51 protein-coding genes, 2 tRNA genes, 1 pseudogene and 2 riboswitches (1 of these 56 running past the window's edge) are annotated in these 57,671 nt (G+C 43.6%); of the genes and pseudogenes, 34 read left to right on the top strand and 20 right to left on the bottom strand.

The genetic code is table 11. The annotated features are described in order from the left end of the window. On the bottom strand, positions 1–132 hold the start of the coding sequence (locus EDD68_RS12415; protein WP_243646865.1) for an RNA polymerase sigma factor. The gene continues 426 nt to the left of window position 1, outside the view; only the first 132 of its 558 coding nucleotides appear in the window; the start codon lies at positions 130–132; its stop codon lies beyond the left edge, outside the window. 207 nt (positions 133–339) lie between these two features. Then, positions 340–2,274 (bottom strand): ABC transporter ATP-binding protein, encoded by a 1,935-nt coding sequence (locus EDD68_RS12410; RefSeq protein ID WP_132372609.1) that lies wholly within the window; start codon positions 2,272–2,274, stop codon positions 340–342. 116 nt (positions 2,275–2,390) lie between these two features. On the opposite strand from EDD68_RS12410, the gene EDD68_RS12405 reads away from it, so the two are divergent. Further along, positions 2,391–3,047: a redox-sensing transcriptional repressor Rex gene (locus tag EDD68_RS12405; protein WP_132372608.1), complete on the top strand. Its 657-nt coding sequence runs from the start codon at positions 2,391–2,393 to the stop codon at positions 3,045–3,047. A gap of 465 nt (positions 3,048–3,512) precedes the next feature. Beyond that, positions 3,513–4,931 (top strand): MDR family MFS transporter, encoded by a 1,419-nt coding sequence (locus EDD68_RS12400; RefSeq protein ID WP_132372607.1) that lies wholly within the window; start codon positions 3,513–3,515, stop codon positions 4,929–4,931. A 203-nt stretch (positions 4,932–5,134) separates the two neighbouring features. On the opposite strand, the gene EDD68_RS12395 is transcribed toward EDD68_RS12400, so the two are convergent. Together EDD68_RS12395 and EDD68_RS12390 are read right to left on the bottom strand one after the other, a co-directional pair. Next, positions 5,135–5,335, bottom strand: a complete 201-nt coding sequence (locus tag EDD68_RS12395; RefSeq protein ID WP_132372606.1) for a YdiK family protein — start codon at positions 5,333–5,335, stop codon at positions 5,135–5,137. Positions 5,336–5,339: 4 nt separating this feature from the next. Further along, positions 5,340–6,050: a CPBP family intramembrane glutamic endopeptidase gene (locus EDD68_RS12390; RefSeq protein WP_132372619.1), complete on the bottom strand. Its 711-nt coding sequence runs from the start codon at positions 6,048–6,050 to the stop codon at positions 5,340–5,342. A 269-nt stretch (positions 6,051–6,319) separates the two neighbouring features. On the opposite strand from EDD68_RS12390, the gene groES reads away from it, so the two are divergent. The 5 genes from groES (at position 6,320) to EDD68_RS12365 (ending at position 10,753) form a co-directional block, all read left to right on the top strand. After that, the gene (groES, locus tag EDD68_RS12385; RefSeq protein WP_132372605.1) at positions 6,320–6,604 is read left to right on the top strand and encodes a co-chaperone GroES; all 285 of its coding nucleotides are present in this window, start codon (positions 6,320–6,322) and stop codon (positions 6,602–6,604) included. A 77-nt stretch (positions 6,605–6,681) separates the two neighbouring features. Continuing rightward, positions 6,682–8,307, top strand: coding sequence for a chaperonin GroEL (gene groL / locus EDD68_RS12380; protein ID WP_132372604.1), 1,626 nt, complete (start codon positions 6,682–6,684; stop codon positions 8,305–8,307). A 269-nt stretch (positions 8,308–8,576) separates the two neighbouring features. Further along, positions 8,577–8,864 carry a hypothetical protein gene (locus EDD68_RS12375; RefSeq protein ID WP_132372603.1) on the top strand — a complete coding sequence of 96 codons (288 nt, stop codon included), beginning with the start codon at positions 8,577–8,579 and terminating at the stop codon, positions 8,862–8,864. A gap of 886 nt (positions 8,865–9,750) precedes the next feature. Next, a complete protein-coding gene (locus EDD68_RS12370; RefSeq protein ID WP_424399169.1) occupies positions 9,751–10,107 on the top strand; it encodes a PadR family transcriptional regulator in 357 nt (118 codons plus the stop codon). Then, positions 10,091–10,753, top strand: coding sequence for a permease prefix domain 1-containing protein (locus tag EDD68_RS12365; protein WP_132372601.1), 663 nt, complete (start codon positions 10,091–10,093; stop codon positions 10,751–10,753). The genes EDD68_RS12370 and EDD68_RS12365 overlap by 17 nt, the downstream gene beginning before the upstream one ends. 137 nt (positions 10,754–10,890) lie before the next feature. On the opposite strand, the gene EDD68_RS12360 is transcribed toward EDD68_RS12365, so the two are convergent. Together EDD68_RS12360 and EDD68_RS12355 are read right to left on the bottom strand one after the other, a co-directional pair. Further along, positions 10,891–11,400 carry a GNAT family N-acetyltransferase gene (locus tag EDD68_RS12360; RefSeq protein WP_132372600.1) on the bottom strand — a complete coding sequence of 170 codons (510 nt, stop codon included), beginning with the start codon at positions 11,398–11,400 and terminating at the stop codon, positions 10,891–10,893. A gap of 85 nt (positions 11,401–11,485) precedes the next feature. Beyond that, on the bottom strand, positions 11,486–13,345 hold the full coding sequence (locus tag EDD68_RS12355) for an LTA synthase family protein (RefSeq protein WP_165902176.1): 1,860 nt from the start codon (positions 13,343–13,345) through the stop codon (positions 11,486–11,488). Positions 13,346–13,936: 591 nt separating this feature from the next. Here EDD68_RS12355 and EDD68_RS12350 point away from each other — a divergent pair. From EDD68_RS12350 to EDD68_RS12320, 7 genes are all read left to right on the top strand, one after another. Beyond that, a complete protein-coding gene (locus EDD68_RS12350; protein WP_132372598.1) occupies positions 13,937–14,899 on the top strand; it encodes an AAA family ATPase in 963 nt (320 codons plus the stop codon). Continuing rightward, complete coding sequence (locus EDD68_RS12345; protein WP_132372597.1) at positions 14,896–16,161, top strand: DUF58 domain-containing protein; 1,266 nt, start codon at positions 14,896–14,898, stop codon at positions 16,159–16,161. Before EDD68_RS12350 ends, EDD68_RS12345 begins: the two co-directional genes overlap by 4 nt. Beyond that, the gene (locus tag EDD68_RS12340; RefSeq protein ID WP_132372596.1) at positions 16,161–18,389 is read left to right on the top strand and encodes a transglutaminase TgpA family protein; all 2,229 of its coding nucleotides are present in this window, start codon (positions 16,161–16,163) and stop codon (positions 18,387–18,389) included. Before EDD68_RS12345 ends, EDD68_RS12340 begins: the two co-directional genes overlap by 1 nt. A gap of 38 nt (positions 18,390–18,427) precedes the next feature. After that, positions 18,428–18,529: riboswitch (purine riboswitch) on the top strand. 138 nt (positions 18,530–18,667) lie between these two features. Next, positions 18,668–20,206, top strand: a complete 1,539-nt coding sequence (gene guaA, locus EDD68_RS12335; protein ID WP_132372595.1) for a glutamine-hydrolyzing GMP synthase — start codon at positions 18,668–18,670, stop codon at positions 20,204–20,206. A gap of 99 nt (positions 20,207–20,305) precedes the next feature. Further along, positions 20,306–20,407: riboswitch (purine riboswitch) on the top strand. A 146-nt stretch (positions 20,408–20,553) separates the two neighbouring features. Further along, positions 20,554–21,888, top strand: coding sequence for an NCS2 family permease (locus EDD68_RS12330; RefSeq protein ID WP_132372594.1), 1,335 nt, complete (start codon positions 20,554–20,556; stop codon positions 21,886–21,888). 104 nt (positions 21,889–21,992) lie between these two features. Next, positions 21,993–22,066 (top strand) — tRNA-Ile (locus tag EDD68_RS12325). Positions 22,067–22,089: 23 nt separating this feature from the next. Beyond that, positions 22,090–22,162: transfer RNA gene (locus EDD68_RS12320), tRNA-Ala, on the top strand. 102 nt (positions 22,163–22,264) lie between these two features. On the opposite strand, the gene EDD68_RS12315 is transcribed toward EDD68_RS12320, so the two are convergent. Then, positions 22,265–22,654, bottom strand: a complete 390-nt coding sequence (locus tag EDD68_RS12315; RefSeq protein ID WP_243646864.1) for an Hsp20/alpha crystallin family protein — start codon at positions 22,652–22,654, stop codon at positions 22,265–22,267. A gap of 161 nt (positions 22,655–22,815) precedes the next feature. Here EDD68_RS12315 and EDD68_RS12310 point away from each other — a divergent pair, with 161 nt between their 5' ends. Beyond that, on the top strand, positions 22,816–23,370 hold the full coding sequence (locus EDD68_RS12310; RefSeq protein WP_132372592.1) for a DUF2179 domain-containing protein: 555 nt from the start codon (positions 22,816–22,818) through the stop codon (positions 23,368–23,370). 5 nt (positions 23,371–23,375) lie between these two features. Then, entirely contained in the window at positions 23,376–23,582 is a 207-nt protein-coding gene (locus tag EDD68_RS12305; RefSeq protein WP_132372591.1) for an NETI motif-containing protein, read from the top strand. A gap of 104 nt (positions 23,583–23,686) precedes the next feature. Here EDD68_RS12305 and EDD68_RS12300 read toward each other — a convergent pair whose 3' ends face one another. After that, on the bottom strand, positions 23,687–23,968 hold the full coding sequence (locus EDD68_RS12300; RefSeq protein WP_132372590.1) for a YgaP family membrane protein: 282 nt from the start codon (positions 23,966–23,968) through the stop codon (positions 23,687–23,689). A 74-nt stretch (positions 23,969–24,042) separates the two neighbouring features. On the opposite strand from EDD68_RS12300, the gene EDD68_RS12295 reads away from it, so the two are divergent. From EDD68_RS12295 to EDD68_RS12285, 3 genes are all read left to right on the top strand, one after another. Continuing rightward, positions 24,043–25,785, top strand: coding sequence for an adenine deaminase C-terminal domain-containing protein (locus EDD68_RS12295; RefSeq protein WP_132372589.1), 1,743 nt, complete (start codon positions 24,043–24,045; stop codon positions 25,783–25,785). A gap of 37 nt (positions 25,786–25,822) precedes the next feature. Then, positions 25,823–26,890 (top strand): DUF3048 domain-containing protein, encoded by a 1,068-nt coding sequence (locus EDD68_RS12290; protein WP_243646863.1) that lies wholly within the window; start codon positions 25,823–25,825, stop codon positions 26,888–26,890. A 79-nt stretch (positions 26,891–26,969) separates the two neighbouring features. Beyond that, positions 26,970–27,269 carry a YerC/YecD family TrpR-related protein gene (locus EDD68_RS12285; RefSeq protein WP_132372617.1) on the top strand — a complete coding sequence of 100 codons (300 nt, stop codon included), beginning with the start codon at positions 26,970–26,972 and terminating at the stop codon, positions 27,267–27,269. Positions 27,270–27,540: 271 nt separating this feature from the next. Here EDD68_RS12285 and EDD68_RS12280 read toward each other — a convergent pair whose 3' ends face one another. Beyond that, positions 27,541–28,926 (bottom strand): glycine--tRNA ligase, encoded by a 1,386-nt coding sequence (locus EDD68_RS12280; protein WP_132372588.1) that lies wholly within the window; start codon positions 28,924–28,926, stop codon positions 27,541–27,543. Positions 28,927–29,328: 402 nt separating this feature from the next. On the opposite strand from EDD68_RS12280, the gene pcrB reads away from it, so the two are divergent. From pcrB to pruA, 5 genes are all read left to right on the top strand, one after another. Continuing rightward, positions 29,329–30,018 carry a heptaprenylglyceryl phosphate synthase gene (gene pcrB / locus EDD68_RS12275; protein ID WP_132372587.1) on the top strand — a complete coding sequence of 230 codons (690 nt, stop codon included), beginning with the start codon at positions 29,329–29,331 and terminating at the stop codon, positions 30,016–30,018. A 21-nt stretch (positions 30,019–30,039) separates the two neighbouring features. Further along, positions 30,040–32,271 (top strand): DNA helicase PcrA, encoded by a 2,232-nt coding sequence (gene pcrA, locus EDD68_RS12270; protein WP_132372586.1) that lies wholly within the window; start codon positions 30,040–30,042, stop codon positions 32,269–32,271. Between the two features lie 14 nt (positions 32,272–32,285). Continuing rightward, positions 32,286–34,289, top strand: coding sequence for an NAD-dependent DNA ligase LigA (gene ligA, locus EDD68_RS12265; protein ID WP_132372585.1), 2,004 nt, complete (start codon positions 32,286–32,288; stop codon positions 34,287–34,289). A gap of 12 nt (positions 34,290–34,301) precedes the next feature. After that, positions 34,302–35,507 carry a CamS family sex pheromone protein gene (locus EDD68_RS12260; protein ID WP_132372584.1) on the top strand — a complete coding sequence of 402 codons (1,206 nt, stop codon included), beginning with the start codon at positions 34,302–34,304 and terminating at the stop codon, positions 35,505–35,507. 171 nt (positions 35,508–35,678) lie between these two features. After that, positions 35,679–37,229, top strand: coding sequence for an L-glutamate gamma-semialdehyde dehydrogenase (gene pruA / locus EDD68_RS12255; RefSeq protein WP_132372583.1), 1,551 nt, complete (start codon positions 35,679–35,681; stop codon positions 37,227–37,229). 129 nt (positions 37,230–37,358) lie between these two features. Here pruA and EDD68_RS12250 read toward each other — a convergent pair whose 3' ends face one another. Beyond that, positions 37,359–38,126: a hypothetical protein gene (locus EDD68_RS12250; RefSeq protein WP_132372582.1), complete on the bottom strand. Its 768-nt coding sequence runs from the start codon at positions 38,124–38,126 to the stop codon at positions 37,359–37,361. A gap of 265 nt (positions 38,127–38,391) precedes the next feature. Here EDD68_RS12250 and putP point away from each other — a divergent pair, with 265 nt between their 5' ends. The 8 genes from putP (at position 38,392) to EDD68_RS12210 (ending at position 49,172) form a co-directional block, all read left to right on the top strand. Next, positions 38,392–39,876 carry a sodium/proline symporter PutP gene (gene putP / locus EDD68_RS12245; RefSeq protein ID WP_132372581.1) on the top strand — a complete coding sequence of 495 codons (1,485 nt, stop codon included), beginning with the start codon at positions 38,392–38,394 and terminating at the stop codon, positions 39,874–39,876. A 316-nt stretch (positions 39,877–40,192) separates the two neighbouring features. Then, positions 40,193–41,014 carry an arginase family protein gene (locus tag EDD68_RS12240; RefSeq protein ID WP_132372580.1) on the top strand — a complete coding sequence of 274 codons (822 nt, stop codon included), beginning with the start codon at positions 40,193–40,195 and terminating at the stop codon, positions 41,012–41,014. A 668-nt stretch (positions 41,015–41,682) separates the two neighbouring features. Beyond that, complete coding sequence (gene aceB, locus EDD68_RS12235) at positions 41,683–43,272, top strand: malate synthase A (protein WP_132372579.1); 1,590 nt, start codon at positions 41,683–41,685, stop codon at positions 43,270–43,272. A gap of 21 nt (positions 43,273–43,293) precedes the next feature. Beyond that, positions 43,294–44,577 (top strand): isocitrate lyase, encoded by a 1,284-nt coding sequence (aceA, locus tag EDD68_RS12230; RefSeq protein WP_132372578.1) that lies wholly within the window; start codon positions 43,294–43,296, stop codon positions 44,575–44,577. Positions 44,578–44,858: 281 nt separating this feature from the next. After that, the gene (gatC, locus tag EDD68_RS12225) at positions 44,859–45,149 is read left to right on the top strand and encodes an Asp-tRNA(Asn)/Glu-tRNA(Gln) amidotransferase subunit GatC (protein ID WP_132372577.1); all 291 of its coding nucleotides are present in this window, start codon (positions 44,859–44,861) and stop codon (positions 45,147–45,149) included. 12 nt (positions 45,150–45,161) lie between these two features. Then, a complete protein-coding gene (gene gatA, locus EDD68_RS12220; protein WP_132372576.1) occupies positions 45,162–46,637 on the top strand; it encodes an Asp-tRNA(Asn)/Glu-tRNA(Gln) amidotransferase subunit GatA in 1,476 nt (491 codons plus the stop codon). Beyond that, positions 46,634–48,064, top strand: coding sequence for an Asp-tRNA(Asn)/Glu-tRNA(Gln) amidotransferase subunit GatB (gene gatB, locus EDD68_RS12215; RefSeq protein WP_132372575.1), 1,431 nt, complete (start codon positions 46,634–46,636; stop codon positions 48,062–48,064). Before gatA ends, gatB begins: the two co-directional genes overlap by 4 nt. A gap of 220 nt (positions 48,065–48,284) precedes the next feature. Continuing rightward, positions 48,285–49,172, top strand: coding sequence for a diacylglycerol kinase (locus EDD68_RS12210; protein WP_132372616.1), 888 nt, complete (start codon positions 48,285–48,287; stop codon positions 49,170–49,172). Between the two features lie 339 nt (positions 49,173–49,511). Here EDD68_RS12210 and EDD68_RS15325 read toward each other — a convergent pair whose 3' ends face one another. The 5 genes from EDD68_RS15325 to EDD68_RS12195 form a co-directional block, all read right to left on the bottom strand. Then, the gene (locus EDD68_RS15325) at positions 49,512–49,649 is read right to left on the bottom strand and encodes a hypothetical protein (RefSeq protein ID WP_165902175.1); all 138 of its coding nucleotides are present in this window, start codon (positions 49,647–49,649) and stop codon (positions 49,512–49,514) included. A 175-nt stretch (positions 49,650–49,824) separates the two neighbouring features. Beyond that, positions 49,825–49,992 carry a hypothetical protein gene (locus EDD68_RS15320; RefSeq protein ID WP_165902174.1) on the bottom strand — a complete coding sequence of 56 codons (168 nt, stop codon included), beginning with the start codon at positions 49,990–49,992 and terminating at the stop codon, positions 49,825–49,827. Between the two features lie 156 nt (positions 49,993–50,148). Then, positions 50,149–50,685, bottom strand: a complete 537-nt coding sequence (locus EDD68_RS12205; RefSeq protein WP_132372574.1) for an ATP-binding protein — start codon at positions 50,683–50,685, stop codon at positions 50,149–50,151. 102 nt (positions 50,686–50,787) lie between these two features. Next, the gene (locus tag EDD68_RS12200; protein WP_132372573.1) at positions 50,788–51,366 is read right to left on the bottom strand and encodes a Fic/DOC family protein; all 579 of its coding nucleotides are present in this window, start codon (positions 51,364–51,366) and stop codon (positions 50,788–50,790) included. Then, positions 51,359–51,538 (bottom strand): hypothetical protein, encoded by a 180-nt coding sequence (locus EDD68_RS12195; RefSeq protein WP_132372572.1) that lies wholly within the window; start codon positions 51,536–51,538, stop codon positions 51,359–51,361. Before EDD68_RS12195 ends, EDD68_RS12200 begins: the two co-directional genes overlap by 8 nt. A 169-nt stretch (positions 51,539–51,707) precedes the next feature. Here EDD68_RS12195 and rlmD point away from each other — a divergent pair, with 169 nt between their 5' ends. Continuing rightward, positions 51,708–53,096 carry a 23S rRNA (uracil(1939)-C(5))-methyltransferase RlmD gene (gene rlmD / locus EDD68_RS12190; RefSeq protein WP_132372571.1) on the top strand — a complete coding sequence of 463 codons (1,389 nt, stop codon included), beginning with the start codon at positions 51,708–51,710 and terminating at the stop codon, positions 53,094–53,096. 156 nt (positions 53,097–53,252) lie between these two features. Here the strand turns inward: rlmD and EDD68_RS12185 are convergent, their stop codons facing one another. Further along, positions 53,253–54,434, bottom strand: coding sequence for a recombinase family protein (locus EDD68_RS12185; RefSeq protein WP_243646862.1), 1,182 nt, complete (start codon positions 54,432–54,434; stop codon positions 53,253–53,255). Between the two features lie 52 nt (positions 54,435–54,486). Then, complete coding sequence (locus EDD68_RS12180; RefSeq protein WP_132372570.1) at positions 54,487–54,951, bottom strand: hypothetical protein; 465 nt, start codon at positions 54,949–54,951, stop codon at positions 54,487–54,489. On the opposite strand from EDD68_RS12180, the pseudogene EDD68_RS12175 reads away from it, so the two are divergent. Continuing rightward, positions 54,930–56,050 (top strand): annotated as a pseudogene (locus EDD68_RS12175) (helicase-related protein); the annotation flags it as partial. The gene EDD68_RS12180 and the pseudogene EDD68_RS12175 sit on opposite strands and share 22 nt — an antisense overlap. Before the next feature lie 86 nt (positions 56,051–56,136). On the opposite strand, the gene EDD68_RS15315 reads toward EDD68_RS12175, so the two are convergent. From EDD68_RS15315 to EDD68_RS12155, 3 genes are all read right to left on the bottom strand, one after another. Next, the gene (locus tag EDD68_RS15315; RefSeq protein WP_165902173.1) at positions 56,137–56,388 is read right to left on the bottom strand and encodes a hypothetical protein; all 252 of its coding nucleotides are present in this window, start codon (positions 56,386–56,388) and stop codon (positions 56,137–56,139) included. A 91-nt stretch (positions 56,389–56,479) separates the two neighbouring features. Then, positions 56,480–56,962: a Mu transposase domain-containing protein gene (locus EDD68_RS12160; protein WP_132372568.1), complete on the bottom strand. Its 483-nt coding sequence runs from the start codon at positions 56,960–56,962 to the stop codon at positions 56,480–56,482. Between the two features lies 1 nt (position 56,963). Then, positions 56,964–57,479: a TnsD family Tn7-like transposition protein gene (locus EDD68_RS12155; RefSeq protein ID WP_207902588.1), complete on the bottom strand. Its 516-nt coding sequence runs from the start codon at positions 57,477–57,479 to the stop codon at positions 56,964–56,966. Between the last annotated feature and the right edge of the window lie 192 nt (positions 57,480–57,671).

Genomic DNA, 57,671 nt, shown 5'->3' with positions numbered 1-57,671 from the left:
TGCCTGTTCATGGTCGCCGATCATTATGAGAATAAATCGATAAATGCCATCGCTATATTCCTTGTACCATGTCTGTATTTTTTGTTTTTTTAACTCCTCTTCCAAACCATACACCTCACTTTTCATTTGCATAACTAAAAAATCTCCCGAGTAGTTTCAGCCTGACTCACCCTAAAGACGGATCAGCTGCCAAAAAGTATCACTCAACAAAAGACTTTTTTTCAAATTCTATCAAATATAAAAGATCACCTTCCACGGTGATCTTTTAACAAAGGCTATCGTTTTAGTTTTTTCAAAGGAACTGCTATGAAGTATTTCCAGGGAACAGGAGCACGGGTTTTACCAGTCGTCCATTTTTTCGTGAAGCTCAGTCCACTGTTGCATGAAATGATCCAGCTGTTGTTGATAATTTTCTTTCTCTTCATTCATCTTTTTTAATGCTTCGTAATCATGGAACAGTTCTGGATCGGTCATTTTTTCATCGCATTTGGCAATGGCTTTTTCCAGCGACTCGATTTCCCGTTCGACTTCTTCGATTTGCCGCCTGATCTTTCGCAATTTTCGTTTTTCTTGTTTTTGCTGTTCGTAATCTGTTGATGTCTCCATCTGTTCCGGCAAATCATTTTTCTTATTCAGTTCCTGGATTTCCTGTTCTTCTTGTTTCTTTTGTAAGTAATAATCATAATTGCCAAGATATAATTTTGCTCCCTGATCAGACAGCTCCAGAATTTTTTCAGCAATACGGTTGATAAAGTAACGGTCATGGGAAACAAAAAGCAACGTACCCGGAAAATCGATTAATGCCGACTCAAGCACTTCTTTGCTGTCGAGATCGAGATGGTTGGTGGGCTCGTCCATGACAAGAAAGTTTGCTTTCTGAAGCATCAGTTTGGCCAGGATTAACCGGGCTTTTTCTCCGCCGCTCAGAGCCGAAACGGGTTTTAATACATCATCCCCTGAGAATAAAAAGTTTCCCAGGACTGTTCGGATGTCTTTTTCCGGCATGGCAGGATGCTCATCCCAGAGTTCATTTAATACGGTTTTGGCCATGGATAAATGGGTTTGCTCTTGATCGTAGTAACCAATCTGTACATTTGTACCATATTGTAATTTTCCCCGGGACGGTTTCAGCTGGCCGACAATCGTTTTCAACAGTGTTGATTTTCCGATTCCATTGGGTCCGACGATGGCGACACGATCGCCGCGGTTTAAATCCAGATGAACGTTTTGAAAAATATAATCATCATCTGTTTCATATTGGAAACTGAGTTTCCGGATCTTTAATACATCATTTCCGCTCGGTCTTTGAATATCAAAAGAAAACTTAGCAGACCGATTTTCGAGGGACGGTTTGTCCATTTTCTCCATCTTCTCCAGCTGTTTTCGACGGCTCTGTGCTTGTTTGCTTGTGGAGTCCCGGGCAATATTTTTCTGGATAAATTCCTCGAGACGTTTAATTTCTGCCTGCTGCTTTTCATATAATTTGATATCCCGCTCATAATCCTTTGCTTTTTGACGCAAATAGTCGGAATAGTTCCCAGTATATTTTTTTGACTGCTGAAACGCAATTTCGTATACGATAGTCACGGTTTTATCCAGAAAATAACGGTCGTGGGAGACGATGATGACGGCCCCATCATAGGACTGCAGGTACTGTTCCAGCCAGTTTAGGGTTTCAATGTCCAGATGGTTGGTGGGTTCATCGAGGATCAGTATGTCTGGTTTTGACAAAAGCAGTTTGCCTAAAGCAAGTCTTGTTTTTTGACCACCGCTTAAAGTACGGATCGGGGTGTCAAAATCATAGTCCTGAAACTGAAGTCCATTCAGCACCTGTTTGATTTTTGCTTCGTATTGAAACCCCCCTGCCGATTTAAAAAGGGACTGCTTTTCATCATATTCTTTCAAAAGTTGTTCATAGGCTTCCTGATTCTGAAAAAGACCAGGATCTCCCATTTTCACTTCAAGCTTTCTCAGATCCTCTTCCATCTCCTTGAGGCGGGCGAACACGTTCTCCATCTCATCCCAGATGGAAAGATCGGATTTCAGCCCGGTGTTTTGGGCCAGATAGCCGATGGTAACATCTTTTGGCATATAGATTTCACCATCATCGTGAGAAAGCTCACCGGCCATAATTTTCAATAAGGTAGATTTTCCGGCCCCGTTTCGGCCGACGATGGCAATTCGGTCACGATTGTGTACTTCTAATTTAATATTCGATAAAATAAGGTCAGCTCCAAAAAATTTGGTTATCTGGTTCAGTTGCATAACAATCATGTGCATTCACCTCAACGAAATAAGTTTATCTTATCTGTCTGAACAATTGCAAGACAGGATGGTTTAAGCTTAAGCTGTTTTGAGTGATAAAGGAGAAGGTTTGAGGAGGAGTAGGGATGAATCAAGGGGATCAGCATAAAATACCGCAGGCAACTGCAAAGCGTCTTCCGCTATATTACCGGTTCTTAAATAATCTTTCGAACCAGGGGAAAACCAGGGTTTCTTCCCGGGAGTTAAGTGAAGCTGTAAAAGTAGATTCCGCAACCATCCGCCGGGATTTTTCCTATTTTGGAGCCCTTGGCAAAAAAGGATACGGGTATAATGTGAACTATTTACTTTCCTTTTTCCGAAAAACCCTGGATCAGGATGAAATCACCCGGGTCACCCTGATCGGCGTAGGGAACCTTGGAACCGCGTTTCTTCATTATAATTTTATGAAAAACAATAATACAAAAATTGAAATCGCTTTTGATCATAATCCAGATAAAGTTGGAACAGAGGTCGGGGGTGTGCCGGTATATCATATTGATGAACTGGAAGGGCGGCTAAATCACGATATACCTGTTGCCATTTTGACCGTCCCAGCTAGTGCAGCCCAGGGAATCACTGAGCGTCTGGTCAAAGCGGGAATCAAGGGGATCTTAAACTTTACACCGGCAAGAATCGCCGTTCCGGACCATATCCGGGTTCACCATATCGATCTGTCTGTAGAACTTCAGACCCTCGTCTATTTTTTGAAAAACTATCCCCTGACAGAGGATACAAAAGAGTAAACGGCTGAAAAGAGACGTTTATCACAAGTTTGAGCCTGAATGGAAACGTCTGTCATTTTTCGAAAAAAGAGCTGTCTTAGATTCTTGAGGCAGCTCGTTCGTTTTTATTTGAGCAATGCAGTTATCCTTCAGGTGATTGTGCTTAACTTTCCGGGGGAACAGTGGACATGACGATCGCATTTCCCCCTGGTCGAACAGCGAAATCCTCCGGTCGATGGTGTCGGCCACTGGGCGGCAGCGCTACGCTTATGAGCGATGAACATCGACCCCTGGGTGGTAGCGCTACATTCATGAACGCTAAGCGTCTGCCTCTGGGCTGTCGTGTCTACTTCATGGGCGATTAGCGTCTGCCTCTGGGCGGTGTCGTTCTATTCATGGACGACAAAGACCAATCTCTTTTCATTTTTTTATAGAAAAGATAAAATAGTTTCGAGTGACGAAATAAATTCGACGGGGGATAACCTTATGAGCAAATTGCCTGCGAAATGGCTTGTAGTGATTTCTGTTTTATTCGGTACGTTTACCGTCATTTTAAATAATAGTATGTTAAATCCGGTGCTTCCCCATTTTATGAAAATTTTTCAGACAGATGCGGTGGCAGCAAGCTGGGTTTTGACAATATTTATGGTCGCCATGGGGGTGACCATGCCTATTACAGGGTATCTCGGAGATAAAATCGGCAAGAAAAATGTGTACCTTCTTGGATTAACCCTGTTTATGGCCGGCTCTTTATCCGGGGCTCTGTCCCAGACTTTATCCATGGTTATTCTGTCCCGGGCGATCCAGGGGATTGCCGGTGGGTTAATGATGCCGAATTCCATGGCATTGATCTTTCATGCTTTTCCTAAAAATGAACGGGGACTCGCCGTCGGGATATATGGAATTGCTGCCATGGTCGCACCGGCAGTCGGGCCAACGATCGGAGGCTTTATTGCGGAGTATTTGGACTGGTATTTTTTATTTCTGTTTAATATTCCATTTGCGATCGCCGGGTTGTTATTTTCTATGAAATATTTAAAAGAAACCGAAACGAAACCGGATTTGTCCTTTGACTGGAAAGGGTTTGTCCTGGTTTTTACAGGAATCGGTTCAGTCCTTTTGGCCCTGGGACAAATAAAGACTCTCGATGCCCTGTATCAGATGGAACATATTCTGTTGATTGGGGTCGGATGTATTTCCCTGATAGTTTTTGTTCTGTATGAACGAAAACAGGAACAGCCTTTGCTTCATTTATCTGTTTTTAAAGTCCGCACGTATACGATGTCCATTGTAGTTACTTCTGCAGCTTCCATCGGGTTATTTTCCGGAATTTTCCTTCTCCCGTTATTAATACAGGAAGTCTATGGGTTCAGCATGGTTCAGACAGGGATCATCTTTCTTCCGGCTGCGCTGTTAAGCGGCCTATTTATGACGCTGGGAGGAAAAATATTGGATGTAAAAGGACCGAAGTATGTGGTTCCCCTGGGGTTAATGATTCTGGCTCTGTCCAGTGCCGTATTTGGGTTTGTAGACATGAAGACATCGTTCTGGTTTATTCTGTTTATTCATGCGGTCAGAGGAATGGGACTGGGATTTGGCAATATGCCTGCCACGACAGCAGGGATGAATGCCATTTCCGATGATCTCGTGGCCCAGGGTTCTGCCATGAATAATGTCATTCGGCAAATGTCATCTTCCATCGGAATTGTGTTTTTTTCCATTTATTATGAGGTGCGGAGGGGTCAGCTCATGCTAGGTGATCATTTGACCCTCCAGGAAGCAACTCTTCAGGCTATTAATGAATCTTTTCTTATATCGGCCATTGTCATTGCTCTGGCCGTTCCAGCGTCTTTTCTGCTCAAAGGTGTACAGGAAGAAGAGAAAGTGTCTAAAAAAGGTGCTTAGGAAATGGGGACTGCATCTTTTTCGAGTTTATGCGGGCATAGGGAAATGACTCTATAGTAGCGTGTTTTCAGAATACGTTTTCGAAAACGGGCTCTACTTTTTCCATAAAAAGTCAGGGTTCACCACGATGTGAACCCTTGGTGAGCTTCGTATTTCCTCCAAAACCATCACTTGAGCGTCTAAGCGGGAGAACTCGCTTTTTCTTATTCCTTGTTCGAATTCTTGATAAAAAAATGCAGGCCAAGCAAACGGATGGCAATGGCAAAGTCAAAGGTAGCCACGATGGATAGAATGACTGTTGTCCAGTTCCAGATTGTTTCTTCTACACTCTGAATGGCCAGATAAGTAAACAGAATACCAATGAAAAAGTAAAGCGCTGACATCAACAACGGTGAAGCTTTCATCGAATTAAAATCCTCCAAAAAGTATAGTTTGCATTTGTTCCATCTGATCTAAAATCCGCTCAATTTCTTCTTCGGGCAAAAAATATTGGGTCATTACTGCCAGGCTGTTCATCCCGAGGTGTGCCATAATCGGAACAATAATCCGTTTGGTTTTCACATAGAGATAGGCGAATACCAGTCCCATTGAAGCATATATCAGTAAATGCTCCGGTTCCATATGAATAATCCCAAAGATTAGTGAAGATAAAAGAGCAGCCAGGAAAAAGTTCATTTTTTTATAAAAAGTGCCAAACAGGATTTTGCGGAATACGATTTCTTCTAAAATGGGAGCATACAGAATGGGCACGATTAAAAATGCAGGAGTCTGCCTTGCAATGTCCATTAAAAACTGGGTATTTTCTGATCCAGGCCGAATATCAAACAAGTACCATTCAATATTTGCTGCGATTCCCTGAGCAAAGATTGCGATAAATATCCCCAGGATTGACCATAAAACAATTTTCCCCGCGTCTGCACGCTGGCGTTTTCCTCTTCTGAATTCAGGTTTTAAAAGGAACAAAGTGATGATTAAACCGGCAGTAAAGCTGATAATGGTCCATGTGGACACTATATGCTCCTCGGGAATCCGGAATAGCACCAGCAATGGTATGCCAATAATGCTCGATAACTGCATAATGATATAAGTCAACATAACATACCAGTAGTGTTTCGGCAATTTCAACGACTCCTTTTTCGTTCTTATTTTTTGTTATTATGCATATTTTATAAAGACAGAAAGCATGTATAACTATACCACATCCTGGTTATGCTTAATCAAGTATTCCCTTTTATTATAAAACAGATTGGAAAAAGAAAAAATTTATTTCAATACTTGCAAATTTTAACCGGATTGATTATTATATTAATTGGTGTTAGCACTCGATAATGTTGAGTGCTAACAAAGAACTTTCAAACATTATATTAAATCTGAGGAGGGTGTCTGAATTGTTAAAGCCACTAGGTGATCGTGTTGTCGTTGAAGTGATTGAGCAAGAAGAAAAAACGTCAAGCGGTATCGTGCTGCCTGATTCCGCTAAAGAGAAGCCGCAGGAAGGAAGAGTAGTCGCCGTTGGTTCTGGAAAAGTAACAGACAATGGCGAGAAAGTTGCACTTGAAGTTTCTGAAGGTGATCGAGTCATCTACTCTAAATATGCGGGCACAGAAGTGAAATATGACGGGAAAGAATACTTAATCCTTCGTGAAGATGACATCCTTGCTGTGATTGGATAATCTTGTTGCGATAGAAAATGCTGTTTATATCATAATGTTTCACTATAAAATTTAGAAATTTTAAGGAGGGCACACAGATGGCTAAAGAACTGAAATTTAGTGAAGACGCTCGTCGTGCGATGCTTCGCGGTGTGGATGCACTGGCAAATGCGGTGAAAGTAACTCTTGGACCAAAAGGACGCAACGTGGTTCTTGAGAAAAAATACGGTTCTCCACTGATCACCAATGACGGTGTGACCATTGCAAAAGAAATTGAGTTAGAAGATAACTTTGAAAATATGGGAGCTCAGCTTGTTGCTGAAGTAGCTTCTAAGACAAACGATGTTGCCGGAGACGGTACGACTACGGCTACTGTTCTGGCTCAGGCTATGATCCGTGAAGGATTGAAAAACGTTGCATCTGGAGCAAACCCAGTAGGCGTTCGTCGCGGTATTGAAAAAGCAGTAGAAGTAGCTACCGAAGAATTAAAACGCATTTCTAAGCCAATCGAAGGAAAAGAGTCTATTGCTCAGGTTGCTGCCATCTCTTCTGCAGACGAAGAAGTCGGTCAGCTAATTGCAGAAGCCATGGAGCGTGTAGGAAATGACGGTGTCATCACCATCGAAGAATCGAAAGGATTCAAAACTGAACTGGAAGTCGTAGAAGGTATGCAGTTCGACCGTGGTTATGCTTCTCCTTACATGGTAACGGATCAGGACAAAATGGAGGCTGTTCTGGAAGATCCATATATTTTAATCACGGATAAGAAAATCTCTAACATCCAGGATGTACTTCCTGTACTTGAGCAAGTTGTACAGCAAAGCAAGCCAATCCTGATCATCGCTGAAGACGTTGAAGGTGAAGCACTGGCTACATTAGTCGTTAACAAACTTCGCGGTACATTCAACGCGGTAGCGGTGAAAGCTCCTGGATTCGGTGATCGCCGCAAAGCGATGCTTGAAGATATCGCTATCCTGACTGGCGGTCAAGTCATCACAGAAGATCTTGGCCTTGAACTGAAAAACGCTTCAATCGAACATCTGGGACGCGCTACTAAAGTAGTGGTCACAAAAGAAAACACGACCATCGTTGAAGGTGCTGGAAGCAGTGATCAAATCGCAGCCCGCGTAAACCAGATCCGTGCTCAACTAGAAGAAACGACTTCTGAATTCGATAAAGAAAAGCTGCAAGAGCGTCTGGCTAAACTTGCCGGCGGGGTAGCGGTAATCAAAGTAGGTGCTGCTACTGAAACCGAATTGAAAGAGCGCAAACTTCGTATTGAAGATGCTCTGAACTCTACGCGTGCAGCAGTAGAAGAAGGGATTGTTTCCGGTGGTGGAACAGCACTTGTAAACGTATATAATAAAGTTGCAGAAATTGATGTTCAAGGCGATGAGCAAACGGGTGTAAATATCGTTCTTCGTGCCCTGGAAGAACCCGTCCGTCAAATCGCTCACAACGCTGGTCTTGAAGGATCTATCATCGTTGAGCGCCTGAAGAAAGAAGAAGTAGGCATCGGCTTTAACGCTGCGACTGGAGAATGGGTGAACATGGTTGAAGCTGGTATCGTGGACCCAACCAAAGTAACCCGTTCTGCTCTTCAAAACGCAGCATCTGTTGCAGCTATGTTCCTGACTACCGAAGCGGTTGTAGCCGATCTGCCTGAAGAGAACGATAACAACAACATGCCTGACATGGGCGGCGGCATGGGCGGAATGATGTAATAAGGTTTATATCAACGTTCATGACCGTTTGAAATCAATGATGGTGTCCGAAAAAGTGACCGATATTAGTTGTTGAGATTTTTGAGAGGTTTCCATTGAGTTATAAACTTGGTGGAAACCTCTTTATTAGTCTATTAATCAAATTCTCAATGCCTGGTGAACTCACCCTCAAATTTACCTGTACTACGAACAGTTTGTCCATGAGAAATACTTGTTCTTGTAATTCTCCTGATTTTGCTTCATGAGTTAGTAGAAAAGCTATATCATAAGTGAAGACGATAACCTGTCTTTTTTGGACTCACGTTGGGCAGGCACAGGCAGAAGTTGATGAGGAGATGTTGAAGGAACTTGAGAAAGCTGTATCTCTTTCCGAAAGGGAACAGGTCGATTACCTATATGCGGATGCCGACGGGGTGATTGTTCGTTCGACAGAAAAGAACCAAAGTCATGAGGTTCGGCAAGCAGTCATTTACGAAGGATGGGGGAAAAACGGGAAACGGGTATTGAATAAAACTTTTACCGGAAGATATGACGAACTCAAAGGTGGATCAGTATAGTAGCACAAGAAACAGGGCGGCAAAATTAATCCTCTTCGTGGCTCTGATCCTTAAGATTATTCAAAGATCACCAGTGCCCGATGGACACTGGTGGACAAAAGGATTTACTTCACCTGGATCCAGACACTTAAAAACAGAGCAATAATTATTACGGGAACAGTAATAATTAATGGTACATGCCTATCCTTGAATGGTATTTTTTCAAATCATTTTGTTCCGATTACAAGGAATACACCAACTATAATGAATTTGAGCAAAGAATTATGAAACGCATATCATAAAATATAGTTGACCAAAAAGGTTTTAAAATCCTCATCATATCACTCGTCCAAAGCTTTTGTTCCATGATTCATAAATTCAGGTCTTCCGTAAATTTGCAAACTTGCGGAAGTCCTTTTTTTATTAAAAACGATGATCAGTCCATTTTATTCATCCCAAACTCTCCTGTGATGAAATTTATTAACCTTTAGAATTAAACCGACTCCAAAATGAGTAGAATGAGTGAATACACGATCGGACGCATGAACTCACTTCCAATGGATTCCCACGAAAAAAATTCCTGTGAAAATTCTTAAAACCTAATCATCCTTCTCTTAAGCTTGTACAGTCCTTCCGCTCTTTCACTTCGATCACCAAGAACAGAACCCTTGCATTGACGATCAGTCAATGCAAAAACAGGTACTATGAAAAAAGTAAGCATTTATATTCATGTGTTCACGAAATTCATCACTCTTCAAAACTGATAAACCCAGTAAAATCAACCATTATCAATTCAAGGAAGGCGAAAATGTACGTATTTTTTCGAACATCAAATACGAACCAGCCAATTACTTTGACAAACATAGTAATATTGCATATACTATACCTTGAGAGGTGATGTATAGTGGTGAATAAAATTTCTACAGATTTAATTCGTGGGCATACAGATACCATTATTTTAAATGTGCTACGGCATGGAGACAGCTATGGTTATCAGATTTATAAAACGATTATTCAAATGAGTGAGAATCAATATGAATTAAAGGAAGCAACGTTGTACACTGCTTTTCGGAGACTGGAAAAAGAGGGATATATCACCTCTTACTGGGGTGACGAAACACAGGGTGGCCGAAGGAAATATTATCGAATCACGAAAGAAGGATTAGAACAATACGAACAATCCAAAAAGGAATGGCATTTTGCCAAACGTGTTTTGAATAAATTAATTGAAGGAGGAATGGAAACGAATGGGGTACAAAAGTGATCTGGACAAAAAGATAGAATCTTATGTAAATCAATTATTTACGGGTGTTAGAGAAAGTCAGCAATTGTTTGAATTGAAGGAAGAGTTGACTACGAATTTAAAAGAAAAAATAAATGATTATAAAAAAATGGGAATGGATGAAAAAGAGGCGTTTAAGGAAGCTGTTAGTTCACTCGGTGACCTTAGCGGGCTGGTTGATGATATGAGAGTGCTCGGACAGGATAAAGCGAAACAAGCGGTTTATACAAACATGACAGCGCGTGTATCGACTGCAGGACTGATCATAGGGGTATTAGTCATCTTATTTGGCATTTTAACGACGGCCATGTTTTATTATATGGATCTTCCCTTGCAAGCTGTTCCCGGACCAGCTATTTTTATTGTTCTGGGCGGAGCTATTGTAACGTATAGTTTATTGACCAGGGAGACTAGTCAAAAATATGCGATGAATAAGGTCCGTGCACTTCTATATTCATTATCAATTGGCTTCATTTTATTTAGTCTGTTTGTTGCCTTCGTTACAAGATTGGCTACCGGTGAAATGTTTATTGCAATTAGTTCATTTATGGTTTTCTTTTTAGTGGGGATCGGCTTATTTTTAGGCCTTATCTTCAGTGGGACAGATCGAAAAAAATATAAGCATTGATTTGGGAGCCATAGGCTTTTGATTCGAAAATGATATAAGATGTCAGGGTCATTTGACCATAATCGAATGTCTTCCGTAAGTTTGATTTGAGAACTGACGGAAGACATTGACTATTTTAGGTCGGGACATTTCATAATTTACAATTGTTTTCCATATATCACATAAGGGTCATTTTGATTGTTTGGAAAAAAGGGTTCTTTCAAACTTCTCCAACCCAGACTTTCATATAGCCTGCGTGCCGGGACATTATTGATTTGCGTGGTTAATACGGCGGTTTTAGTATGGGCATCTTCCAGTAATTTTGAAACTAGTAATTTTCCTATTCCTTGTTTTCGGTAAGAGGGATGGACAGCTAATTCGACCAACTCAAAACAGTCCTCGAGCCACTTTTGCTTCTCGTCAGGTTTAAATTCTTTTGAAAGCAATTGGTTGTAATATTGACCGGGCAATGAAACATATCCGTATGAGAATCCCGTGACTTCACCTGTACGGTGTAAAGCAATGACCCCTTTAAATCCTTGATAAGTCGAATGTTTTTGAATTCGCTGTTTGATCAAAGGGTCTTCGTTTTTCCAGACTGTGTGATACAGATCCACGATCTGCTCCAAATTTTCCTCATTTACGGCTAATCTTTTAATATCAATCATATTTGATTCTCCCTTAATATATCAAAATGATGGTTTGGTCCTGGCTTAGACAAGTGATTTCTGGATGATGAAAGTCCATTTTCGTCTAATCTCCAAACACTTTCCGGTAATAATCCTTCTCCAGAATTTTGACGGAATAATAAAATTTGCGTTCCACCATGTTTTTGATCTGTTCAATATATTCCTCATCGACATCTTCACCGCCGGAAGGGGTAAATTCACCGGTCATGGCATTATAAAATCCTTTCTCGGTAATAAAGCTCTTATTTCTGAAAATCACAAGCGGTGGAGAATCGGAAAAAATGTCCCTGCCCATCAGCAGTCTTGAGTCATATTTTAACCCCAGCAAATTGGAAAGAGTCGGAATAATGTCCAGGCTTGATGCGGGCTTATCAATGGTGACGGGTTCCATGTCGCTGGTGTAAAGAATAAAGGAATTCTGATACAGCTCAAAATTTTCTTCTACCTGATGCCCGGCGAGTTCGTTCATCGTTTGATCATCCAGCCCATAAGGGTAGTGGTCCGAACTGATGGCAATCAAGGTCCGGTCCGCAATCCCTGCCTTTTCTAACTGTTCAAGTAAATATGCCAGCGCCCGATCCAGCTCCACCTGGGTTGCGAGATAGGCTTTCGCCTGATCGGATAATGGTAAATCCTTTACCACGTGCCGATTTTTATAAGCGATCGTATTGCCGGTAAAGGAATATTGCATATGGCCGCTTACCGTCATATAGTAGGCGTGAAACGGTTTCTCGTCTATATACTCTGGTATGGTCTTCTGCATCATTTCGAGGTCGGACTCCGGCCAGGTTTCCTGAACATCAAGCCCATTTCCCAGACCTTTATATTCATAGCCCATGTTGGGATGGGAGAGGTCTCTCCGATAATACGTATATGTATGGTTATGATAGGCAACGGTCTTGTAGCCGAGTTTTTTTAACTGATTTCCCATGGCAAAAGGCAGAGCGTTATCGGCGGATTCTTGAAAGCTCCATACACCGCTTTTCGGAATCAGGCTCGTACAGGCGACATATTCCCCGTCAGAGGTACTGACTTCCCAGAGCGGCGTATAAAAATTGGTAAACCGAAAGCCTTCATGGGCCATTTTATATAACGTCGGCGTCACTTCTTTGTGGATGGCAAAGGGCGAGAAGCTTTCTGCGGTAATCAATATGAAATTATAGCCCTCATACTTGCCGGTATACTCATTCTGGGCTGTCGGCTGCACCTGACTGAAATATTCATGCATGTTTTTGACTACTGGATCGGTTTCGTTTTCAATGAGTTCATCAAAGTTGATATCCATGATGTTTAATGGCCGTTTGTTCTCATCTTCTCTATCGTCTTCTTCGGAAGTTTCCCTTTCTGTATCAGCCAGTTCCTCAGAAGGAAGGGGGATATCCGAATCCGGTTCTTTTGCAGCTGTTGAAAAGCCAAATAACTGGCGCTGTAGGTCAATTCTCATGGTGGTTATCACCCCCAGTTTTTCGACGGACAGGGCAGGAAAGTGGCTTTGAAAGTATAAATCATAGGCAGAATGCTGCTCTCTGCCGCTAATATAGATTACGGACAGCGCCGTGGCTTGAATCAGAAAAATAGCCATAACCAGTATTCCTTTGTACTGGATCTTCATCGACTTAAAAGAAATGTGTTTTCTTCGTAACACGATGGCAATCACAGGAAGAAGCAAAAGGAAAATCCACAGGGAGTACTGAAAAATATAATGGAGTATATCTCTCCAGAAACCGAGGACCTGATTGGCATTTACTGCTGAATACAGACTGTAATAGGTTCTGAAAAATTGGTAGTAGATGAATTGGGAGGCATAAAGGAACCCAACAGCGGACAGGAGTATAATGGACAGAATGAAATTTGCTTTTGGCCGGAAACTGTTGCTGATCATGTAAAAAACGAGAGAAATGGGGATTAAAAATAATGAAGCCATGCAAAAATTTTTAAAAGTAAATGAATCAGCAGTCCCTATCCGAAAAACGAATTCCATATAAATCAATGATATCATAAAGTATAAAGGCAAACGGAAATCAGTAAGGAATTGTTTCATAAGAACCCTGCTTTCATGTCTAAGATTAAGGGGGGGTTCCGGCAGGTTAAACTGCCGGGGATTATGTTCTACTAACAGTTATAGAACATCTGTTGCCATTTCATACACGAATTTCCATATTTCTTTTCAGTTACGATATGAACTTATCATAAATATCCTCCCTTGTTAAATGGACGACTGAAGATAAAAGAAGGTTTCTGGAATGATATGTCATGTAAGGGAAAGGAATCTGCAGGTTTTCATTTTCACAACTGCCCATTTATGTGTACAATAAATGTATAGTGGACCTCTGTTTTCGTCAAACCATACAGGCTGTTATGGTATAATTCGGACTTTAACAGGTAAACATGTACTATAACAGGAAATGACGGAAAATTTAAAATGTTAAAAAATGAATAAAGCACCTGTGAATACCACATTTATGGAGTACAGGTATGAATGATTTATTTTATAAAAATAGGAGGATCTTGATTTATGACCCAACATACGATGATCTATCACCCCACCGTAGGGAAATTATTAAAAAACATTCAAAAAGTCATGATTGGAAAAGATGAAGTGGCAGAACTTTCACTGGTTGCTCTTCTTGCAGAGGGGCATGTGCTCCTTGAGGATGTTCCGGGAGTTGGAAAAACGATGCTTGTTAAATCCATCGCCAGGAGCGTAGATTGCGAGTTTAAAAGAATTCAGTTTACGCCCGATTTGCTTCCTTCAGATGTAACCGGAACATCGATCTACAATCCTAAGGAGCTAAAATTTGAGTTCAGACCGGGACCCATACTGGGCAATATTGTACTGGCTGATGAAATTAACCGCACTTCGCCTAAAACCCAGTCCGCTTTACTTGAGGGAATGGAAGAAAAAAGTGTGACCGTAGACGGGAAAACGATCCCTCTTGAAAAACCTTTCTTTGTCATGGCCACCCAGAATCCGATTGAATACGAAGGGACCTATCCCCTGCCAGAGGCTCAGCTGGACCGTTTTCTATTAAAGTTGTCGATGGGGTACCCTTCCCGGCAGGAAGAGATGGATATGCTGAACCGGACGTCCAGTCAGCATCCAATAGAGACGATTGAATCTGTGATAACGAAAGATGAACTCATTGAACTGCAAAAACAGGTGCTGGATGTATATGTGAGTGTTCCCGTCCAGCAATACATCGTGGAGCTTGTCAGTGCTACAAGGAATCATCCTTATGTATACCTGGGGGCGAGTCCGCGGGGGTCCATTGCATTAATGAAAGCGGCGAAAGCATATGCTTTTATGCATGACCGGGATTATGTCGTGCCAGATGATGTGAAGTATCTAGCTCCCTTTGTATTGCCTCACCGGATGATTTTATCTTCAGAAGCCCAATATGACGGCAAAGATGAAAAGGGTATTATTGATGAGATTATTCAGCAGACTAAAGTTCCAATAGATAGGGGAGAACGATGAGACAAACCGTTTCCATGATTACAAAATTAATAGTGGTGGCGTTTCTGTTTGCGATATTGTTTTCATACGCCATGTTTCAGGGTGGATTTGTAAGCTGGTTTTTATTTTTCAGTTTTTTGCCGATTCTCGGTTATTCAGCCCTCCTGGTGCTGTATCCCTGGTCCTGGCTCCACATCAACCGGAAACTTTCAAGATATGTCATCCAGGCAGGGGAACAGGTCGACGTCCAATTGTCCATCAGACAAAAAGTATTTTTTCCGTTTTTTTACGTGGTTATTGAAGATCATTTACCGGAATCGATGGGATGGAAGGACATCCGAACCGAAAAATACCGTTATTTAAGTGCACCTGGTGTTTTAGTCGAGAAAAAGCAAATGAAAAAAATGCTGTTTCCCGGCCTGAACAGGGAACATACCGTAAACTACACCCTCAGCGATATTCCGAGAGGGGAGCACTTATTTCATTTTATTACCGTAAAATTAGGGGATCCTTTTGGATTTATCCGCAAAGAAAAAGTATTTCCTGTTGCAGGTAAATTGTTTGCCTTTCCGGTAGAACGGAAATTGATTCTTCATCAAGGCGTTCATAGCTTTGAAGAGGGTGAGACTCCCTCATACGCAATGACAGTGAAAAACACGACAGTAGTTTCTGGTGTGCGGGAATACATGCCGGGAGACCGGTTTTCCTGGATTGACTGGAAAACAACAGCCCGCAAGAATAACGTGATGACAAAGGAATTTGAACAGGAAAAAAGCAATGATGTCATCGTCTTATTGGATGCATCGATTGATAGAAGTTCCCGCTGGCTGGCCTTTGAAGGGGCGGTAGAAACGACCCTGTCTCTGCTTTTTCATCGCGGGTTTGATGCGGGGAGAATCCAGTTTATCTGTCATGGAAAAAAGCAACAATCGTTTCACATCCATCCGAATGAAACAAGCCGTGAAAAAGTGAGACGTTTCCTCGCAACCATTCAGCCGCAGCAGACGATCCCAATCTCCAAAATGTTAAAACACGATTTCAGCCTGTACAATAAGGGATATTCTTTTATGATCGTCACAACAAAAATCACCAGGGATTTATACGAAACGCTGGCAAAATTAAAGCGTAAAAGTCAGCGTATTACTTTGTTTGTCGTTACAAGCGAAAAGTGGATTGGGGAGCAGGAAAATCAAAAAATCCAGCATCTTCAAAATCAAGGGATCACGGTTAATGTGTTAACGGAAGAAAAGTTGACAAAATCCCCCCTAGAGGTGAAGGCTTAATGAGTTTGTATACCAATCAACTCAAACATCAATCCGCTCTCAATTTAATCGTATACATCAGTGGTTTTCTGCTATTTTGGGAATGGCTCAGACCCCTGAAAAGCTTTACGGATACAGGGAATATATCCGTATTTGTCCTTTATGCCGCATTTTGTTTTTTCCTGTCCTATTTGCAAATGCCCTGGTACATCACATCCCCGTTAAAACTCGCGGGGCTTGTGTTTGTGCTTGACGGATTATTTATACACGTATCGTTATTTTCCATGGACTGGTATCGGATGTTTTTCTATGATGCAGCCTATAATAGTCAGGTGATAATGGAGCAGGAATGGTGGAGCATGACTCCGCTGTTTCGAAGCTTTTTATTTTTGCTGCTCCTGTGGCTGTTGAGCTATTTGCTGCATTATTGGTTCGTCATTGCGAAGCGGACACTGTTTTTTGTGGTGCTGACTTTTGCATATGTCGCGGTAGTGGATACCTTTACTCCTTACGATGGAAAGGCTTCGATCATCCGGGTCTTTCTGATATCTATGATTCTGCTCGGGATTACCCATTATCAGAGGCTTTTGACCAGTGAAAAAACAGCCGTACCAGAAAACAGAAGACCTTTGCGCTGGATTTTGCCTCTGGTTGCATTGATCTTTTCATCGAGTGTGATTGGCTATGCCGCACCAAAATTCAGTCCCCAGTGGCCTGACCCTGTGCCATTCATCCGAAGTCTGGCGGACAATTCCGGGGAAGGTGAAGGGCAAGGTGCATTCGGCCAGGCTGTTAAAAAAGTCGGTTACGGTGAAAATGATGAACGGCTCGGAGGTTCCTTTATTCAGGATGATACGGTCGTGTTCCAGGCGATGGTCGATGAACCTCAGTACTGGAGGATTGAAACGAAAGATTTTTATACGGGAAAAGGATGGGTTCGGACCGTTGAAGAAAACCATGTCAATTCATCGGATGGTCAGGTTGTGATGGATGTTTTTTCCAGCGAAGTGGAGACGGAAGCAAAAGAAGCAAAAGTGTTATTTAATCCGGCTCAAATTCTTCCGAGACTGGTCTACCCCTATGGGACGGAACAGATTCAAATGATTCATCCCCCTGGTCCATTTTCCTATGGAAAAGAAACCGGTGAAATCTTACCTGATACGGAATATACAGGCGAAAGAACAATGCGATATGATATCGCATTTCAGGAACCCAATTTTACATTTAAAGCATTAAGAAATGTGCCAGCTGAAGATCCGGAATATATTGACGAATTATACACCCAGCTGCCTGAGGACCTCCCTTCTCGGGTAAAACAATTAGCCGAGGAAATTGTACAGGATGAAACAACCCGGTATGATCAGGCAAAAGCGATTGAACGCTATTTCCAGGACCCGAGTTTCAGGTACGAGACAGAGGATATTCCGGTTCCGGATGAGGATCAGGATTACGTGGACCAATTTTTGTTTGAAACCCAGAAAGGCTACTGTGATAATTTTTCCACAGCGATGGTCGTTCTGCTGCGTTCCGTTGACATTCCTGCCAGATGGGTAAAAGGGTTCACTGCCGGTGAAGAAGTGGATGCACCTGTCGATTTGCCGTCTGATACAATGGAATTTTATGAAGTGACAAATTCAAATGCTCATTCATGGGTAGAGGTTTATTTTCCGGAAATCGGCTGGGTTCCCTTTGAACCGACCAAAGGATTCACGAATATGGCTGATTTCTCAACCGGCCTTACGCTGGAGGAATTGCTTGAAGGAAGTTCAGATGATGAACGGGAAGAACCGGAACAGGAGCTGGCCGATGCCTGGAATCCTGTTAATCCAGAAACAGAAGAAGAAAGCAGAGCAAATAGTTTCTGGAACAAATTTAAATGGGTACTGGATGGTCTCTGGTTGATCATAATCGGCATCCTTTCATTAGCTGCCATTTTCATCTACCGGTATCGCTACCATTTATTAACTTCGATCAAACGGAAACAGCTGGGCAAACAGGCAGACCCACATGCATTCGAACATGCTTATCAGCATTTGCTTTCTGTCCTTGCTTATAAAGGATTGAAAAAGGAACCAGATCAGACATTGAGGGAATTTGCTCTGGATGTAGACACCAGTCTGGGAACGAGTGACATGAAACGGCTGACCCATATGTATGAACAGATGATTTACCGCGATCAATTGGAAGACGGGCAGATGAAGAAGATGAGAGAATTATGGGAAAATTTAATTAACAGGGTCCTGTCTTGACCTTAGGGAATTCGGTTGATAGAATGATGTCAAATTGCATAGATTTATGTAGCAGTCTTCATATATCCTCGATAATATGGTTCGAGAGTCTCTACCGGGGCACCGTAAATGTCCCGACTATGAAGGCAGAAGGACGGTTTATGGGATTTCTGCCAGCATAGGCGGAAATTCCATTTTTTGTACGATACCTTTAGGATCACATCAGAACAACAGATGATAGAAATTTTTAGTGTTTCTGCGAATCAATGGGGGATCATGCATAAAAGGAGTGCTGAAAAATGATGCAAATGGATGAAATGATTTTGGTTCTAGATTTTGGCAGCCAGTATAATCAGCTGATTACGAGGCGAATCCGGGAACTAGGGGTTTACAGTGAGCTTCATTCCCATAAAATGTCCGCTGAAGACATTCAAAAATTAAATCCAAACGGGATTATTTTATCGGGTGGGCCAAATAGTGTATATGCAGACAATAGTTTCCGCTGTGATGAAAACCTATTTGATCTGGATATCCCGATACTGGGGATTTGTTACGGAATGCAGCTGATGACCCATCACTTTGGCGGAAAGGTGGAACGGGCCAGCCAGCGAGAATATGGAAAAGCTGTGATTACCATTCAGGGGAACCCCGTGCTGTTTAACGGCCTTCCTGATGAACAGGTTGTCTGGATGAGCCACAGCGACAAGGTGGAAGAAGTGCCAGAAGGATTCCGGATTGATGCTACGAATCCATCCTGCCCCATTGCAGCGATCAGCCATGAGCAGAAAAAATTATTCGGGGTACAGTTCCACCCGGAAGTACGCCATTCCGAACATGGCAATGATCTTTTAAAAAAATTTGTATTTGATGTGTGCAAGTGTGAAGGAAACTGGACCATTGAAAACTTTATTGAAATGGAAATCGAAAAGATCCGTGAACAGGTAGGGGACAAAAAAGTGTTATGTGCCTTAAGCGGCGGTGTGGATTCGTCTGTGGTAGCCGCTTTGATTCATAAGGCGATTGGCGATCAGCTGACCTGTTTCTTTGTGGATCATGGGTTGCTGAGGAAAAATGAGGCGGAAAGTGTCATGAAAACGTTCCGTGACCGATTTCAGATGAATGTGATCAAAGTGGATGCTCAAGACCGATTCCTGAACAAACTCAAAGGGGTTACGGATCCTGAACAAAAACGGAAAATTATCGGAAATGAATTCATTTATGTGTTTAGGGATGAGGCAGAAAAGTTAAAGGAAATGGACTTTCTAGCCCAGGGAACCCTTTATACCGACATCATTGAAAGCGGAACGGATACGGCTCAAACAATTAAATCTCACCACAATGTGGGTGGTCTGCCGGAGGATATGGACTTTGAACTGATTGAGCCTTTAAATACATTGTTTAAAGATGAAGTTCGCCGTTTAGGCCTGGAACTCGGTGTTCCTGAGGAAATCGTCTGGCGCCAGCCATTCCCGGGCCCTGGACTGGCGATCCGTATTCTGGGTGAAGTAACCGAAGAAAAACTCGATATTTTGCGTGAATCTGATGCGATTTTACGTGAAGAAATCAAACATGCTGGATTGGACCGGGAAATCTGGCAATACTTTACCGTACTCCCGAACATTCGCAGCGTAGGAGTGATGGGAGATGCGCGGACCTATGACTATACCATCGGGATTCGTGCTGTTACTTCCGTTGATGGAATGACCTCGGACTGGGCAAGGATTCCATATGAGGTGCTGGAGCGTATTTCCACAAGAATTGTCAATGAAGTGGAACATGTCAATCGGATCGTCTACGATATCACAAGCAAGCCGCCGGCAACGATTGAATGGGAATGACGAACATTCAAATGAATTTCCGAAAAAACATTCGTATTTTAGTTGACAATGGTCGCCGAACCATGTAAGATAATCCTGTACGTGAATAATACAGCTAAATCAAGCAAAACCTATCACCGTCGTATAATTTTGGGGATATGGCCCAGAAGTTTCTACCAGATCACCGTAAATGATCTGACTACGGGGGTGAATTGCATAAATAGGGTCATGTTTACATGGGTATAAACGGCTTATTGTGCAATTTTCCTTCGTAAAAGACACTTCTGGTCATTTGACTGGAAGTGTCTTTTTTTATCATGATCGTTTGCGTTGCGGCTGGCTACCATAAAAAAGGAGGATTTTTAACCATGCGAAAGTTTTTCAAGTTTGATGAACTGGGTACGAATTATCGTACTGAGTTCATAGCAGGTCTAACCACGTTTTTATCCATGGCTTATATTTTGTTTGTAAACCCTACAATTTTAACTCTTGCAGATGTGGAACAGCTTCCGGAAGGTATGACACGGATGGATCAGGGTGCAGTGTTTACAGCTACTGCACTGGCGGCTGCAATTGGTACATTGATCATGGGGCTTTATGCAAAGTATCCAATTGCTCTGGCGCCCGGCATGGGACTGAACGCATTTTTTGCTTATTCGGTCGTGCTTGGCATGGGGATTCCGTGGCAAACAGCTCTGGCTGGCGTACTCGTTTCCGGATTGATTTTTATCGTGCTGACCATATCAGGTATTCGTGAGACGATTATTAACGCTATACCGGCTAACTTAAAATATGCGGTTGGAGCGGGGATTGGTCTGTTTATTGCTTTTATTGGCCTCCAGAATGCAGGGATTATTCAGGCTGATCCTGCAACACTGGTCAGTCTCGGTGACTTGAGCACTTCGACTACATTGCTTGCTATATTCGGTATTGTCGTGACGGTGATTTTGCTGGCTCTAGGTGTACGCGGCGGAATATTTTATGCGATGATTATAACGTCTATAGCTGGAATGATTGTCGGCTTAATCGATCCTCCGAAGGGGCTTCATGATGTGGTAGGATCTGTTCCAAGTCTTGCACCAACTTTTGGAGAAGCAATTGCGAATTTAGATCAAATCTTTACCCGGCAAATGTTGATTGTCATTTTAACCTTTCTGTTTGTGGACTTTTTTGATACGGCAGGTACTCTTGTGGCGGTAGCTTCACAGGCTGGATTTATCAAGAACAATAAACTGCCCCGTGCCGGACGTGCACTGTTCTCTGATTCAGCCGCTACGGTTGTAGGATCGGTATTAGGAACATCTACAACGACTTCATATATTGAATCCAGTGCAGGAGTCGGTGCAGGAGGCCGCTCTGGTTTTGCTTCTGTTGTAACAGCAGCATTCTTCCTGCTTGCCCTTTTCTTCTCGCCACTTCTGGGAGTGATTACTTCTGAGGTAACGGCACCAGCATTGATTATCGTAGGGGTATTAATGGCGGCTAACCTGAAGAATGTGGAATGGAATCAGTTTGAAGTTGCTGTGCCGGCATTCTTAACGGTCATTGCCATGCCGCTAAGTTATAGCATTGCAACTGGAATCGCGATTGGTTTTGTATTCTATCCGATAACGATGATTTTAAAGGGACGTGCTAAGGAAATACATCCAATAATGTACTTCCTGTTTTTAGTGTTTATTCTCTATTTTGCATACTTGCAGTAAGCGTCGACACGAATCGACAGGTGCCAGGCACCTGTCGATTTTCAATTTTTAAATAGTTGACCGATTATGCAAAACTTGATATATTTTAAAAGTCACTGTTTTGTGGGCCTGTAGCTCAGCTGGTCAGAGCGCACGCCTGATAAGCGTGAGGTCGGTGGTTCAAGTCCACTCAGGCCCATTTTATGATATGGATGGTTTTATGGGGCCTTAGCTCAGCTGGGAGAGCGCCTGCTTTGCACGCAGGAGGTCAGCGGTTCGATCCCGCCAGGCTCCATTTTTTTATGCTTTTTTAAACATCGTTGTGCAGACTATGGCATTGAAGCCAGTTCAATCGACAATATCTCTATTATCCGACAGGTGCCCGTTACCGTTTGGTTTATTTGATTTTGATGGGGACTTTTCGTTTATTGGATTCCTTTGTGATGAGCCGGTACAGATGAATGATGAGAAGACCGTTCTGGTAATCGGCGTGGTATTTATCACTTCTTACGGGAAAAGGCAGCTCTAATGTGCGATCAAAGGCTCCTTGAAGAATCTCTTCTTGAATGAGATGTCCGCCATAGTCCGGGTGAACGTTCATTTCTCCCCTGATTTGTATAGAGGCATAATCGATCAAGACATCAATTTTTTTTCCATCATCTATTCCCGGAATGTTGCATATACAGATGATTTCGTTGTCAGACTGGTACATGTTTACCTGGGGGATCGGTGGTTTTAAAATTCCTTCAAACTCATTCCAGAACTCCTCACCAAAAAATCTATCCATATTCTTTTTCCACTCTTGCATATTTTTAAAAGGATCCAAGATATTCATTCCTTTCTTACAATTTTTATTTTTGCTGATGAAAAAGTTGCGATATAGTATATGCAGGTGAAATATAATCGTGATATGTGCCCATTTTATTTGGTTCAGAGGGGGTCCTCATCATGCTTGAGAATGCTATGATTGTGCTGCTGATCATTTTTTGCGTCAATATCGTGTATGTATCCCTGTTGACGGTACGGATGATTTTTACTTTAAAAGGAAAACGTTATATTGCTGCAGCTGTCGGCACATTTGAGATCACTATCTATACTCTCGGCCTGGGTCTTGTTCTGGAAAATTTAAATCAATTACACAATTTAATTGCCTATGCCCTCGGTTTCGGCCTCGGGGTGATTTCCGGCATGAAAATAGAAGAAAAACTTGCCCTCGGCTATATTACCGTGAACGTCATCTCGAGCAATCCGGATATTGAATTTACCCGAAAACTGCGGGATCAGGGATATGGCGTCACCAGCTGGAATGCTTACGGTATGGAAGGGGACCGGCTGGCCATGCAAATCTTAACCCCAAGAAAATACGAGCTGAATCTTTATGAAACCATCAAGGATATTGATCCAAAGGCATTTATAATCGCTTATGAACCCCGCAATATTCACGGGGGCTTCTGGGTCAAACAGGTGAAACGGAAAAAAATTAAAAAGCATCTGGAGGAGTGATACATATGGGAAAGAAAAAGAAACTGACGTTCAAGGTACAGGATCATGAATCCATCGATCAATGTTTATCACGAATCCGGAAGGAGGGATATACGCCGGTTCGGCGCATCGAAAAACCGATTTTTAAAGAAGGAGAAAAAGGAATTGAACCAGCGGGAAGAGAAATAATATTTGAAGCGGTTTTGGCGGGGCCTGATATTTCGAAAACCTGAGTGGATGATGAAAGAAAAAAGCAGAGCTGCCAATTAAAGAATCAGACAGCACCTGCTTTTTTGAAAACTAATATTCCAGATTGTGGACGATGGAAATTTTTCTGTTAGGAATGTTCCTGGGACTTTTGAGAATCTTGCTTATTGAGACGTTGATTTCCCTGTCCATGGCTTTGTCCACTGGTGGTCATCTGATTTTCAAGAAGATAGGTCACCGGGCAAAAACGAACAATCCCTTCCCCAACTTTCATGGCGGAGAGGGTGATAATCGTCCAATTTCCCTGCTGCCATGGCCTTTTTTGTAGATTCAGCATTCCATAGCAAATACCCGTAAGACCGCACGTAATGCGAATGAGTGAGTTCACAACACCTATATTTTGCTTTACCAATTTTACCCTTCCCTTCACGTGTTTAATGTTTTAAAATTTTACATGTAAACATTTTTAAAATGGAGGATTCTGCAATGAGTGAACATCGATATAGATGGCGCAACAGGCAACTACGGGAACACATTGCTGTGGTGGACGGAAAGCTTCCACCGACCATTCTGTTGAAAAATGCCACCTATTTAAATGTATACCTAAAAAAATGGATGAGCAGCCATATCTGGATTTATGAAGACCGCATTGTCTATGTCGGGGGAAAACTACCAGAAAAAATAAATGAAACTGAGATCATCGACTGTTCAGGACAGTATCTCGTCCCGGGTTATATTGAACCCCATGCTCACCCATTTCAGTTATATAATCCCCATAGTCTGGCTCAATATGCATCACAGACAGGGACAACTGTGCTGGTAAATGATAATTTAATGCTTCTTTATTTATTGGATAAAAAGAAAGCGTTTTCTCTTCTTGATGACTTGAATGACCTGCCTGTTTCTTTATACTGGTGGGCCCGGTTTGATTCCCAGTCTTCCCTGCAGGATGATGAAGCATTTATCAAAAATGCCAATGTTTTGTCCTGGCTCAAACACGATGCAGTCATGCAGGGAGGGGAACTAACGTCATGGCCTGATGTATTAAGGGACGATGACCGGGTCCTTCACTGGATGCAGGAAACGAAGCGGATGCGCAAGCCAGTAGAAGGCCATTTTCCGGGTGCATCGGAAAATACCCTCACGAAAATGAAGCTACTTGGGGCAGACGGAGATCATGAATCTATCACAGGTGAAGAGGTTTATCGCCGGCTTGTGCTCGGTTATACCAGTGCTCTGAGACATTCTTCGATTCGTCCGGATCTGCCAAAATTATTGCAGGAATTGAAACCATATGATATACAGACGTATGATCGAATGATGTTTACAACGGACGGCTCAACGCCTTCCTTTTATGAAGATGGTATAATGAACATTTGTCTGGAAATAGCCCTGAAAGAGGGAATAGCGCCTGAAGAAGCCTACAGTATGGCCTCCTACAACGCTGCAAAATACTTTGGAATTGAACACAGGGTGGGAAGCATAGGACCGGGCAGGGTTGCCCATATCAATTTCCTGGCGGCCAAAGACGATCCTCATCCAGTTTCTGTACTGGCTAAAGGAAAATGGATGAAGAGAAAAGGGGAAGTTTTTGCGAACAATGTAACCTTTGACTGGTCGGAACACGGTCTTCAGCCCCTTAAGATTGACTGGGACCTAACGGAAGATGATCTCCAGTTTTCTTTGCCAGTTGGGCTGAATATGGTAAATGATGTTATCATGAAACCTTTTACTGTAAAAATGGAGCTGGCAGCCGAAGAAATAAGTGAAGATAAAAATGAAGCGTTTGTCATGCTGATGGACCGGGATGGTGAATGGCGAATTGCTACTGTGCTAAAAGGATTTACGAAGTCCCTCGGCGGACTGGTCAGTTCCTATTCCAACACCGGAGATTTCATTTTACTCGGCAGGCGTAAAAAAGATATACACTTGGCTTTCAACCGCATGAAAGAAATCGGTGGAGGGATTGTCCTGGCGAACCGTGGAAAAATATTGTTTGAGCTTCCTTTAAAGCTTTCAGGTATGATGTCAGATGCGGACATGGAAACACTGATCAGTCAGGAAAAACAGTTGACATCCATTATTAAAGAACATGGTTATACTTTTGGCGACCCGATATATACACTTTTGTTCTTATCATCTGTCCATCTGCCATATATCCGGATTACGCCAAAGGGAATTCTCGATGTCAAGAAAAAAGAGGTACTCTTCCCTTCGATTATGCGTTAAAATATTAATGTATTAAAAATTAAAGGTGTGATTATACTTGAAAAGTATACATCGAATGATCATGTTTGTGATCCTGGCACTTGTGCTTGCTGCATGTGCGGAGCAGGAAAGTTCCGGGGAGGAAACCGCAACGCCGGGAGATCATTCAGAAAACAAACAGGAAGGATCTGCCAAAAAGGAGCAGCCAGAATCTGAGTTTGTCTATCCGTTAACCGGTGAACCAGCCGATGAACCGGTCACAAACCGTATTGTAGCTGTCATGATCAATAACCTTGAACCGGCCAGACCCCAGTCTGGTTTACTGGAAGCTGATATCGTTTATGAATTTTTAGCAGAAGGTCCAATTACCCGGCTTTTAGCCTTATACCAGAGTGAACAGCCTGAAGTAGTAGGACCTGTAAGAAGTGCGAGGGAATATTATATTGAAACGGCAAAAGGCCATGGAGCCCTTTACGTATACCATGGCGCGGCTACTTTTTTGGAGGAAGAGCTTAAAAAGGGATGGGTGGATCATTTAAATGGGGCTTACTATGACAATGATGGTCACCTGTTCAAACGGGAAGATTTCAGAGTAGCGCCCCACAATTCTTATTTGCTTTTTGACAGTGTTTATGAAGTGGCTGAAAAAAAAGGATACGAAATTGAAAGGGAGCATGAACCCTATTCTTTCCTAACAGAGTCAGAAATCAGCGGGATATCCGGTGATTCCGCGAATACGGTCACGGTGACTTATAGTTCAAGACCCCTGGAGGAAGTCAGATTTGAGTATGATCCAGAAAGGGAAAAATATGTCCGTTATAACGATGGAGAAAAAACGATCGATCTTGAAACAAAAGAAGAGGTAACCGTTGACAATATTTTTATTATTGAGACCGGTCACCGGGTCATTGATGATGCATTAAGAAGAGCCATTGATCTCACCTCAGGCGGGAAAGGTTACCTGATTCATAGAGGTGTAGCCAGAGAAGTTGAATGGAAAAACACAGACGGACGCATGTTGCCTTATATCGATGACAGGCCGGCTGGATTTGTACCGGGCAAAACGTGGATTAATATTGTTCCAGACTCCCCTGGCATCACACAGTCTGTCCAAATAGAAGAATAACATAGACCCGGGTTCATGGCTGAACATTCTGCCGGAGTGATTCTAAAAAATAACGAATGGATGAGGAGAGTGGATGATGATGCAAATTGATAAGTTACGCGGGAAGGAATTGGATCAATTATTTAAAGCGATTTTGTCCTTGAAAGATGTGGAAGAGTGTTATCGTTTTTTTGACGACCTGACTACGGTGAACGAAATTCAGTCCCTGGCTCAGCGCCTTGAGGTAGCCCGGATGCTTCGAGAAGGATCCACTTATCATAAAATTGAAGACGAAACCGGCGCTTCCACAGCCACGATTTCCCGGGTAAAAAGATGCTTGAACTATGGAAATGATGCCTACGAAATGGTTCTCGACCGCATTTACCAAAACAAAAGATAAAAAATGTTGCCTGTCACTTGTCCAAAAATCTTTATGAAAAAGCCGCATTCTTTCAATGATGTCTGAAGGATTGCGGCTTCTTATTGCTTAGAAAATGAGAACAGTCAACAGATGTGGAAATGTATGGGTTCAAGTCAAGCGCCCAGCCCCGCACCATTTCAGCTCCCCTGAGGAGGCAGTCTCCCTGGGGAGCTTCCAGTGGCTTTCGGGAGTTAGCGAAGCGCTTTAGATATTTGTTGCCTCTGTTCGTTCGACAAGTGCCAGGCAGCCTTTAATATTTAGTTTTTTCTTTTAAGAAATTCTTTAATTCGGCAATAGGCATCCGTTTTTGTTCCATGGTGTCCCGGTCCCGGACGGTCACCTGCTGATCTTCTAAGGAATCAAAGTCATACGTAATACAGAAAGGGGTGCCGATTTCATCGTGGCGGCGATAACGTTTGCCGATGGAACCGGATTCATCATAATCGACATTGAACTCTTTTGACAGATCCGCAAATACTTCCTGTGCCTGTTCAGAAAGCTTTTTCGACAGCGGGAAGACCGCAGCTTGATAAGGCGCTACTGCCGGATGGAATCGCATGACTGTACGGGTGCTGCCATCTTCAAGCTTTTCTTCATCATAGGCATCCACAAGGAATGCAAGGGCCAGACGGTCGGCACCTAATGCCGGCTCAATCACGTATGGCACGTAGCGTTCGTTATTATTTTGCTGATCAATATATTCAAAATCTTCCCCGGAGTATTCGGCATGCCGCGAGAGATCATAATCCGTACGGGAGGCAATGCCCCACAGCTCACCCCAGCCGAATGGAAACTTGTATTCCAGGTCAGTAGTGAAATTGCTGTAGTGGGATAGTTCATCTTCCCCATGTTCCCTCCGCCTGATATTTTCATCCTTCAGTCCGAGGGATTTCAGCCAATTATGGCAAAAATCCAGCCAGTATTCAAACCATTCTTTTTCTGTACCTGGCCTGCAGAAAAATTCCATTTCCATTTGCTCAAATTCGCGGGTACGGAAAATGAAATTCCCCGGTGTAATTTCATTCCGGAAACTTTTTCCGATCTGAGCAATCCCGAACGGAAGTTTTTTTCGCATCGTGCGCTGTACGTTTTTGAAATTCACAAAAATTCCCTGTGCGGTTTCCGGGCGAAGATAAATTTCGCTTGATGAGTCTTCGGTAACCCCCTGATAGGTCTTAAACATTAAATTAAATTGACGGATTTCCGTAAAGTTGGAAGAACCACATTCCGGACAGGTAATGCCATGCTCTTGAATCATCTTTTCCATTTCTTCAAAAGGCAGTCCATCCACAACGACCTCATCGCCTTTTTCTGAAAGCTTTTCCTCAATTAATTTATCGGCGCGGTATCGGGACTTACAGTCTTTACAGTCTATCATCGGGTCGTTGAAGTTGCCCAGGTGTCCAGAGGCTTCCCATGTTTTCGGATTCATGAGAATGGCTGCATCCAGCCCCACATTATAAGGAGACTCCTGAACAAACTTTTTCCACCAGGCATTTTTCAGGTTTCTTTTCAGTTCAACGCCAAGGGGACCGTAATCCCATGTGTTGGCGAGACCGCCATAAATCTCGGACCCCTGAAAAATAAAACCTCTGTGTTTGCAATGGTTCACTAATTCATCCATGTTTTTAAGCATAGAAATCCTCCTTTTTCTTCGGTTTTATCCATTAAAAAACTCCCGTCGCTGGACAAATGCCCAGGGACGAGAGTCATCTCCCGCGGTTCCACCCTGATTGATGCCCGCCATCAAAAGGCTGAGCATCCTCTTTCACGAAAATACGCACTCAGGACTGCCTTTTCTCTAAATCGTTCTCCAGGCTCCCACCGTCCCTGGATCGCTGAAGGAAGAGGATTTAGATACTATTGATCCTTCATCGTACGAAGATTGGATATGAAGTTTTGATTATTTAATATTAGCACAGGAAATGGGGATAAACAAGGGCATAAAACGGGGCATGATTTAAAAATATCCCTTTCGATTGAACAGATGATTTTTGATATAATGGGATAGCGGAGAATCTAAATGGAGGCAAATATGATGTATGACATGAACAACTGGAAACATGTCTTTAAGCTGGATCCAGATAAAGATATATCAGATGACGATTTAGAGAAAATTTGTGAATCAGGAACGGATGCAGTTATCGTTGGCGGCACTGACCAGGTTACCCTGGAAAACGTACTCGATTTACTGTCCAGAATCAGGAGATATACTGTACCCTGTGTACTTGAAATATCCAATATGGAATCCATTACGCCAGGATTTGATTTTTATTTTATTCCTTCGGTGTTAAACAGCCGAGACCGCAAATGGATATCTGGTCTCCATCATGAAGCGATCAAAGAATATGGTGATGTCATGAACTGGGATGAAATCATAATGGAAGGATACTGCATTTTAAACCAGGAAGCAAAAGCGTTCCAGTATACAGCGGCAGAACTGCCTGAAAAAGAAGATGTCATCGCCTATGCCCGGATGGCCGAAAAAATGTTTCACTTTCCGATTTTTTATATGGAATATAGCGGAACCTACGGAGATCCGGAATTGGTTCAGGCTGTAAAAAACGTTCTGAAGGATACGCTTCTCGTTTATGGCGGCGGCATCCAGTCAGCGAAACAGGCTAAGGAAATGTCCCGTTATGCAGATATCATTGTGGTGGGAAATGCCATATATGAGGATATCCAGGGTGCGCTACAGACGGTACAGGCTGTCAAACAGGAGCAATAAAGGACGCAAGGAGGATGAACCTTGAGTATTTCAGCTGAACAAATCGTCAATGGTTTAAATCAACAGCAGAAGGAAGCGGTCAGACATACAGATGGGCCGCTATTAATTATGGCCGGGGCAGGAAGCGGAAAAACCAGGGTACTCACCCACCGCATCGCTTATCTATTACATGAAAAAGATGTAGCACCCCGCAATATTCTGGCCATTACCTTTACGAACAAAGCCGCAAGGGAAATGAAGGAACGGGTACATAAACTCGTCGGACATGAAGCAGAGGAAATCTGGATGTCCACCTTTCACTCATTATGTGTCCGAATTTTGCGCCGGGACATTGACCGGATCGGGATTGACCGGAATTTTTCGATTCTGGATGCTTCAGATCAGCTGTCGGTAGTCAAGCAAGTACTGAAAGACCTCAACCTCGATCCGAAAAAATGGGACCCCCGCGCCCTGCTGAGCCGGATTAGTTCGGCCAAAAATGAACTGAAAGATCCGGAACAATTTGCACAGGAAACAGGGGACTATTTTGATCAAATAGCCTTGAAGGTATATAAACAATATCAACAAACCCTTTTGAAAAATCAGTCTCTGGATTTTGATGATCTGATCATGCAGACGATTCAGCTGTTTAAAAGGGTCCCGGAAGTGCTGAGCTATTATCAGCGCCGCTTTCAATACATTCACGTAGATGAGTATCAGGATACGAACCACGCTCAGTACCAGCTGGTAAAAATGCTGGCCGAACGCTACCAGAACCTCTGTGTAGTGGGAGACTCCGATCAGTCCATTTACCGCTGGCGGGGTGCGGATATTCAAAATATTTTGTCCTTTGAGGAGGACTATCCCGATGCCAGGGTTATTTTGCTGGAGCAGAATTACCGTTCCACAAAAAAGATTCTCGAAGCGGCGAACCATGTCATTGAACGAAACACTTCCCGCAAGCCAAAAAAATTGTGGACATCGAATGAAGACGGGGAATGGATACAGTATTATCAGGCAACTACAGAAAATGATGAAGCGATGTATGTGGCCGATCAGATTGAAAAGCTGCGAAGGGAAAAAGGATGGTCTTACAGGGATATGGCTGTATTATATCGGACGAATGCTCAATCCCGTGCTATTGAGGAAGTATTTGTGAAAGCAGGCATCCCTTATCAGATGGTAGGCGGCACAAAGTTCTATGATCGAAAAGAAATTAAGGATTTACTGGCCTATTTGCGCCTGATTGCGAATCCGAATGATGATATTAGTTTTCAGCGGGTCGTGAATGTGCCAAAACGGGGCATAGGAAAAACGTCCATGGATAAGTTAAGCACATACGCCCAGAATCATGAGCTGTCCTTATTTGAGGCCGTTTCAGAAGCAGAACATATCGGCTTAAGCAAAAAGGCGGCGAATTCGCTGATGGATTTCCAGCAGATGATCAAAAACTGGAACCAGATGCAGGAATATTTATCCATTACAGAGATGGTGGAAGAAGTGCTGGAAAAAACGGGCTATGAAGAAATGCTGAAAAGGGAAAAAACACTGGAATCCGTAAGCCGCCTCGAAAACATCGAAGAATTTAAAACCGTAACGAACCGTTTTGAGGAAGAAAATGATGATAAGACGTTGATCGCCTTTTTAACAGATCTCGCCCTTATTTCCGATATTGATCAAATGGATGATGAAAACGATGATGACAAAGTCGTGATGATGACCCTTCATTCCGCAAAGGGGCTTGAATTTCCGGCCGTCTTTCTGATCGGAATGGAAGAAAATATTTTTCCTCACAGCCGGTCTTTGATGGATGATGATGAGATGGAAGAGGAGCGCAGGCTGGCTTATGTCGGCATTACCCGGGCAGAAAAGCTCCTCTATTTAACCCATGCCCAGATGCGCACCCTTTATGGAAGAACCAATACGAACCCACTCAGCCGGTTTATTGAAGAAATTCCGGAGGCTTTAATCGAAGGCAGGGAAAAGGATGCTTCTCCGTTTGGCAGTATCTCTTCCGATCCATTTGTCCGTACCCGTGAACAGCCATCTTTCCTGAAGGGGCCAAGACGGAAGTCAAGGCGAATGGAGCCAGCGGCAGGCGGTGAGTCCCTGAACTGGAAGCCTGGTGATAAAGTTGTGCATAAAAAATGGGGAGAAGGAACGGTTGTCAAAGTTCATGGACAGGGGGAAGAAATGGAACTGGATATCGCTTTTCCTGCCCCTGTCGGAATTAAACGATTACTCGCCACATTTGCTCCCATTACGAAAGCATAAGTGAGGTGACTGTGATGAATAAACAGGAAGCCGAGAAACGAATGGATGCGCTGAGGGAAGAGTTAGACCGGTACAATTATGAGTACCATGTGCTGGATCAGCCGACTGTTTCCGATGCTGAATATGACCGGAAAATGCGGGAGCTCATAGAACTGGAAGAAAAATTTCCGGAGCTGATCACGCCTGAATCCCCGTCCCAGCGTGTGGGCGGAGAGCCCCTTGATGCTTTTAAAAAGGTTCAGCATACGATCCCAATGCTTAGCCTTGGCAATGCTTTTGACGATCAAGAGCTTCGGGATTTTGACCGGCGTGTCCGGGATCTTGCCGGCGAAGACTACTCATATGTATGTGAATTGAAGATTGATGGTCTTGCGGTATCTCTTCGTTATGAAAATGGCGTTTTTGTCCAGGGAGCTACCCGCGGAGATGGAAAAACCGGTGAAGATATTACCCAGAATCTTAAAACAATCAAAAGTATCCCCCTGAAAATCTCTGAACAGGAAACGATCGAAGTACGCGGGGAAGCGTTTATGCCGAAGAAATCTTTTGTCGCTCTAAACGAAGCAAAGGAAGAGCGGGGTGAAAACCTGTTTGCCAATCCCCGTAACGCGGCAGCAGGTTCCCTCCGTCAGCTCGATCCGAAAATCGCAGCCAGCCGAAACCTGGATATTTTCGTGTACAGTGTCGGCCAGTGGGAAGCTGGAGATCTGTCAACCCATAGCGAACGGCTTGCATATTTAAAGAAACTCGGTTTTAAAACGAACCCGGAATGGCGGAAGTGCAGCAATATTGAAGAGGTCATTGAATACGTTAACAATTGGACGAAAAAGCGTGCGGACTTAAGCTATGAAATTGATGGAATTGTTATCAAAGTGGATGAGATCCATATTCAGGAGAAATTGGGGTTTACAGCTAAAAGCCCTCGCTGGGCCATCGCCTATAAATTTCCGGCTGAAGAAGCGGTTACAAAACTAAAAGATATTGAAGTAAGCGTTGGCCGCACAGGTGTGGTCACTCCAACAGCCGTGCTGGAGCCTGTACAGGTTGCAGGCACTACTGTCCAGCGGGCTTCTTTGCACAATGAAGATTTAATCCGGGAAAAGGACATTCGCATCGGCGATACCGTCGTAATTAAAAAAGCAGGGGACATCATTCCGGAAGTGGTTCGCGTGGTGAAAGAGCAGCGAACCGGTGATGAAGAAGCATATTCCATGCCCCGCCACTGTCCGGAATGCCATAGTGACCTCGTCCGGCTGGAAGAAGAGGTAGCCCTGCGCTGCTTCAATCCAAACTGTCCGGCCCAGCTCCGGGAAGGGCTGATTCACTTTGTTTCCCGGGATGCCATGAATATTGATGGTCTCGGGGAAAAGGTCATCACCCAGCTTTTTAAAGAAAATCTCGTCCAGAATATTGCTGATTTGTACAAACTCAAAAGGGAAGAACTGCTCAAGCTTGAACGGATGGGTGAGAAGTCTGTTCACAATTTACTCCAGGCCATTGAACAATCCAAAGCCAACTCCCTTGAACGGCTATTGTTCGGACTCGGCATCCGATATGTCGGAAGCAAAGCGGCACAGACGCTGGCAGAGCATTACCGGCACATGGACCACCTGATGAAGGCCAGCCGTGAAGAATTGATGGGGATCCAGGATATCGGTGAAAAAATGGCCGATTCCATCTACCGTTATTTTCAGGAACCCCATGTCCAGCAACTGATTCTAGAGCTAAAGGACCTCGGGCTGAATATGGAGTACAAAGGCTTAACGAGTGAAGAGATTGCCCAGGATTCGCCGTTTTCTGAAAAAACGATTGTCCTCACAGGCAAGCTCGAGCATTTTACCCGTTCAGAAGCGAAGAAAAAAATCGAAGCGCTGGGTGGAAAAGTGACAGGTAGTGTCAGTAAAAAAACAGACCTATTAATTGCCGGAAAAGACGCCGGGTCCAAACTGGATAAAGCGAAAGAATTAGGTGTGGAAATCTGGGACGAACAAAACTTGATCAAAGTGTTAGGAGAATAGGGAGTGGGGATCATGAGAAGATTTATCCTGGCGTTGATGAGTGTACTTGTGGTCATGGCGGGCTGTGCGCCAAACTATAATAATGAGGAAGAAATTGTCCAGGAAACCGATGAAGCTGAACAGGTCAGGGTAATTGCCCCGAGCTACAATATTTCGGATGAAGAATATAAAGTGCTTTTGACAGAGAATGAAGGATTCGACCCCGGAGAAGCCCGGGGGGTGATTGTTGATCAAATTGCCAACCGTCTGGATATTAATGAACTGGAAACGGGACTGATGCGCCATTCGAAAGATGTGTTTGACCCGGATGACTATTATTTTCAAAGCGGTCAGTATGTTACTGATGAAATGATTTATGACTGGCTGGAGCGAAAAATGACCGATGAACAGGTGGAACAATATTTTGAAGAAAATCCGGATTCCCGCGTAACGAGAGAAGAATTACAGCAGGGATTAAACCCGCCGCTGAGCGATGACGAAGATGAGGATGCACACCGGGATAACCCCAAATATTTATCCCATATTTTAGAGCAAAATTATTTGCTGAAAACAGAAGGCAATAAAGTTGAACTTGGGGGCGTTTCCATTGGTCTTGCATTAAAATCCACCTACCGTTTTCAAACAGAGCCATACGGTCCTTATTATTATGAGGAATTGAGCGATGATGAAATCATGAAAAATGGGAAAAATATTGCTGAGAAAGTGTTGCAGCGGCTCCGACAAATCGATGCTCTGAATGGTGTGCCGATCCTTATTGCGCTATATAAACAGGAATCCCATTCATCCCTTGTGCCCGGAAATTTTATTGCTAAAACACTGGTTGATCCGCAAAATATGAAGATCAGTGAATGGGAACCCATTAACGAAGATTATGTCCTGTTTCCTTCAGAAAATGCCGATAAGAACCATTATGAAGATGCCAGCCGCATGAATGACTTCACGAATGAAGTTGCAGAGTTTTTCCCAAACTATGTAGGGGTAGTGGGAAAAGGGTTTTATATCGATGATGAATTGAATCAGTTAAAAATCGATATCACCATTGAATTTAAAAGTCAGGCAGAAGTGGTCGGGTTCGCCCAGTATTTATACGGGCTAGTCATTGAAACTTTTCCGAATTATATAGATGTGGAAGTCAATGTGAAATCCCCGTTTAGACAGGAGATTCTGCTTAACCGAAATGCCGGCAAAGACGAGCCGGAAGTTCATATTTATCAATAATAAAGCTGGTGACAAAATATTTTTATTTTTTTAACACTTCGGCAAGCTTTTTGAGTGATTCTTGTTTGAAGTACGTATCTGAATGGGGTAGAATGATACATGGAAACGCTTTATTTGCCTCCACCAGGCAAATAAGTGAATTTTAATCGAAGTTAAGGGAGGCGTTTTGGCATGGTAGTTCCATACACCCATGAGCCATTAACAGACTTTACAAAAGAAGAAAACCGAAAAGCGTTTGAAGAAGCTTTGAAAAAGGTGGAAGGCGAGCTTGGCAAAGAGTATCCGTTGATTATTGGCGGCGAACGAATTTACACAGAAGAAAAGATTAAGTCCTTTAATCCTGCCAATCCCGATGAGGTAATCGGCTATGTATCCAAAGCCAATAAAGAATTAGCTGACAAAGCGATGAAAGTTGCTACGGAAACCTTTGAGTGGTGGCGCAAGACCAAACCGGAAATGCGTGCCGACATTTTATTCCGTGCTGCTGCCATTGTGCGTCGAAACAAGCATGAATTCTCTGCGCTTCTTGTTAAAGAAGGCGGCAAGCCATGGAAAGAAGCTGATGCGGATACAGCTGAAGCCATTGATTTTATGGAATATTACGGACGTCAGATGCTGCGCATTAAAGACGGCTTCCCTGTAAACAGCCGTGAAATTGAAAACAACCGTTTCTTCTACATTCCGCTTGGTGTAGGGGTAACCATTCCACCATGGAACTTCCTGTTTGCCATTATGTGCGGGACAACTGTAGCTCCAATGGTGTCCGGAAACACGGTATTGCTGAAGCCTGCAAGCTTAACACCAGTCATTGCTCACAAGTTCGTAGAAGTGCTTGAAGAAGCTGGCATGCCGGCGGGTGTTGTCAACTACATTCCAGGAAGCGGTTCTGAAATCGGTGACTACCTGGTCGAACATCCACAGACTCGTTTTATCAGTTTCACCGGGTCCCGTGAAGTAGGTACCCGCATTTATGAAAAAGCTGCAAAAATTCAGCCAGGACAGAAGTGGCTGAAACGTGTCATCGCTGAAATGGGCGGGAAAGACACCATTGTAGTAGACAGCGACGCGGATCTTGAACTGGCTGCCGATGCTATCGTCTACTCGGCGTTTGGATTCTCCGGACAGAAATGTTCTGCCTGCTCGCGCGTTGTAGCCCTTGAAGATGTGTATGATGATCTATTGAAACGCGTAGTAGAAAAAACGGAAAAAGAAGTAAATGTGGGAGACCCTGCAAACGGTGATACTTACATGGGACCGGTTATCGATCATGGTGCCTATAAAAAGATTATGAAATACATCGAAATCGGCAAAAAAGAAGGAAAGCTGATGACTGGAGGAGAAGGAGACGACTCCAACGGATTCTTTATCAAACCAACTATTTTTGCTGATGTAGACCCAGAAGCAACAATCATGCAAGAAGAGATTTTCGGTCCAGTTGTTGGATTCACAAAGGCTAAAACATTTGACGAAGCCATCGAGATTGCCAATAACACAGAATATGGCCTGACAGGTGCAGTCATCACCAATAACCGTCTGCATCTTGAAAAAGCACGTGAAGATTTCCATGTTGGTAACCTGTACTTCAACCGTGGCTGTACAGCAGCGATTGTAGGTTATCATCCATTTGGCGGATTCAACATGTCCGGAACTGACTCTAAAGCAGGAGGACCTGATTACTTAATCCAGCATATGCAGGCGAAAACCACTTCTGAGATGCTATAATCTGATCGTCGATAGGGGCTGTCTCATAACGTTCTCGTCTATGAGACAGTCTTTTTTTAATCCAGCTTTTTAAGGGATAAGAAACGCAAGTAATCTATTATTTTAGGTGAGATTGAGACACAACGGGAATCATTGCCTTAATTGAGCACGTGACGTCCTACGCTGGGGAGCTAACGGCCCAAGGTGAGCGCATGATGGCCCAATCAGGAGCGCTAACGGCCCAAAGTGGGTGCGTAATGGCCCAAGGTGAGCGCATGATGGCCCAATCAGGAGCGCTAACGGCCCAACGTGAGTGCGTGACGGCCCAATCAGGAGCGCTAACGGCCCAAGGTGAGTGCTTAATGGCCCAATCAGGAGCGCTAACGGCCCAACCTGAGTGCGTGATGGCCCAATCAGGAACGCTAACGGCCCAAAGTGAATGCGTAATGGCCCAATCAGGAACGCTAACGGCCCAAAGTGAATGCGTAATGGCCCAATCAGGAACGCTAACGGCCCAAAGTGAATGCGTAATGGCCCAAGCTGGGGAGATAACGGCACAACGTGAACGGGTAATGGCCCAAGGTGAATGCGCGACGGCCCAATCAGGAACGCTAACGGTCCAAAGTGAATGCGTAATGGCCCAAGCTGGGGAGCTAACGGCCCAAGGTGAGCGCGTGATGGCCCAATCAGGAGCGCTAACGGCCCAACGTGAGTGCGTGATGGCCCAATCAGGAGCGCTAACGGCCCAAGGTGAGTGCTTAATGGCCCAATCAGGAGCGCTAACGGCCCAAGGTGAGCGCGTGACGGCCCAACGTGAGTGCTTAATGGCCCAACGTGAGTGCTTAACGGCCCATGCAGGAACGCTAACACCTCGACATGCACTAAATCAAAATTCAGGCAGACTGGTACAACAATCAATCATGACACTTTTCCCGGGAAAAACCGCTTATTTTTTATCCACAATCAATGCCTGATAAACCTATAAAAATCACATAATTTCCAGAAAAAGTTTTTGAAATTTCTAAATTATTTGGATATGATATAAATGGTATCGATAACTCATGAAGGAGGTTTGAACATTGGGATTATCAGCAGCGACACTATTCTGGTTATTTGTTCCTATGCCTTTATTGATCGTTTTATCCTTGATTACAATGTTTACGGATAGGGGTGACGAGAGCTGATGGATTCAGCAACGTTAATTACGTTTATTGTTTATCTGGCTGGAATGCTTGCCATTGGAATCATAGGCTATCGACTAACCAGTAACTTATCTGACTATTTCCTCGGAGGAAGAAGACTCGGACCAGGAGTAGCCGCATTAAGTGCTGGTGCTTCGGATATGAGCGGCTGGCTGTTAATGGGTCTCCCAGGTTCACTGTTCGCAGCTGGATTTTCTGAGGCCTGGATTGCGGTCGGTTTGGCGACTGGTGCATATTTAAACTGGCAGTTTGTAGCTAAACGCTTACGGATTTACACGGAAGTATCCAATGATTCTATTACTGTTCCTGACTTTTTTGAAAATCGATTCCGCGACAACTCGCATATTTTGCGCTTAGTTTCCGCGCTGGTTATTATTGTGTTTTTTACTGTTTATACTGCATCTGGAATGACCGCGGGCGCAAAGCTTTTTACCTCAGCTTTTGATCTTACGTATGAGCAGGGTATCTGGATTGGAGCAGCTGTCATTATCGCCTATACATTTTTAGGCGGGTTTATAGCAGTAAGCTGGACAGACTTTTTTCAGGGTATTTTAATGTTTTTTGCACTGATTATTTTGCCGATTTTGGCTATTAATGAACTTGGCGGCTGGAATGAAACCATGAATATTGTAGGTGATCTCAATCCAGATCATCTTAATATGGTATCCGGGGTTGGCGTAATCGCCATTTTATCCTCACTTGGGTGGGGGCTCGGTTACTTTGGGATGCCGCATATTATCGTCCGTTTTATGGGAATGAGATCCCATAAGGATGTAGGCAAAGCCCGTTTTATTGGAATCACCTGGATGGTGCTTGGCTTGTATGGTGCAATTTTTGCCGGGATTGCGGGCTATGCCTACCTGTCTACGGTAGACACCGGAATTGATATGGCAAACTTTGATTCTGAAATTATCTTTATTGTTCTTTCACAGTTATTGTCTCATCCGGTTATTGCCGGAATTTTACTGGCAGCGATTTTATCAGCTGTTATGAGTACCATTGACTCTCAGCTGCTTGTTTCATCTTCAGCTGTAGCAGAGGACTTGTACAAAGGATTTATCCGAAGAAGTGCTTCAGACAAAGAATTAGTGGTTGTGGCACGTCTTTCCGTACTGGTCATTGCACTTGTTGCAATCTGGATGGCTTACAGCCCGGAAAGCTCCGTTTTTGATCTGGTTAGTTATGCATGGGCAGGATTCGGTGCTGCATTTGGTCCGATCATCATCCTTTCACTCTTCTGGAAAAGGATTACAAGGAATGGTGCGGTTGCAGGTATGATCGTGGGTGCAGTCACTGTGTTCCTCTGGTACGAGGCTAAGGGAGGATTATTTGACCTATATGAAATTTTCCCGGGATTTGTATTTAATCTTATTGTCACTGTCCTGGTCAGTTTAGCCGATAAAGAACCGCCACAGGAAATTCAGGACGAATTTGAAAAAGCACGTGATATTGCCCGAAACAGCTAAAGAAATCAAACATTTGCATGTCTAGTAAACGCCTGGTCCCGGAAAACCAACATCCCGGGATTCCAGGCGTTTTTTTGAAAAGAGCATACAGTGGTTACCACAGACGTAATCGTATGTCTACCTCGAAACACTCGTTCTTTGTTAAGAGCATACAGAGGCTAAAAAACGTTCAGAATCCACGAAGCAAATCCATTGTTCAATCTGACGGAATGGCTTATAGTTGAATTAACAGAAAAATGTTCATCGATACTTCCCAGGAAAAATGCCGCAAATCTGCAATGATCGAACTTTCCTGAAAAAAGGAGTGTGATCATCAATGGGGCTGGTAAAAAGGGGAGTAACTATTCTCGATTTTGACCATTCGATTGAATCCCAGCAATGGTTGATGAAAATTCCCCATGAAACGATTGAATTGAACGATATCCCCTCAACGAAAAAATTTTGTGACTGGAACGCACTTCAACAAATTCGGAGCCGTCTGTCGAAACGCGGGCAAAGGGGAATCACCTTTGTTGGAAGCGGAGACTATCATTATGTCTCCTATGCTCTTCTGTCGGAGATCGAACAACCTTTTTCTTTGATCCTGTTTGATAATCACTCTGATATGCTGGATTCTCCTTCACAAAATCTCCTCTCATGCGGATCCTGGGTAAACAATGCCCTAAACCTGCCTAACTTGAAAAAAACCGTCGTCATCGGTGCCAGTCCTATATCTTTCTCAAACATACCGGAATCACTTCGTCCGAAAGTAGCTTATACTCCATATACGTCATCTCATACCAGAACACTGGATTACATACACACAACAACTTCTATAACTTCTCAAGGCATTCATCGAGCAATGCGAACGATTCTTTCCCTCATACCCACTAAAAATATTTATATCAGTATTGATAAAGATGTGCTAAATCAAAAGGAAGTATTGACAAACTGGGATCAGGGTCAAATGACTCTGACAGAGTTGCTGACGGCACTGGAAATCCTGATCCGAAAGAAGAGTGTGTGCGGTGTAGATGTATGCGGGGAAATGACAGCAGATCCCCTGGAACGGTTTAAACCGGAAAAAAAGCTTTACATAGAAAAAAACGAACACGCCAATCTGAAAATCCTCCAAACATGTTTAGACCATGTTTCCTGAATCTATGATCTGTCATCGTCGCCCCTGCTGCCAGCGTTAAGCAGCAGGGAAATTTGATTGTCAAGGAAATCGTAAATGTCTGTAGTATTGGTCGAGCTTTCACCCCCATTCACTTAAGCTGTTTAAGCAAAATCGCAGCATTATATTCGTCAATGCCCCCCGAACTTCCAACATCGACCTTAAAGTTGCTTAGACACCATCGAAAAAAAGGAGACCGACTCTTCGGGTGTCCCTCAGCATCCTTCGTGGATAAGTGGGGCACTTTAATCTTTTTCTTGTAAGGAAAAAGGGAACCATTCCTAAAAAATACGAATAACCAGATCTCACGCCTGAGAAATTGAGGATGGGCAGTTTGAACATAAGGATTCCCGGTACTTCCTAACACGATGTATATCAGGCCCTGAAAGCTGAAAATCAGACCTCCCACCCGAACGTCAGAACTTGATTGAATAAGTATTTGCTGCCCCCCATTAAATCAGCTAATGATCTTCCCCGGAAAAGACCTGGACCCTCTCATTTTAGCTTTAAAACCTAAAAAACATCGCTATTCCTGATCTGTGTCGAAACTTTTCTGAATTTTTTTCTTAAAAAGGTTTCAATTATGCATGTACTGTTATATAATACAATCGAATAAGTAAAATGTGTAATATAACAAAAGGGGTGATCGTTTGGCTACACAGGCAGCAGAGGTCAAAGTTGTGGGAGACATTCGCCCGGGCTATGAAGAAATATTAACTTCAGATGCTCTCAAGTTTATAGCGGAACTGGAACGCAACTTTGGAAGACGCCGAAAAGAACTCTTGCAGAACAGGCATAAGCGCCAGCAGGAATTTGACCAGGGGAAAAAGCCTGATTTTTTGCCGGAAACCAGACATATTCGGGAAGGTGATTGGACCATCGCTCCGATTCCCGAAGACTTAAAGGACCGCCGGGTGGAAATTACCGGCCCGGTAGACCGTAAAATGATTATCAATGCACTGAATTCTGGAGCGAAAATGTTCATGGCCTGTTTTGAGGATGCCTCATCCCCGACCTGGGATAATATGATCCAGGGGCAATTGAACCTGAGGGATGCGGTAAATGGAACGATTACGTTTGAAGACAAAGGAAAGTCCTACCAGTTGAACGATGAAACAGCGGTTCTCATTGTCCGGCCCAGGGGGCTTCATTTGGAGGAAAAACATGTGCTGGTGGACGATCAACCCATCAGCGGAAGCCTGTTCGATTTCGGACTGTTTTTCTACCACAACGCCAAATCATTAATTGAAAAAGGAACAGGTCCCTATTTTTATTTGCCGAAGCTGGAAAGTCATCTGGAAGCCCGGCTGTGGAATGATGTGTTTACGTTTGCCCAGAAATATGTGGGAATCACTCAGGGAACGATTAAAGCGACGGTTCTCATTGAAACGATTCTGGCAGCCTTTGAAATGGATGAAATCTTGTATGAATTAAAGGAACATTCTGCCGGGCTTAACTGCGGGCGCTGGGATTACATTTTCAGCTATCTGAAAAAATTTCGCAATCATCCAGATGTCATTTTGCCTGACAGATCACAGGTTACGATGACGGTGCCGTTTATGCGGGCATACTCGCTGTTAACGATTCAAACCTGTCACAAACGTAAAGCACCGGCAATCGGTGGGATGGCTGCCCAGATTCCCGTCAAAAACAACCCGGAGGCCAATGAAGCGGCTTTCCAGAAAGTCAGGGCCGATAAGGAGCGGGAGGCTAAAGACGGCCATGACGGGACGTGGGTCGCCCATCCGGGACTGGTACCTGTGGCCATGGAAGTGTTCAATAAGGAGATGAAAACACCGAATCAGATCGAAACGAAGACGCTGGAAGATTTAACGGTGACAGGGGACGATCTCCTTGAGGTTCCAGAAGGGGATATTACCGAAGAGGGTGTACGCATGAACATCAGCGTGGGCATCCAGTATATGGCTTCCTGGCTCCATGGCAGGGGAGCAGCACCGATCAACAACCTGATGGAAGATGCAGCAACTGCAGAAATTTCAAGGGCTCAGCTCTGGCAGTGGATCCGCCATCCGAAGGGGGTCTTAGCAGACGGAAGAAAGGTGACGGTGGAACTGTACGAACAGCTTAAAAATGAAGAAATGGAAAAAATCAAACAGCAGGTCGGGGAAGAAGCCTTTGAAAAGGGCAGGTTTGAAGAAGCCGTGGAGCTGTTTGACCGTTTGATTTTAGACGATCAGTTTGTGGAGTTTTTAACATTGCCAGGTTATGAAATTCTTTAAATAGATAAGGGAGGATATAGGATGACTGATGAAAGAGTGAAAAAACTGGAAGAAAGCTGGAGAAATGATGAACGCTGGAAAGGAGTCAAGCGCCCGTATTCCGCAGAGGATGTCATTAAACTTCGCGGTTCCATTGATATTGAATATACGCTGGCGAAGCATGGGGCAGAAAAACTGTGGAATTATTTACAACATGAAGATTATATCAATGCCCTTGGCGCATTAACGGGGAATCAGGCAGTTCAGCAGGTAAAAGCAGGACTTAAAGCAATTTATTTAAGCGGCTGGCAGGTTGCAGCAGATGCCAACCTGGCTGGACAGATGTATCCGGATCAAAGCCTGTATCCGGCAAACAGTGTTCCCCATGTGGTCAAACGTATCAATCAGGCCCTTCAGCGTGCCGATCAGATCCATCACCTTGAAGAGGACAGCTCCATTGACTGGTTCCAGCCGATTGTGGCCGATGCCGAAGCCGGTTTTGGGGGACAGCTGAATGTGTTTGAATTGATGAAGAGCATGATTGAAGCGGGAGCCAGCGGTGTTCATTTTGAAGACCAGCTTTCCTCAGAGAAAAAATGCGGACATCTGGGAGGAAAAGTTTTGCTGCCAACTCAGAATGCGGTTCGTAACTTAGTTTCTGCACGCCTTGCAGCCGATGTCATGGGTGTTCCGACCATCATTATTGCGCGGACAGACGCTAATGCAGCCGATATGGTCACCAGTGATGTCGATCCATATGATCATGAATTTATTACCGGCGAGCGTACACCGGAAGGATTTTACCGGACAAAAGCCGGGCTGAATCAGGCGATTGCACGGGGACTGGCATATGCCCCATATGCGGATCTCATCTGGTGTGAAACAGCAAAGCCGGATCTCGAGGAAGCCAGACGGTTTGCAGAAGCCATTCATGAAAAGTATCCGGATAAAATGCTGGCCTATAACTGTTCACCGTCATTTAACTGGAGAAAAAATCTGGATAATCAAACGATTGAAGAGTTTCAGAATGAACTGGGCAAAATGGGGTACAAATTCCAGTTTGTTACCCTGGCAGGATTCCACGCTCTCAATCACAGCATGTTTACCCTTGCAAAAGGATACAAGGAGCGGGGAATGGCTGCCTATTCCGAATTGCAGCAGGCTGAATTTGCAAGTGAAAAAGATGGTTACACCGCAACCAGGCACCAGAGGGAAGTGGGAACCGGATATTTTGATGAGGTATCGATGGTCATATCCGGCGGAACTTCTTCCACGACAGCCCTGAAAGGATCAACAGAAGAAGAACAATTTGTTTCATCTTCCTGAGGATTTGGCTTACAAGGTTATTTCACCAGAACTTTCTGCACAAACCTCCCCTTCCGCATAAAGGGGAGGTTTTTTTATCATCGAACGTCTCCTCTGTTACACTTCCCCCTGGTTAGCTCAAAGATATCAAGAAAAGATGGATCTGACAACTTTTTTTCGCTTATTCCCCATACTGAAACGTGGTAAAATAGTAAAGTATGAGAAAAGTTGCTTTTTCTGTTCATCGTTTGCTATTATCAATAGTATTGTGAGGGTTCGACGAAAAGTTGGAGGTGAAAGGGATGTCTGAAATTTCTAAAGAACAGGTGAAACACGTGGCCCATCTGGCGCGCCTGGCCATTACGGAAGAAGAAGCTGAAATGTTTACAAAACAGCTGAGTGCCATTATTGATTACGCTGAACAGCTGAATGAACTGGATACCGACCATGTCAAACCGACTACCCATGTACTGGACTTAAAAAATGTGCTCAGAAAAGATGAACCAAAACAATGGATTACTCAGGAAGAAGCATTGAAAAATGCACCGGACAAAAAAGACGGACAGTTCCGTGTACCATCAATCCTGGAATAAGGAGGGATTTCCATGTCGTTATTTGACCATAAGCTGAAAGATATTCAGGAACTTTTACATAAAAAAGAAGTTTCCGTCCGTGAATTAGTCGATGAATCTTACAGGCGGATTGAAGAAGTAGACGATCAAATCAAAGCATTTTTAACCTTGAATAAGGAAGAGGCCCTCAAACAGGCTGATGAATTTGACCGGGATGGAGCTCAGTCAGGGAATGGAGCTCTTTTTGGAATGCCGGTCGGACTGAAAGATAACATCGTGACGAAAGGGCTGCGCACGACCTGTGCCAGCAAAATTCTGGACAACTTCAATGATCCATTATATGACGCAACCGTTGTGCAAAAATTAAAGGAAGCGAAGGCCATTACCATTGGAAAATTAAACATGGACGAGTTTGCTATGGGTTCATCTAACGAGAACTCCGGTTATATGGCGACCCGCAACCCGTGGAATACCGATTATGTACCAGGGGGTTCCAGTGGCGGTTCGGCAGCAGCGGTTGCATCCCGGGAAGTATTTTTTGCGTTAGGTTCAGATACTGGAGGTTCCATCCGTCAGCCAGCAGCCTTCTGCGGAGTTGTCGGAATGAAACCGACATACGGACTGGTATCCCGTTTTGGACTGGTCGCCTTTGCATCCTCATTAGATCAGATTGGACCGATCACCCGAACCGTTGAAGACAATGCCCGTCTTCTAGAGGTGATCGCCGGTCATGACCATATGGATTCTACCAGCGCCAATGTTGAGGTGCCTGCTTACAGCGAACATCTTGAGAAAGACATGAAAGGCCTGAAAATTGCGGTTCCGAAAGAATACCTCGGCGAAGGGGTTTCGGAGGAAGTAAGGGAAGCCGTACGAAAAGCCTTAAAAGTCTACGAATCCCTTGGAGCAGAATGGGAAGAAGTGTCTCTCCCTCACTCCAAATATGCCGTAGCAACCTACTACCTGATTGCATCATCTGAAGCTTCTGCCAATCTGGCCCGCTTCGACGGTGTCCGTTATGGAGTACGTTCGGAAAAAGCGGAAAACATGATCGACATGTTCAAACTGTCCAGAAGCGAAGGATTTGGAGACGAGGTTAAGCGCCGTATCATGCTAGGAACCTTTGCCTTAAGTTCCGGCTACTATGATGCTTACTACAAAAAGGCGCAAAAAGTCCGCACCTTAATTAAACAAGATTTTGAAAACGTATTTGAAGACTACGATGTGATCATCGGACCGACCACACCAACTCCAGCTTTCAAAGTCGGTGAAAAGATTGATGATCCATTAACGATGTATGCCAACGATATTTTAACGATTCCGGTGAACCTGGCCGGTGTTCCGGGAATCTCCGTGCCATGCGGTTTCTCCAGCGAAGGGCTGCCGATTGGCCTGCAGATTATCGGCAGGCATTTTGACGAACAGACCGTTTATCAGACTGCCTATGCCTTTGAACAGGCGACGGATTTCCATAAGCAACAACCTCAGCTGGGAGGTGCAGGGAAATGAACTTTGAAACCATTATCGGATTAGAAGTGCACGTGGAACTAAAAACAAACTCAAAAATTTTCAGCCCGAGCCCAAACGCCTTTGGAGCAGAACCGAATACAAACGTAAACCCCATTGACCTTGGCTACCCCGGGGTATTGCCTGTATTAAATGAGGAAGCCGTAAACTTTGCCATGAAAGCAGCCATGGCTCTAAACTGTGAAATTGCAAGCTTTACAAAGTTTGACCGGAAAAACTATTTTTATCCGGACAACCCGAAAGCCTATCAGATCTCCCAGTTTGATGAGCCCCTGGCAGAAAACGGCTGGATTGAAATCGAAGTAAACGGCAAGAAGAAAAAAATTGGGATTACCCGCATTCACATGGAAGAAGATGCCGGAAAGCTGACCCACTCCGATGACGGTTATTCCCTGGTTGACTTTAACCGTCAGGGAACCCCGCTCATCGAGATCGTATCGGAACCGGACATGCGTTCCCCTGAAGAAGCGTATGCCTACTTAGAAAAGCTGAAAAGCATTATTCAGTACACCGGCGTTTCCGACTGTAAGATGGAGGAAGGATCCCTGCGATGTGACGCCAACATTTCCCTTCGCCCAATCGGCCAGAAGGAATTCGGGGTTAAAACCGAGCTGAAAAACCTGAACTCGTTCAACTTTGTGCAAAAAGCACTGGAGTTTGAAGAAAAGCGCCAGCGCAAAGTGCTACTGTCTGGCGGTCAAATTCGTCAGGAAACCCGCCGCTATGACGAGCAATCCAAAGAAACGATCCTGATGCGCGTGAAGGAAGGTTCCGATGACTATCGTTACTTTCCGGAACCAGACCTTGTTCCGCTCTACATTGATGACGAATGGAAAGAGCGCATCCGTGCTGAAATCCCTGAGCTTCCAGATGCCCGCAAAAAGCGGTACATCGAAGACCTGGGGCTACCGGCTTATGACGCCGGCGTACTCACCAGCACGAAAGAAATGTCCGACTTCTTTGAAGAAACCATTCAAGCTGGTGCCGATGTCAAACAAGCCTCTAACTGGCTTATGGGTGAAGTGTCTGGCTATATGAACAAACACCAGAAAGAGCTTCACGATCTGGCACTGACTCCGGAAGCCCTTGCCAGGCTGATTCAGCTGATCGAAAAAGGCACGATTTCTTCTAAGATTGCGAAAAAAGTATTTGCTGAACTCGTGGAAAAAGGCGGCGATCCTGAAAAGATTGTTAAAGAAAAAGGACTCGTCCAAATTTCCGATGAGGGCAAGCTGAAAGAAATCATCGGTGGAATCCTGGATGAAAACCAGCAGTCCATTGAAGACTACAAAAACGGTAAAGACCGTGCCCTCGGGTTCCTCGTCGGTCAGGTGATGAAAGCCACAAAAGGACAGGCCAACCCGCAGATGGTGAACAAGATCATTTTAGAGGAAATTGAAAAACGATAGAATACGCTACAAGCCTCTGGAAGCCCTGCTCCAGAGGCTTGTAGTATAGGATAAACGTGCAAACTACGAATCACTGATACTCCACTTCCTATTAAATATCCTAAATTCCCCCAAAATTCTACAAACTTGGCCTTCCCCCCTTTTCAAATTCTTCCAAAAGATATATGATAGAAAAGGACTCATTTCTTTTTAAATTGATTTTGCAATGAAGGTGAATGCCATGAAACGTGCCCGTATTATATATAATCCTACGTCAGGAAGGGAAGGATTTAAAAAAGAACTTCCCGAAGTACTGCGCCGGCTGGAGGAAGCAGGATTCGAAGCATCTGCCCATGCGACAACAGGCGAAGGAGATGCTGCAAAGGCTGCAGAGGTTGCCGTTGAACGTCAGTTTGATGTTGTCATCGCAGCAGGCGGTGATGGTACCATTAACGAGGTGATTAACGGACTGGCGGAAAAGCCGAACCGCCCAAAATTAGGCGTTATTCCTGCGGGAACTACCAATGATTTCGCCCGTGCAATCCGTGTTTCAAAAGGGATTCACAAAGCCCTGGATGTCATTATTGCAGGCCATACCAGAGCTCTGGATATTGGGCGTGTCAATAACCAGTATTTTATAAATATTGCCGGCGGCGGAAAGCTGACGGAGCTTACCTATGAAGTGCCGAGCAAGCTAAAGACCATGTTGGGACAGCTCGCATACTACTTAAAAGGGATTGAAATGCTTCCGTCAATCCGGCCAACCTATGTGGAAATCGAATATGACGGTACACTTTTTAAAGGAGATATTATGCTATTTTTGCTCTCAAACTCAAATTCGGTAGGCGGCTTTGAAAAGCTGGCTCCCGCAGCCAGGATGGATGATGGACTGTTTGATTTAATCATCTTAAAAAAGACAAACATCGCCGAATTTGTCCGCCTGGCGAGTCATGCGTTACGGGGACAGCACATCCATGACAAGCAGGTCATTTACACCCAGGCAAACCAAGTGAAAGTGTATACCGAAGAAAAGATGCAGCTGAATCTCGATGGGGAATACGGGGGCTTGCTTCCGGGCGAGTTTGTAAATCTCCATAAACATATTGAATTTTTTGTGCCGGAAGAATAAGAAGTGACTTTTAAAGAAGCTTACTTATAGGATAATTTCGGCCTTTTGAATGAATTTGATAAAACCAGTCATGATCAGTTATTCATGACTGGTTTTTTGAATTTTAATAAGAAGTGCAATGGCTTAATTAGGAGCTGGAACCGCCCAAGTCAAGAGTGTAATGGCCCAAGGTTGGAGTCGGACGGCCCAAGGATTGTGTGCGTATGGCCCAAAGAGAAGCGCTGATGGCCCAGGGTGAGCGCGTGACAGCCCAAGCTGGGGAGCTAACGGCCCAAAGCGGGTGTTTAATGGCCCAAGTCGAGAGCACAATCGCCCAAGGAGGAGGTGGGACGGCCCAAGTCAAGAGCGCAATGGCCCAACGTGAGCGCGTGATGGCCCAAGCTGGGGAGCTAACGGCCCAAAGCGGGTGCTTAATGGCCCAAGATAAGAGCGCAATGGCCCAAATAGGAGCTGGAATCGCCCAGGGATCGAGTGCAATAGTTTAAAAAATAAACGTAGCCAAAACGCAAAGGCTCATGCGGGAAAGCACGAGTCAAATATTCCTAACGAGCTACCCTAAGATAGCCTGCCCGTGCCTGCAGATAACGAAACATGTTGAGAAGAAAAAATCCGAACTTATTCATGTACGAATGAATAAAGTTCGGATTTTATGTTAATCATTTCCATCCGCCATCCCTGGTTCCTGACCGCTTGATTCAACTCCGGGTGTGCTGGAGATTATAACCTGCCCGGCTAAGTCCTTTACTTGAATGATTACCAGTGACCGGTCAGAACCCTTTCCCTGTGTAGATCCCCTCAACTCTTTACTGTTTGAAATCATGAACTACTTTTGAAAATGCTAGTCCTGGGCTATGGATTGAACCTCCTGCCAACTCATCTTCATCGTGTTCATCCTTTGCTTCATTGGGCAGAAAAGCCCCCCTAAACGAAATAGTTTTCAGCAAAATCACTCAGATTTGATACGTCATTCCAAAAATTATGCCATGAGCCCAATGTCCTTGAGTTGATTTTCTAGATCACGCTGACCATCTATGATGTACACTGTTTCATCTTTTCTTGGCGGCTCCAGTGCCTGTTGATATTCGCGGAGTTCCTTCTCCGGTACATAGAATAGATGTTCTTTTCTCAGCTGATCCTGCCGTTGTTTCCGTTCCTCCTGGCGTTTGATCAGCGAATCCATCTTTGCCTGAACCCAGAAACAAAACACGTTGGCACCACAGGTATGCGCCATTTTGTACATAGATTGACGTATAGTGTATTTGTCCGCATTGGTGTCAGCAATCACGTGATATCCAGCTATTAAATACTTTTCAACCAGATGATCGAAAATGTCAAAGGTCCAGTGGTAGAAATCGGTCTGATCCAGGTAAAACGTTTGTGCAATTTCGTCACTGGATACAAAGACGGAAGGGTAGTACTGTTGAATCTTTCTGGCCAGTGTGGTTTTTCCACTTCCCGGAACTCCGAAGAACATAAACAGAGCAGGTTGTTCTACTCGATCTGGCAGAACCATCCTCTTCTCCAATTGCTTGATTCATTCCTGTTTGTCCATTCTCTGCCTCCAGATTCCGGGAAACAGAGCAAACGATCCCATTATGGACGAATTCTTTTGCTGTTAACAAAATCTAACTGCAATCGAAGAAAAAAATAACTGGGCCAACTTTTCCGGCGATGAAGTCATGGATTCAATGGAAGCGAGAAGATAAAGGTCTTTGTCCATACGGGACCAGTCGATGGTGTATCCTGCCTGCCATGATACACATCGGATAAACTCCCGGATTGCCCGACCATTTCCCTCTCTAAACGGATGGATGGCGTTTAATTCGGCAAAGTAATAGGCGAGTCTACCGGAGAACTCGTTTTTGTCCAGATTTTTGAGGAACTGTTCATCGCGCAGCTCATTGAGAAGATGATTTAATTGAGATTCAATGAATGGATACAGGGCAAATATGGATGAGCCTTTTTGGATGTTCACGGTTCGGAATTCACCAGCAAAGGGATACACGTCTTGAAATATGTACCGATGAATGTCCTTTAAATGTTTTGCGTCAAAGGATCCGGTAATCGGGCTTTTGTATAATTCCGTTAAACGGAGCAAAGTATAAGCCGCTTCATAGGTTTCCAGCTTTCCGAGATCACGTATATTGGCGAGATTGATCAGGACATTGGTGTCAGGATAACAATAGTTACTCATGGCCAATATTCCTCAATAGCTGTTCGTGAAACTGTTTTTTCGACAGCTTACCATGCAGGTAATCCCGAACAAGCTGTTCATTTTGTCCCTTCACTTCCAGTCCTTCCAGAAACAAAGAAGCTTTAGCCTGGCTCAAATTTTTTTCAAAAAGCTCATCATTTTTTCCTTCCATGGCACCCATCCCATCCTCTAAAAAAACGTATTAGAATATCTTTATTTTACCATATGTTTGAAAGGAACAGCGGAAGGGATGAGCAAAAAACTCCTGTTTGATTAGGTCAAATCCCCTTTCATATGATACAATTCATTAAGCAAACAAGAACGGTCAAAGGAAGATGAACATGGCGAAAACCAAACCACCAGTTGAAAAAAATCAGATCATTGAGCTGGAATTCTCGGATTTAACCCATGAAGGAAACGGTGTGGGAAAAATTGACGGATATCCGCTGTTTGTTCCTTATGCACTCCCCGGGGAAAAGGGAAAAGTAAAAGTGGTTAAGGTCAAGAAAAACTTCGGCTACGGGCGTCTGATGGAACTGACGGAAGAAAGTCCGGAGCGGGTGAAGCCGGAATGCGAGGTCTACCGCCAGTGCGGCGGGTGCCAGCTGCAACATATGAGCTATCACATGCAGCTGGAGATGAAGCACAAACAGGTCACCGACGCATTAAGAAAAATCGGCCATATCACCGATGTGCCAGTGCACCCGGTGATCGGCATGGACGAGCCCTGGCGCTACCGGAATAAAGTGCAAATCCCCGTTGGCGAGCGGGAAGGGGGTCTCGTGGCCGGCTTTTATCAGAAACGGAGCCACCGGATCATTGACATGAATACCTGCCTCATTCAGGATGAAGACAATGACCGCATGGTAGAAACGGTGCGAATCATCGCGGAAAAAGCGGGCATCCAGCCGTACGACGAGGAAAAACATAGAGGTGTTCTGCGCCACATCATGGTACGGACCGGACAGAAAACGAAGGATATCATGGTGGTGCTGATCACCCGAACCCGGGATTTGCCCCATAAGAGAAAAATCATCGAAGGCATCCGCAAGGCTGTTCCGAATGTCAAATCCATTGTTCAAAATGTGAATCCGAAGCGGACCAATGTCATTATGGGTGAGGAAACCCGGGTGCTCTGGGGTGATGAATATATTTATGATGAAATCGGCGGCATCCGTTTTGCCATCTCCGCCCGGTCCTTTTACCAGGTGAACCCGACCCAGACCGAAAAGCTGTATAACAAAGCGCTGGAATATGCTCGGCTATCCGGGGATGAAACCGTGATCGATGCCTACTGCGGGATCGGCACCATTTCCCTGTTCCTCGCACAGCGGGCGAAAAAAGTGTATGGCGTCGAAGTCGTTCCGGAAGCAGTGGACGATGCGAAGCGGAATGCCAGGCTTAACGGAATGGACAATGTAGAGTTCTTTGTAGGCGAAGCAGAAAAAGTGATGCCTTGGTGGAAAGCCCAGGGGTTGCGGCCGGATGTCATCGTTGTCGATCCGCCCCGCAAAGGCTGTGATGAAAAACTCCTCGAGGCCATCGTGGACATGCAGCCCGACCGCGTGGTGTATGTCTCCTGCAACCCATCCACCCTGGCCCGGGATTTGAAATTTTTAGAGGAGCACGGATTTGAAACAAAAGAAGTACAGCCCGTCGACATGTTCCCGCAGACGAGTCATGTGGAGTGCGTATCGCAGATCGTGCGAAAAGGAGAAGCAGGTTCCTAAACGGTTTCCTGCTTCTTTTTTATGCCAGGCTCTGGTGAAGAGAAACGGAAATAAATTTAATGTTTCCGTCAGCAAACACCTCAATCTTATGGACAAGGTGATGCAATACCTCAGGTGTTAAGTTGTCAAAATTAAGGAAGTTAAGGAGTTCCTTTTTCAATTTATCGATGTTTTCGAAGACCTGTTCACTTTCCAGAGAAGTTTCCAGTTCATTTTTTTGCTGAACCAACTTTTCGATTTTTTGTTTTTTGCCTCCAGTTGTTTTACATATTCTTCTTTATTAATCTCCGCCTCTAATTTTTTAATGTCTGTTAGGATGGTTTCTTTTAAAAATTCTTCTTTCACTATATGGCTACTGCATGCCTTCTTACCGTGTCTAGCATAGTTACCGCATATATAACCTTTTCGGTTTTTTCGATACCACATTCCCTTCCCGCAGTCAGCGCAGTAAAGGATATTGGTAAATAGGTGTTTTTCAGGTGCTGGGAATTTAGAGGATCTTAGTTGAAGTTGTTCTTGTACTGTGTTGAAAACTTCCCTAGAAATTATTGCTTCGTGAGTATTTCTGTGAATGATTTGATCTTTCCTGGAAACTTTCTTACGCTTTTTATTTGTTACGCTTACTGTAGTTTCACGACCTAAGACTAAATCACCCACATAATGTGGATTTGTTAGGATGAATTTAATGGTGGATTCATTCCATTTGTCGCCAGCATTTTTCTTCCCGGCTACTTCTGCTGGTGTAGGGACTCCTTCATTAAATAACCTTTTAGCTATGCTATCTCTCCCGCACCCATTTAAATATTCATTATAGATACGTCTGACCACATTAGGGGTATGGTCATTTCTAATGTAAAGTTTTCCATCTTTCAGGTAGTAACCATATGGAGGAATTGATCCTTTGAATAATCCCTTTTTTGCCCTGGTGCGCAAGGTCTCTTTCACTCGGTTACTTGTGTGTTGGGATTCTTGTTCATACATCCATGCGTAAAGAACAAACATGTTTGTATTTCCTGTTAAAGTATTAATCGCATTATCTAACGTGATGATGTGAATGCCTTTATTTTCGCATAAGTTTTTAATTTTATACGAAAGTTCTCCATTTCTGGCTAGTCTTGAAAGTTCTTTCGCTAAAATAACGTCGAACTTTTTTTCTTCAGCATCTTCAATCATCCTCTGGAGACTTTCTCTCTTTGCTGTAGTACCTGTTTGGACATCTATATATAATTCGTATATGTCCCAACCTTTTTCTTCGATATACCTATAAAACATTGCGTTAAAGTCAAAATTTTTGTCTTGTGCATAAATTCGTTTAACGTATTGTCCTTTATTTTTCAAAACCATTCCCTCCTTGAATTGGTTTTCCGGGGCACTCTTGTAAAAAAATCACTCAACGCAATCCAGCTCTACTGCCCCTTTTTGGAAGGGAACTAAGCTTTTCGATCGTTATATTTACATAGGAATAAAAATTATTGGTCGTAATATTAGCTTTTTCTTCACGAACTATCTTTTTTGATATTTGGATGATTTTACCCATCTCTGATGATTCACTATTTTGTTGTAAGTATAGTTCGTTTAAATGTATGCATTCTTCTGTTTGATTTAATGATTCTTTCCATGTATGCAATGTGTTAGACCAATCAGTTAAGACCGACTTGCTTTTTTCAATTAACTGATGCAGATTTGATGTCCATTTAATCTTGAGGTCTTGTAAAACTTCTGCTTGAACATCCTCGGCTTTGAACACTGTTTTACAAGTATTACATTTATAAACAAGATATTGCCCTTTTTTCCCTTTAGGAGAATTATCCTTGGCTTTAAACCTGTTTTTGCTTTTATAATGATCATGAAACATTGTCGAGTGTCGGCCAGTATGATTTTATCATTGTGGATGAAGCGCACCGAGGATATACGGCTGACCGTGAAATGACCGAAGAGGAATTGCTGTTCAGGGATCAAAAAGATTATATTAGCCAGTATCGCAGGGTAATAGACTATTTTGATGTGGCATGTCTTGGGCTGACCGCCACTCCGGCCTTGCATACGACCGAAATTTTCGGCATGCCAATATTCAAATATTCATACAGTCAGGCGGTTCTGGATGGTTATTTAGTTGATCATAAACCTCCATATTTATTTAAAACAGAGTTAGCTGAAGCAGGGATTACGTTTGAAAAAGATGAAGAAGTGCAGGTGTATGATCCGGAAAAGGGTGAGGTTCAATTAGAAAGGATGGAGGATTCCCTCCATTTTGATGTGGATCAATTCAATAAAAAGGTAATCACTGAGCCTTTTAACAGAATGGTACTAAGAAAGTTAACCGAGTATATTGATCCGGCCGGCAACGAAAAAACATTAGTCTTTGCTGCTACAGATCAGCATGTCAATATGGTTGTCCGTTTATTAAAAGGAGCCTACAAAGAGAATGGAGACGAAATTGAAGACGGGGCTATTATCAAAATCACCGGCTCCATCTTCAAGCCGTTAGATGCCATCAAAAAGTTTAAGAATGAACGTCTTCCAAATATCGAGGTTACTGTGGATCTTCTTACAACAGGGATTGATGTGCCAGCAGTTACGAATCTCGTATTCCTGCGCCGGGTGCAGTCCCGTATCTTGTATGACCAGATGTTGGGCCGGGCTACACGGCTTTGTCCGGAGATCAGGAAGACCCATTTTAATATTTTTGATGCAGTAGGTATTTATGACAAACTGCAAAATTATACCGAAATGAAGCCGGTCGTTAAACGGCAGAATTACAAAATTATTGACTTAGTTAACTCCTTAACGAATGCAGCATCAGAAGAAGAGGAAGCCTTTATCCGTGAGCAACTGGCTGCGAAAATCCAGCAACGCAAACAGCGATTAGATGAAAAAGGAAAGCAGAACTCTCTGACGGAAAAAGTGTAGATGAATGGGCAAAAGAAATACAGCAGTATACTCCTGAAGATGCCTGGCATACTCTACATCCACCAATAAACTAAATCGTTCGTCAAAAGATAAGTCCTGGTAATTCCAGTCATTCTCATTTCATTTAATTTCATTTCGCAATTGTATTTTCATTGGTCATTTCTCTTTCCTCCAAAATACGTTGCTCCTCGTGTAAAGCCAAAAGAGCTTGAGCGATTATTTTTATGATGGTCTGTCTTCGAATCAAAACTTTTATCCTTGCCATGTTTCGAAATGGTTTAATACTGTTTAACTTGGGGGATGTAGAATAAACTGAAGCTTGCATACAAGCCTCTTCGAGACGATTCAATGAATAGCGGTCTGTCAGCTTAACGATACCCATGCACATCTTTTGTGCTTGGCATTCGACTTTTGAGATATTGAATATCCCCTCCATGACCATTTGGGTATGTTCCCCAGCTTGATCTGCCCACTCATAAATTCGCTGCTGATCCCACTCGATATAGATCCGGTGGTTCTCGGGCATGTGTTCTGGAATTGTAGAAAAGGTTTCCTTTGTATCTTTTGAGTCTCACATGTGAAGCGATTCGCATATGGTTAGATGTTATACGAATATCCACTTCGTGCTTGACATATTCATATGGGATGGAATAATGTTTTTTGTCAACAATGATGTGGTAATCTAGAGGTACAATAGCTTTTTTCCAGGTTGCTAATTCGTATGGTTTGGTTGGTAAGGGGAGTAGGGCAAACTTTTCTTCTTCCAGGGAAGCAGTTTGTCTACTACCTATTTTTTTCTGAAAAGGTTTCTGGTTAAACGTCTCTAACTTAAGGTGGATCGCCTCGTTAAGCTCATGAATAGAAAAGTATGTTTGGTTCATTAAAGCCGCAATAATCCAAGTTGAAATGATTCCTACATTCACTTCCACACTTGGTATATCTTTTGGGCGACGCACTCTAGCCTGTACGACTGCGGTTCCGATCTAGCCACTCCATGTATTTATACCGAGAATGAGACAGCTGAAACGCAATAAAGTACAGTTTTACTTTTTGGTTTTTGGGTGTATCTTGAGTGGTTAGTCCAAAATCGACTTGTGCTTGTTCCCTCATTCCTTTTTCGGGTACTGCTTCATAGGTGCGCGGGTTCTTTTCTTTTGGAAGATCATACTCTGCCCGCAGTTGGCGAACATAGGCACGTAATGTGCTCTCTGCCACATGTAGAGAGGGATGTCTCTCTTTTAACCAATCTTCTATCTGTGCAGCAGATATATCTGGATGTTCTTTTAACCATCCTAAAAATTGATCTCGATAGGGATCCAGCTTTTTGGATCTGGTTTGAATGGACTTCATCCAATCCGCCATTTCCTGATGGTTTTTCTTTAAATATCGATATAGTGTTGGCCTTGAAATTCCAAGTTTTTCTGCAATTTTCTTTTTACTGAACCCTTGTTCTAACAGTTGCCGAATTTTCATATACACTTCCCATTTATCCACCTGATAAATTCTCCGTAATTCATCTTATCAGGAGTGAAGAAATTTTTTGGTACATTTTTTGAATAACTTCAAGGTGGGTAACGTCAAGAATTTTGTGTAAGCAGCTAAGGTATCCTGCAGATTTGCGTTTTTTTTTCGTTTCATCATCCCGAAGACCACATGATGAATTTT

Source organism: Melghiribacillus thermohalophilus (assembly GCF_004342905.1).
GTDB classification, from domain to species: Bacteria; Bacillota; Bacilli; order Bacillales; family Alkalibacillaceae; genus Melghiribacillus; species Melghiribacillus thermohalophilus.
This window is presented reverse-complemented; position numbering and strand designations above follow the sequence as displayed.

Bases quoted from the DNA above. Each gene is read 5' to 3' on its own strand.
- EDD68_RS12365 (WP_132372601.1), top strand. From the start codon at position 10,091: ATGGGGTACAAAAGTGATCTGGACAAAAAGATAGAATCTTATGTAAAT.
- EDD68_RS12210 (WP_132372616.1), top strand. From the start codon at position 48,285: ATGAAACGTGCCCGTATTATATATAATCCTACGTCAGGAAGGGAAGGA.
- EDD68_RS12180 (WP_132372570.1), bottom strand. From the start codon at position 54,951: ATGTTTCATGATCATTATAAAAGCAAAAACAGGTTTAAAGCCAAGGAT.
- groL (WP_132372604.1), top strand. From the start codon at position 6,682: ATGGCTAAAGAACTGAAATTTAGTGAAGACGCTCGTCGTGCGATGCTT.
- EDD68_RS12400 (WP_132372607.1), top strand. From the start codon at position 3,513: ATGAGCAAATTGCCTGCGAAATGGCTTGTAGTGATTTCTGTTTTATTC.
- EDD68_RS12280 (WP_132372588.1), bottom strand. From the start codon at position 28,926: ATGCTTAAAAACATGGATGAATTAGTGAACCATTGCAAACACAGAGGT.
- EDD68_RS12405 (WP_132372608.1), top strand. From the start codon at position 2,391: ATGAATCAAGGGGATCAGCATAAAATACCGCAGGCAACTGCAAAGCGT.
- rlmD (WP_132372571.1), top strand. From the start codon at position 51,708: ATGGCGAAAACCAAACCACCAGTTGAAAAAAATCAGATCATTGAGCTG.
- EDD68_RS12305 (WP_132372591.1), top strand. From the start codon at position 23,376: ATGGGAAAGAAAAAGAAACTGACGTTCAAGGTACAGGATCATGAATCC.
- EDD68_RS12285 (WP_132372617.1), top strand. From the start codon at position 26,970: ATGCAAATTGATAAGTTACGCGGGAAGGAATTGGATCAATTATTTAAA.
- gatA (WP_132372576.1), top strand. From the start codon at position 45,162: ATGTCGTTATTTGACCATAAGCTGAAAGATATTCAGGAACTTTTACAT.
- EDD68_RS12410 (WP_132372609.1), bottom strand. From the start codon at position 2,274: ATGATTGTTATGCAACTGAACCAGATAACCAAATTTTTTGGAGCTGAC.
- EDD68_RS12195 (WP_132372572.1), bottom strand. From the start codon at position 51,538: ATGGAAGGAAAAAATGATGAGCTTTTTGAAAAAAATTTGAGCCAGGCT.
- EDD68_RS12315 (WP_243646864.1), bottom strand. From the start codon at position 22,654: ATGGATAGATTTTTTGGTGAGGAGTTCTGGAATGAGTTTGAAGGAATT.
- gatC (WP_132372577.1), top strand. From the start codon at position 44,859: ATGTCTGAAATTTCTAAAGAACAGGTGAAACACGTGGCCCATCTGGCG.
- EDD68_RS12350 (WP_132372598.1), top strand. From the start codon at position 13,937: ATGACCCAACATACGATGATCTATCACCCCACCGTAGGGAAATTATTA.
- EDD68_RS15320 (WP_165902174.1), bottom strand. From the start codon at position 49,992: ATGATTTCAAACAGTAAAGAGTTGAGGGGATCTACACAGGGAAAGGGT.
- EDD68_RS12310 (WP_132372592.1), top strand. From the start codon at position 22,816: ATGCTTGAGAATGCTATGATTGTGCTGCTGATCATTTTTTGCGTCAAT.
- guaA (WP_132372595.1), top strand. From the start codon at position 18,668: ATGATGCAAATGGATGAAATGATTTTGGTTCTAGATTTTGGCAGCCAG.
- ligA (WP_132372585.1), top strand. From the start codon at position 32,286: ATGAATAAACAGGAAGCCGAGAAACGAATGGATGCGCTGAGGGAAGAG.
- EDD68_RS12240 (WP_132372580.1), top strand. From the start codon at position 40,193: ATGGGGCTGGTAAAAAGGGGAGTAACTATTCTCGATTTTGACCATTCG.
- EDD68_RS12355 (WP_165902176.1), bottom strand. From the start codon at position 13,345: ATGGCTTCATTATTTTTAATCCCCATTTCTCTCGTTTTTTACATGATC.
- EDD68_RS12340 (WP_132372596.1), top strand. From the start codon at position 16,161: ATGAGTTTGTATACCAATCAACTCAAACATCAATCCGCTCTCAATTTA.
- aceA (WP_132372578.1), top strand. From the start codon at position 43,294: ATGACTGATGAAAGAGTGAAAAAACTGGAAGAAAGCTGGAGAAATGAT.
- EDD68_RS12395 (WP_132372606.1), bottom strand. From the start codon at position 5,335: ATGAAAGCTTCACCGTTGTTGATGTCAGCGCTTTACTTTTTCATTGGT.
- EDD68_RS12345 (WP_132372597.1), top strand. From the start codon at position 14,896: ATGAGACAAACCGTTTCCATGATTACAAAATTAATAGTGGTGGCGTTT.
- pruA (WP_132372583.1), top strand. From the start codon at position 35,679: ATGGTAGTTCCATACACCCATGAGCCATTAACAGACTTTACAAAAGAA.
- EDD68_RS12205 (WP_132372574.1), bottom strand. From the start codon at position 50,685: ATGGTTCTGCCAGATCGAGTAGAACAACCTGCTCTGTTTATGTTCTTC.
- putP (WP_132372581.1), top strand. From the start codon at position 38,392: ATGGATTCAGCAACGTTAATTACGTTTATTGTTTATCTGGCTGGAATG.
- EDD68_RS12360 (WP_132372600.1), bottom strand. From the start codon at position 11,400: ATGATTGATATTAAAAGATTAGCCGTAAATGAGGAAAATTTGGAGCAG.
- EDD68_RS12200 (WP_132372573.1), bottom strand. From the start codon at position 51,366: ATGAGTAACTATTGTTATCCTGACACCAATGTCCTGATCAATCTCGCC.
- pcrB (WP_132372587.1), top strand. From the start codon at position 29,329: ATGTATGACATGAACAACTGGAAACATGTCTTTAAGCTGGATCCAGAT.
- EDD68_RS15315 (WP_165902173.1), bottom strand. From the start codon at position 56,388: ATGGGTATCGTTAAGCTGACAGACCGCTATTCATTGAATCGTCTCGAA.
- EDD68_RS12155 (WP_207902588.1), bottom strand. From the start codon at position 57,479: ATGAAAATTCGGCAACTGTTAGAACAAGGGTTCAGTAAAAAGAAAATT.
- EDD68_RS12330 (WP_132372594.1), top strand. From the start codon at position 20,554: ATGCGAAAGTTTTTCAAGTTTGATGAACTGGGTACGAATTATCGTACT.
- EDD68_RS12295 (WP_132372589.1), top strand. From the start codon at position 24,043: ATGAGTGAACATCGATATAGATGGCGCAACAGGCAACTACGGGAACAC.
- EDD68_RS12260 (WP_132372584.1), top strand. From the start codon at position 34,302: ATGAGAAGATTTATCCTGGCGTTGATGAGTGTACTTGTGGTCATGGCG.
- gatB (WP_132372575.1), top strand. From the start codon at position 46,634: ATGAACTTTGAAACCATTATCGGATTAGAAGTGCACGTGGAACTAAAA.